Origin of the sequence: Vogesella mureinivorans (genome assembly GCF_007644035.1) — a bacterium.
GTDB classification, from domain to species: Bacteria; Pseudomonadota; Gammaproteobacteria; order Burkholderiales; family Chromobacteriaceae; genus Vogesella; species Vogesella mureinivorans.
Genome location: NZ_VMTV02000291.1, coordinates 1 through 54246, shown reverse-complemented (window position 1 = coordinate 54246; position 54246 = coordinate 1). Strand labels below are relative to the sequence as shown.

The following is a 54246-nucleotide window of genomic DNA, read 5'->3' as shown; positions in this document are numbered from 1 at the left end:
AGTGGCAAATCCACTTTGTCTACCAACCTTGCCGGCTTTTATGCGGCGCAAGGCACCCGCATCATGCTGGGGGATGTTGACCGCCAGCAGTCTTCACTCGCCTGGCTGGCCTGCCGGGACAAGGCGCTGCCGCCGATTGATGGCTGGAAGGTAGACCCCGGCGAGCCGGCGCGCCCGCCCAAGGGCACGCAAGTCATTGTGCTGGATAGCCCCGCTGGCTTGCACGGTAAAAAGCTGGCCGCGCTGGTGGCGAAAGTAGACCGTGTCATTGTGCCTATCCAGCCATCGCCTTTCGATATGTGGGCCAGCCGGGATTTTTTTGAAGTGTTGCTGCAGGAAAAAGCGGTGCGCAAGCAAAAGGCCTTTGTCGGGGTAGTAGGGATGCGCATCGATGCGCGCACCAAGTCTGCCCGTGACTTGCAGCAGTTTCTCGATGGGTTGGGCGTGCCGGTGATAGGCTATCTTCGCAATACCCAGCTTTATGTGCAGGCTGTTGCCATGGGCTTGACGCTATTCGACCTGCCTCCGGCACGCGCAAGCAAAGAGCGGGAGGCGTGGCAAAGCATTATCGACTGGCTAGACAATTGAGCATGGCTGGCTGCAACAAGAAAATGTTCTTAGTGGTTGACACTAGGGAAGTTGGGCTGTAGATTTGAAATGTTTGTGCGCGCCCTCTGCCGAGGCAAGCGCAGGGATAAATGCAAGCGGAAGCCAGTGGCTTCCGCTTTTATTTTTGGGGCCCCCAGTTTTATGTCGCTATCCGGAACGGCGGCATGTCACCCCAAATAGATGGAGCGCATCATGCACAAGACCGAATTGAACTATGGCGATGTTTATCTGGTACCCCGGAAAACAATCGTGGATAGCCGTAAAGAATGCGATACCTCGGTGCAGTTTGGCCCGCGGCGTTTTGATATGCCGCTGTATGCGTCGAATATGAAAAGTGTTGTCGATGCAGAAACGTGTGAATACTTTGCCCGCCAGGGCTGGTTTTACACCATGCACCGCTTTAATGTGGATACGGTCGGCTTTGTGGCCGACATGCAGCAAAAGGGTTTGTTTGCCTCGATTAGTGTCGGGGTAAATGATGACACGCTGGCGCAGCTGCAAGCGCTAAAAGATGCCGGCCTGACACCGGAATACATCACGCTGGATATTGCCAACGCATGGTGTGTCAAAGCAGAGCGCATGATCAAGCTGGTGAAGCAGATGTTCCCTGGCAGCTTCCTGATTGGTGGCAATATCGCCACAGCCGAGGCGGCGCGTGATTTGCAGGCTTGGGGTTGCGATGCGATCAAGGCGGGTATTGCTGGCGGTCGCGTCTGCATTACCAAAAACAAGACTGGCTTTCATCGCCCGATGATTTCTACCGTGCAGGATTGTGCAGCGGCGGTGACGGTGCCGGTGATTGCCGACGGCGGTATTGTCGAGCATGGCGATGTGGCCAAGGCGCTGGCTTGCGGCGCCACCATGGTGATGGCGGGCTCGCTATTTGCCGGCTATGACGAATCGGCTGGTGAAATTGTGGAAATCGACGGCAAGCATTACAAGGAATACTTTGGTAGCGCCTCCCAGTTCAACAAGGGTGAATACAAGAACGTAGAGGGTAAAAAGATTCTGGTTGAATATAAGGGCCGTATGGGGCGTGTGCTGGTAGAGCTGAAAGAAGATTTGCAGTCCTCTATCAGCTACGCGGGTGGCAAGGATATTTATGCCCTGCGTCAGGTAGAAATGATTGTGGTAGCGCGATAAGCTAATGCGGCCAACTTGCAAAGGTTGGCCGCATTTTGCTCAGGCCGGTTTGTTGATGAACTCCGGCCTGAATAAATAACCCTGTACATAATCCACGTTTAATTCCCTGGCAATGGCCAGATCATTTTCTGTTTCAATCCCTTCCAGTACTGTCTTTTTGTTTTCTTCCCTGGCGTAATTCAAGAGCATTTTCAGCATGCGGCGCTGTGCCGGCTGGTGTATGGCCTGCAGCCAGTGGCGATCGAATTTGAATATATCCACATTGCACAGAATCGGTAGCGACAACATGGTGCCGATACCGCCTATATCGTCCAGCGCCGTCTGGATACCGCGTTCGGCCAGGCACTCCGCCAGCCACAGGCTGCGGTCCGCGTCCTGGATGCTGGCATTTTCTATAATCTCGACCACGATCCTGTCGGGCTGACCCAGTAGCTGCAGCATGGGGTGCTGATCGGGCGTCGAGCTGCTGGTGGTAAAAGCATCCGGGTCCAGATTCAGAAACAGCAAGCCGTCTTGCGGGGCGCTGTCTATCTGCCAGCGCTTGCTCATCAGTTCGGCTTGCACCAGGGTAACCGGCGAGTCGTGCAGCGTGGCAAACACGGTTTGTGGCGGTATGGGCTGCCCGCTGCGCCTGTAAAAGCGTGCCAGTGCCTCGTGGCCTATAGTGGCTAGGGTATCGGTGTGCTTGATGGGCTGGAACTCGGCACCGATGCGCTGGTGCTCGATGATGTCCAGCAGCGTATCGGTATCGATATGGGCTTGGTCGGCGTGGTGCAACATGTCTTTTTGATATTGATTATCGTTTGGCTAATGTACTGCGTTCCGTCTGTTGTGAGAAGTGTTTTGCATTGCAATGAATGTATATTTGATTAGTATTCGCTTATAAATGCTAGAATTCCGCGACCACACACAGAAGAATAAGCCATGAAGATCAATACCCCAGTAACGGCCAACGAGTTGTTCCTCGACCCGCAGCGCCCCATTGTTACCAAGACAGATCTGAAGGGCGCCATTACCTATGCCAACCGGGCCTTCATCGAGATCAGCGGCTTCGAGGAGGGCGAACTGCTGGGTAAAAACCATAACGTGGTTCGGCACCCGGACATGCCGGCAGAGGCCTTTGCCGACCTGTGGGATACGGTAAAAACTGGCAAGCCGTGGCGCGGTATCGTGAAAAACCGTGCCAAGAATGGTGATTTTTACTGGGTGGAAGCCTACGTTACGCCCATCACCGTGCAGGGGCAGGTTCAGGGCTATGTCTCTGTGCGCAGTACGCCTAACCGGCAAGATGTAGCGGCAGCCGAGGCGCTATACCAGCAGGTGCGTAACAAGCAAGCTGCGCTGGGTTCTACGCTGAAAGCGTATGCCGGCCGTAAAGACAGCGGCAAGATCGGTTTCGGGCTAACCGGCCTGTTTGTTGGCCTGTTGTTTGCCGGCGGTGCCATGCCGGGGCTGGGGGAGCTGGCACGCTTGGGCCTGGCGCTGGTGGGCGTTGTGGGCCTGAGTGCCACCTCGCTTTGGTGGCGCCGCAGCGAAGCCCAGGCCATGGCGGTGATTCACCGTGGCCTGCGGGCGCTAGGCGAGGGCCAGCTGGAGCAGCCCCTGCACGCCAACCTGGGTGGGCAGATTGGCCGCATGACCGATAGCCTGGAAACCCTGCGGCTCAGCCTGCGCGCCATGGTGGCCGATACCCTGGCGACCAGCAGCCTCACGCATAAGCAGGCGGCGCAGCTGGGTAGCGAGATGTCTGCCCTGGTAGACCGCGCCCTCGAGCAGGGTGGCGGGCTGAACCACATCAGCGATTCGATGATGGTGATCAGCCAGTCGGTAGGCCGCATTGTCACCATGACCGAAGAGAGCGTGCGCGGTGCCGAGGCCACGCGCCGCGCCGCCACCGATGGCCAGGCGGTGATGAAGCTGGCCGAGGCGGCAGCAGGGCAGGCGGTGGCCGTGGTAAACCAGTCCAAGGCCGAGCTGGGCGAGCTGGAATCTGCTATTGCCAAGATCAAGGGCATGACCGATCTGATTCACGAGATTGCAGACCAGACCAATTTGCTGGCGCTGAATGCAGCGATCGAATCAGCCCGCGCCGGGGAATCCGGCCGTGGTTTTGCCGTGGTGGCCGACGAGGTGCGCAAGCTGGCCGAGCGTACGGCGCAGACTACCGAAAGCATCACCCGTCTGGTGCAGCATATTGTCACCATTACCGATGGCGTGGCCGGCAAGATGGATTTGTCTGCTGCCGAAGTTGGCCGCGTGAGCGACGAGATTCGCCAGTCTGCCGGCCATCTGCACAGCCTGCTCAAGGTGGCGGATGAAGCGCGTGATTTCTCGGTAAGTCTGTCGTCGCAAATGGCTAGTCAGTCCGAGTCGGTGCATCAGGTGGCCGCCTCGGTGGAGCAGTTGGCCGCATTGGGCGAGCAAAATGTGCATACCGCCCAGGTGGTGTGCGCCAGCTCGCAGCGGCTGGAGCTGGCGGCCAGTGATATGGAAAAACTCACGCGGGACTTTCGGCGCGAGCCATAAGCCGGCCCTGACAAGCTGGCACCACACGGTGCCGGATAGGAAAACCCCCCTGCGGGCACCGTGCCGGCAGGGGGTTTTTACGTGTTATCAGCGCTTCCGGGGGCGGTGAGCCAGAGGGCGGGGCGGGCGCTTTAGACGCGTAGCGTTTCGATCAGGTCTGCTTCCAGCGCCAGCAGGGCCTTGTCGTCGGACAGGCGCGGTGAGGAAAGCAGGAACGAATCTTCTACCCGACCGCCCAGCGTCATGATCTTGGCGGAGTCCACACTCACCTGGTAGCCGGACAGCACCTTGGCAATGCGCGCCAGCAGGCCCTGGTTGTCGCCGGCCACAATGGACAGGACAAAGTGCCTGCCTTTGTCGTCCGGGCGGATGAGTACCTGTGGTTTGATGGGGAAGTTTTTCTGGTGCCGGTTCAGCCGCCCTTTGGTCGGCAGGCTGATGGGGTCCTGCCGCAGCAGGGTGGCGGCCAGCTCGAATTCCACAAAGTTGATCAGATCGCGGTAGTTGCCTTCGTGGTGCTCTGGCAAGAACACATGGAAGGTATCCAGCGCGTAGCCATGGCGTGTGGTGTAGATCTTGGCGTCGGCAATGCTGTAGTTGTGGCGGCCCAGAAAGGCGCATAGCCGGGCAAACAGGTCGGGCTGATCCGGCGTGTAAACCAGTAGCTGCAGGCCTTCTTTGTCTTCGGATAGCCGTGCCCGCACCACGGGCTCTTTGGTATCAACCAGCCGGCCCAGTATACGGGTATGCCAGGCAATTTCTTTGGCTTCGTGCCGCAGGAAATACACGGTTTCCAGCTTTTGCCAGAAGTTGGCCTCGGCACCTTCGGGCATGATGTTCAGGCGCATCAGGCGCAGGGCGGCCTGCTTGCGCTCTTCCAGCTCGGAGTCGGCATCCACGTGGCCGCCGCGCTGCAGGGCGCGCCGGGTGGCGTAGAACAGGTCTTCCAGCAGCTTGGCTTTCCAGGCATTCCACACCTTGGGGCTGGTGCCGCGGATGTCTGCCACGGTCAGGATATACAGTGCGGCCAACCTTCTGGGGCTGGCAACCAGCTCGGCAAAGTGCTGGATGGTCTCCGGGTCGTAGATGTCCTGCTTCTGCGCCACGCTGGACATGGTGAGGTGCTGTTGTACCAGCCAGACCACCAGGTCGCAGTCTTCCCCGCTAATGCCGTGGTTTTCGCAGAACTGTGCCGCATCGACCATGCCCAGCTCGGAATGGTCGCCACCGCGCCCCTTGGCGATGTCGTGCAGCAGGCCGGCTACGTACAGCAGCTCGGGGCGGTCGAATTCGTGGATCAGGCGCGACAGCAGCGGGTATTCGTGGTTGAAAGCCGGTATGGCAAAGCGGCGCAGATTGCGCACCACCATCAGGATGTGCTCGTCCACGGTGTAAACGTGAAACAAATCGTGCTGCATCTGGCCCATGATGCGGCCAAAGGCGGGCAGGTATTTGCCCAGTACGCCATACAGGTTCATGCGGCGCAGGGTGCGGGTGAGCCCGCCGCCGGCGCGGAAGATCTGGATGAATAGCGCACGGTTTTCCGGGTCGCGGCGGAAACGGTCGTTGATCTGCCGGCGGGCGTGCCACAGGCTGCGCAGGGTGCGCGGTGCCATGCCGCCCAGCTCGTGCTGCTGCATGTGCAGAAAGGCGCGCAGGATGGTGGATGGCTGGCGCTCGAAGAGCTGGCTGTCGTAAATGCCCAGCAGGCCGTTAACGCTGTAAAAGTGTTCGTCCAGCTGCTGGGTAATGCGCGGGACATCGCACAGCAGGCGGGCGCGCAGGTTGGGCAGCAGGATGCCGTTGAGCTGGCTGACATTCTTGGCCGATTTGTAAAAGCGTTGCATCAGCTGCTCGCTGGCGCGCTTGGCCTTGTCGTCTTCCAGGCCGCTCATGCTGGCTACTTGCTGCTGCAGATCGAAGATCAGGCGGTCTTCGCGGCGGCGGGCGGCCAGGTGCAGGTCGATGCGGATCTGCTCCAGCTGGCGTTCGCTGTAGTGAATCAGCCGCGCTTCGGAGGCGGTCAGGATTTCGTTGCGCGCCAGGCTGTCCCAGTCCTGCCCCAGGCCAATGGCTTTGCTGATCCACAAAATGGTGTGCAGGTCACGCAGGCCGCCCGGGCTTTCCTTGACGTTGGGCTCCAGGTTGCTGGTAACACCAAAGTGCTTGTTATGGCGTTGCTGTTGTTCCAGCAGCTTGCCTTCCAGAAAACGCAGCGGGTCGCGGTGTTTTTCTACGGTCTGGTTCAGCTGGTGGTATAGCGTGATATTGCCCGCTAGCAGGCGGTTTTCCAGCAGTGTGGTTTCTACGGTGATGTCGCGCTGCGATTCGCTCAGGCACTCGCTGATGGTGCGTACGCTGTGACCTACCTCCAGCCCGATATCCCACATGGCGCTGACAAAGGTTTCCACGAAGCCGGACAAGTTGTGCGAGGTGGTGGCAGGCAACAACAGCAGCAGATCGATATCGGAGTGGGGGAACAGTTGGCCGCGACCATAGCCGCCTACGGCCAGCAGGGCGGCGCGCTGGCCCATGCCCAGTACTTCCCATGCCGAGCGGATGATGCCGTCTACCAGCAAACCATGCTTGACCAGATACTGCCGCGCATTGCGGTTTTCGCGGTATTCGGCGGCCAGCGCTTCACGGCCTTGTTGCAGGGCTTGGCGCCAGCGGCGGTACTGCTGTGTCTGGTCTGGTGTGGTCATCGTCTTTCCTGTCGCGCCAGGGCTACCAGGCCTGCCACCAGGAAGAGCAGGGTGGGCAGGGTGGCAGAGGCAATCGGGTTCCAGTTGTACAGCAGGCCCAGGTGGCCAAACAGACGGTTGCTAAAATGGAAGGCAATACCCAGGCAGATGCCGGAAAACAGCTTGATGCCCAGGTCGTTGTGGCGGCCCGATACCGGCGTAAAGGCAAGCGCCACCATCACCATAGAAATACAGGCTAAGGGGTAGAACAGCTTGCCCCACAGTGCAATTTCATAGCGCTGCGTCTTTTGATTATTGGTGCGCAGGTGTTCAATATAAGTCATCAGGTCCATGGCCGACATTTGTTCCGGCACCACCAGCAGCACCGACAGGATGTCCGGCTGAAGCACCGAGCGCCAGGTTTGCTGCGCCATGCGGCCAACCTTTATCTGGTCCGGCAAAATCTCGGACTGGCGCACCTGGCTTAGCAGCCAGGTTTTACTGGCGGGCTGGTGCTGGGCGCGCTCGGCATGGCGTGTCATCACCAGGCGGTAGTCCTGGTCGTAGGTGTAGATGCGTACGCCCAGCAGGGTGTTGTCCGGCAGCATTTCGCCCACATTGATGAAGTTGTTGTCGTCCTTCACCCATAGGCCGGAGCGGAACTCCTGCGCCACCAGCGAATGCGTGGCCTGCAGTTTGATGCGCTCTGCATTTTTTTCGGCCAGTGGCGAGGCGAACTCGCCCAGCAGCAAGGCGGCGATCGCCATGGCCACACCAAACAGCAGCTTGATACGGGCGATTTGCCCCAGCGATACCCCGGCGGTACGGATGGCGGTGTATTCGGAGGTGCTGGACAGCTGCGACATGGCCACCATGGCGCCGATGAGCACGGCCAGTGGCATCAGCTCATAGGCATGGCCAGGTGCTTGCAGCAAGGTGTACATCAGCAAGGTGCCGGAATCAAAGCTGCCCTTGCCTACGTTGGGTAGCTCGCGAATGGCGTCAAAGAAACCGTACAGGCCCAGCAGGCAAGCCAGGGTGAATAATGTCGCGGTGGTAAAGCGCGTTAGCAGGTAATTGCGCAGCATGCTCATGCGGATTTCCTCCGCAGCAGTCTTTTCATACGGGTAAGCCAAGGCTCGGCTGGGCGGTTGTGGTAGTAGAGCAGGGCGGCGGCCAGTGCCAGCATGGCAGCATGGGCCGGCAGGATGGCCAGCGCACTGGGCAGCTTGCCGCTGCCGATGGCATCACGCAGCAGCCACATCAGGTTCTGGTACAGCAGGTAGGCGCCCAGCGCAAAAACCAGGTTGTAGGCGTGGCCGGAGCGCGGGTTGAAATAGCTTAGCGGAATAGCCAGCAGCGCCAGTACCAGCGCGCACAGCGGCAGCGATAGCCGCCACGCCAGCTCGGCACGGTCGGCAGGCTGGTCGCTCGCCAGCAGCGCCAGGGTTGGCCGCGTTTCACTGTCCAGCTCGGGGCGTACGACGCGTTCGGTTTCGCTGATTTTCAGCGTGTAGTGCTCGAACTCGGCTACTTCGAAAGCGCCAGAGCCGGGCTCGCCGGTGTAGCGGCGGCCGTTTTCCAGCATCAGGACGCGGTTGCCGTCCTTGTCGGTGCTGAGCTGGCCCGCCTTGGCAAAAATGGACGATACCTCACCAGCCTTGATGCTTTGCACAAACACATTGCGGGTGGCGCCGCTGAGTACCGAATAGCTTTCGATGAAATACACGCGGTCGCTACTGCGCGATTCCTTGAACACGCCGGGCGACAGGGCCGTCATTTCCTCGCGCTGCTTCAGGGTTTCGGCGTATTCCTTGCTGCGCTGTACGGCCCAGGGTTCGATGACTGTCGTACCGACGGCAATCAGTAGCGATAGCGGCAGCGCAAAGCGCAATACCGGCCATACCCAGTCGGTAAGCGACTTGCCACTGGCCATCCAGATAGCCATTTCATGCTCGCGCCACATGCGGGTAAGCGTGACAATGACGCTGACGAAGATGGTAAGAATCATCAGTACCGGGAAAAAACCGATCGACCAGAAGCCGATCAGCGCAAAAATGGCGTCGCTGGCAATGCGGCCTTGGGCGGCGCGGCCCAGCATATTGATGGTTTGGGTGCTCAGCAGAATGGCGAGCAAGATGGAAAATACGCCGATACTGGTATAAGTCAGCTCTCGGGTAAGGCTTTTCTGAAAAAGCATAAAACAGGCCCGTTTTTGACAATTCGTCAAAAGGATAGTGATAATTGGAAAGGTTAACCTGAATGGTTGTCGGCCAGAAAATCAAGGCTTGTCGGCCGGTTCCGGCCAGGCCAAAAGCCTGCTGGAACGTATGTCTTGATGAACCAAACACACATGGTGGAGCGTTGCATGGAGTTTAACATTAAAAGCGGAAGCCCGGAAAAACAGCGCGTAGCCTGCGTTGTGGTCGGTGTTTACGAAACCCGCAAGCTGTCTTTTGCTGCCGACCTGCTTGACCGCATCTCGAACGGCTTCATTACCGATGTGCTCAAACGTGGCGACATGGATGGCAAGCTGGGTACTACCCTGATCCTGCACTCCATCCCGCATACCCTGTGTGATCGTGTCATGCTGGTTGGCCTGGGCAAAGAGCGTGACTTCCGCGCCAAAGAATACCGTGAAGCCATCCGCGCTTCGGTGAAAGCCCTGGCCGCCACCCAGTCCAATGAAGTGGTGAGCTACCTGTCCGAACTGCACGTGAAAAAGCACGATGTAGAGTGGATGGTAGAGCAAGCCACCGTGGTCACGCTGGACACCCTGTATCGTTTTGACAAGTTCAAATCGCGCCTGGACGAAGTGCGCGAGCCACGCAAGATGACCCTGGCCGTACCGCGCCGCAGCGACCTGAGCGACGGTGAGCGCGGCCAACAGCGTGGCCAGGCCATCGCCGCCGGCATGAAGCTGGCCAAGGATCTGGCCAATGCCCCCGGCAACGTCTGCACCCCCGTCTACCTGGCCGAAGCTGCGCGTGACATGGCGCTGACTTTTGGCGCAGAAGCCGAAGTCATGGGCCCGGCCGAGCTGGATGCCCTGAAAATGCATTCCTTCTTGTCTGTAGCCAAAGGCAGCGACGAAGAAGCCCGCTTTGTGGTGCTCAAACACTTTGGTGCCAAAGACAAAAACGACCGCCCCATCGTGCTGGTAGGCAAGGGCCTGACCTTTGACTCCGGCGGTATTTCGCTGAAGCCGGGCGAAGGCATGGACGAAATGAAGTACGACATGGGCGGGGCTGCGGCGGTGATCGGCGCCTTCCGTGCTGCAGTGGAAATGAAGCTGCCACTGAACCTGATCTGCGTGGTGGCTACCTGCGAAAACATGCCGTCCGGCCGTGCGCTGAAACCGGGTGACATCGTTACCTCCATGTCCGGCCAGACCATCGAAGTGCTGAACACCGATGCCGAAGGCCGCCTGGTACTGTGCGACGCGCTAACCTACGTCGAGCGTTTCAACCCGGCTACCGTCGTGGACGTGGCCACGCTGACCGGCGCCTGCGTCGTGGCGCTGGGCCATGTGGCGACCGGCCTGTACAGCAACCAGGACGGCCTGGCCAAAGAGCTGTGGGCTGCCGGCGAAGAAGTGGGCGACCGTGCCTGGCACATGCCGTTGTGGGACGAATACCAGGAGCTGCTGAAGAGCCCGTTTGCCGATATGGCCAATATCGGTGGCCGTGCCGGTGGCAGCGTGAGCGCCGCCTGCTTCTTGTCACGTTTTGCCAAAGCCTACGACTGGGCGCACCTGGATATAGCCGGTACTGCCTGGCGGGGTGGCAAGGACAAGGGGGCTACTGGCCGCCCGGTGCCGATGCTGGTGCAGTTCCTGCAAGACCGTGCCGACATCGCGCTGGGTAACGTGGTTCGCCGCGGCCGCCCACGTCGTGAAGTGGTAGAAACGACCGAAGATGACGCGGATTGATTTTTATACAGGTGTCGCCAGCGTGCAGGCGTTTGCCTGCCGCGCGGCACAAACTGTATACCGCAAGGAAGAACGGCTGCTGGTCGTTCTTCCTGACGACCAGGCGCTGCAGGCTTTCAGCCGGGCGCTTTGGTCTTTTGGCGATACCAGCTTCATTGCGCATTGCGAATGGCAAGCTGCCGAGGCACCTTCGTCACGTATCTGGCTGGCTACCCATTTTGAGGTGCCAGCCGGCCCCACGGTGCTACTGAACCTGGGCGAAAAAATGCCTGCCAATCCGGCGGCATTTTCCCGTATTCTGGAGGTGGTTAGCCAGGATGAGGCCTCCCGTGCCGTGGCGCGTACGCGCTACCGCGCCTACCTCGACCAGGGCTTTGATATTCACCATCACGACATGAGTGATGCCGCATGACAAATCCTACCCCCGACCGTACCTGGAACCCGCAAGACCTGCCCGTACTGACCGACGTGGTAGATGTCGAAGCCATCCCGGTGCTGGACATCCCCGCCTACGATTTTTCTGCCGAGCTGGATGCCCTGGCGCAGGTATTGCCAGAAGAACCCCAGCCCGAACTGACCCTGCCGGACGAGCTATCGCTCGACGATGTGCTGGGTGACGAAGCGGGCGATAGCGCGCGGGCCAGCCTGAATGCCAGCCAGCTGATAGAGCGCCTGCCATCGCTGGATCTGGAAGTCGACCTACCTGCCGAGCTGTCACTGGACGACGTCTTGCCGGGCCTGGATTACGGCCGTAGCGACCCGGCAATGCCGGGCGCAGCTGTGCCGCCAGCGCCGGCGGCAGACGACTTCGCCTTTGAGCTGGACGATGTGCCCGCCGCACCGGTGCCGGCCAATCCGGGCGGTGGTAATGGCCTGGGGGCGTTATTTGCCAGAGCGACATTCGAACCCGTCATGTCGGCCAACCCTGAGCCTGCGGCTACTGCCCTGGCTGTAGCCGAGGCCAATCCGCTGCAGGCAGACCAGGTATCGCTAGACCAGTTTGCCGCGCAGCTGGATGACTTTGACGAGCCGGCAGACCTGCCCGAGCTGCCGCTGGATGCTTTTCTTAGCAAGGCCGACGACACAGCAGCGCCGCAGGCCGAAGTGTTTGTTGCCGAGTCTACCGAAGACGAGTGGGCCGGCACCTGGGAGCCGCCCGTCGTGCCGCCGCCCGAGCTGGCCCAGCTGAACGAGCTGCCTGTTCTCGGCGTGGCGCCCGACGCAGCCCCGCCAGCCAGCCAAGCCGTGCCAGTGTTGATGGACCCGCAATGGGACAACAGCCTGCCGGAGGGTATCAGCGAGCTGGATGCGGCCAACCCGGCAGAGCTGGCGGTTACGCCAAGCAAGCCAGACACGACCTCTGGCTTTGAAGCTTTGCCTTGGGACGTGCCCAATGAGCCTGCCATCGTGCCAGCAGGCAACCTTGCCATGTCGATAGACGACATCCTGGCGGGCCTGCAGCCGATAGCCGCACCGTTGGCTGCGGACGCGCCTATGGCGGATAGCACCGCCGTCGTCACCGAAACGGTTGTCACGGCAGACGCTGCATGGCGCGATGAGCCTGTGGCCCCGACTGTCGCGGATGACGTGACCGTGGCTGAGCCTGTGGCTTTTGTGCCTGCCGGTGTCACGCCAGATGTGGTGGCATGGGCGGTGGACGAAGCCGGGCTACCTGCCAGCGAGCCAGCCCCGCTGGCACCGGCCGATACGATAAGTGCCATGGCCGAGGGTGCGCCGCTGGACGATGCGGGCCAGCAAGATGATGCCCCGCTTGGGCGTGCCGTCGAGCCCGTACCGGCTTGGTTGCAAGCTGCGCAGGCAGAGTTGGCCGCAGTGGCGCAGGAAGAGCCTGCAGCGCCGTTAGCATTGGGCGCCCCGGCTATCGATAGCGTACAGAGCATTTCGCTGGATAGCCTGCCCATGGGTGTGCTGGGCGGTGGCCTGGGCTTGGCTACGGCGGCCGTATCGCCTGCCGCCATGCTGGGCGAGCCAGCAGGCAAGCTGCCAGGTGGCGATTGGCCGCTGGCAGGCGGCGGTTTTCATGCCGGGGACAAAGAAGTCGAGCTGGCGTGGGCGCGCGATCTGGGTGCCGAGCCACCGCTAGACCTGGATCAGCTGCCGGATGCCACCGAGCCCGAGCCTGTACCGGTGATTGCCGAAGTCATTCGCGTACGGCGCCAGCCCGCACCGGCAGAGGCACCGGCCGCCCCGGCTGCCAGCCCGGCGGTGGTGCAGGCCGTACCGGTGCTGTCGAATGACGACATCCATATCGAAGCCGTCAGCCAGGCCATGCCTGAGCAGGCTAGCCCAGCCGCCGCCGTGCCGGCTGTAGCGGTAGGGCTGGATGAGAATGCGCTGATCGAGGCACTTTACGCCCGCGTACTGCCACGCATGAAAGTGGAGCTGGCGCTGTGGATGCAAGACGCGCTGGAGCAGCAGGCCAAGCAGCTGATGGCAGGCGTGATGAAGCAACTTAAAGAAGATTTTGACATGATGCTGGCCGAATCCCTGCGCGCCTCGCTACGCGAAGCGCTGGATGAAGCGGCCAGCCAACATAAGGACGTTTGATGACTGACCGCCTGTCCAGCATTATCACCCGTGGTGGCGATGCAGGTACCACCGGCCTGGGGGATGGAAGCCGGGTTTCCAAGAACGCCGACCGGATCCATGCCCTGGGGGATGTAGACGAGCTCAATTGCATTATCGGCCTGCTGCGCTGTGAGAGCCTGCCAGATGGCGTGGATGCCTTTCTGGCCGAGGTGCAGCACGACCTGTTCGATCTGGGTTCCGAGCTGGCCGTGCCCGGCTACCAGGCCTTGCAGGAAGCCCAGCTGGCCATGCTGGAGCAGTATGCCGAGCAGTGGAATGCCGCACTGCCACCGCTAAAGGAATTCATTCTGCCGGGTGGCTGCCGTGCCGCCGCCGTAGCGCACCAGGGCCGTGCGGTATGCCGCCGGGCCGAGCGTAGTGTGGTGGCGCTGGGCGAATTCGATGCCATGCCGCCGCTGCCGCGCCAGTATCTGAACCGTCTCTCGGACGTGCTGTTCATCTTGTCGCGTCATTTGAATAGCGCGGCCCAGGTGCCGGATGTACTGTGGCTACCCCGGCGCGTGGCGGGCTAAGCGCTTGCCACACACCTCTGAAACGGCCTGCGGGCCGTTTTGTTTTTATGCGCTATCGAGACCGTGCTGGCAGGCGGGTTCAGGTGCGGATGGCCGGGCGCTGGTGTAGGCCAGGTGCGCGGACAGCTCGCCGGGTGCCACCGGGCGGCCCAGATAAAAGCCCTGCAGCTGCAGCTCGGGGTAGCGGCCTTGCAGGTAAGCCAGGTCGTGCGGGTTGTCTATGCCCTCGGCCACCATGCGCAATTTCAGCTGCCGCCCTATCTGGATGATGCCGTCCAGAATGCTTTGCGTGCGGTTTGCCTGATGAATGTTCTTGATCAGTGTGCGGTCCAGCTTCAGCTCGGTAATCGGCAGGTCTTTCAGCTGCTCCAGGTTGGTATGCCCGGCGCCAAAATCATCCAGTGACAGCTCGAAGCCGCGCATGCGCAAGCGTAGCAAGGCGGCCAGGGTGTTGCCCAGGTTGCTGAAGGCCATGGTCTCGGTAATTTCCAGCACGATTTGCCAGGGCGGTATCTGCCGTTCTTGTACTTCTTTGATCAGCCAGTCGAAAAATTCGGCGTCATCCAGTAGCCCGCGTGACAGGTTGATCGATAGCCGCAGGTCTTGTGCCCAGGGGTTGCGCGTCAGCAAGTCCAGGCTGGTTTGTACGATGCGCCGGGTCAGCAGCACGATAAAACCCTCGTGCTCCAGCCTGTCTATGAAACTGGCCGGGCCCAGCAGGCCGTAGGCCGGGTGTTGCCAGCGTGCCAGCGCCTCTATCTGCACCGCACGCTGCGCTTGCTGGCTGTAAATCGGCTGGTAGTGCGCGCAAAACTGGTTGTGGGCCAAGCCGGTAAAAATTTCGGATAGTGGTATCGCCTGCTCGTACACTTCTGGGCGCTGGCGGCGCAGTAGCAACCGTTTTATCTCTTGCAGCAGGGTAGGCACGCCGACCGGTTTGGCCAGGCAGGCCACATTGGCAAAGCCCAGTGCTTCGGCAGCACGCATGCAGTTGGACAGCAGCTCCGGCACATGGCCGCTGAGCAAAAGCAGGGACGGTAGGTGGACATGGCGGGATAGCTGCTGCATCAGCGCTATGCCATCCATGCCTGGCATATTGATATCGGTGATCACCAGGTCTAGCTGTTCCAGCTGGCGTGCCAGCTGCGCTGCCCCGCAGCCATCCGGTGCTTCATGTACCTCAACGTCTGGCAGGGTGCGGCACAGCGCGGCCAGGGCCTCGCGCTGGCTGCTACTGTCTTCGGCAATGAGGATATGGCAAGGCATGGCAGTCCCCTTTGATAACCCATTTAGTATAAGCACCAGACATTGAAATTCACATAAATTCTATATGCATGCCTTTGTTTTGCCGGGTAGTTGAGCACTTATGGCACAATGGCGGCAGTTCAAGAAAGGCAAAACATGAAGAAACAGGCCATCCAGCAGGCCATTGACCAGGCCTTGGCGCAGGGTAAAAGCAAGCAGGCCATCTACAACGAGCTGCAAGCCAGTGCGGCCAACCCAGGCCAATTGGCCTATTTGCTGGCTGCTACGGCTACCCCGGCAAGGCGGCAGCAGCATCAGGTCAAGAACCACACGCTGATTGCCGTGATGATGGGTTTTTCCTTGCTATCACTTGGGGTGGGCTACCAGAGTGGCCAGCTCTTGGGTGGGCAGAGTAGCGTATGGATGGCACTGTTTTCTGCGCTGGTGCCGGCAGCCTTTGCGGCGGGTTTCTCACGCTGGATGGCCGCGGCGTTCAATGTGTACATCCTGTATGCGCTTATCCAGATCCCGCAGTTGGTGTCGCAGCTGCCAAGCGGCGGCTGGGCGGTGGTGCAGGGGGCAATGACCTTGCTGACCTTGCTGCTGACCTGGCATGTGCGCAGCCTGGCTTTCCCCGACTTTAACCCCATGGCCATGCCACGGCGTGATGCCCAGGGCCAGTTTGTGTTCCGCGACTAGCCTGCGGTACACCGTGTAGCTGCCCGGCGTGGCAGCCGTACCAAAAAGCCCCTGTACCTGGCCGTGTACAGGGGCTTTTCATGTGGCGGCTTGTTTAAGGCTGCTGGGGTATGTACAGCGTGCCCTGCATTAGCGGCCGGGCGTGGCGGGTCATGGCGACTTCTTCTACCTTCCAGCTACGGCCGTGGCGCTGCATGGTGGCTTCCAGTGTCTGGCTGCCGCTGGCGTGGGCAAAGGTGAAAGGTTGGCCGCGTACCGGGGCGCCGCACAGCTCGGCGGCCAGGGTGTTTTTGATGGCTGCTGCTGCTGCCAGCGCAATGGCACCCGTGCCGGTATAGGCGTGGTGCAGGCGGCCCATGGACACGATGCGGGCGGTCAGGGCGCAGCCGGGCTGGCTGGCCGGGGACAGAAAGCTGATCTTGGGCGTGGCCGGGCGTTCGCGGTGGATGGTGTCGGCGTCTGGCCCCAGCTTCATCATCACTGCACCGGCGCAGCGCGCCCATTCCAGCTTCTGCTGCTGTTCCGCGCTCAGGGCTTGGCCGGTTTCGTCGCCGCGCAGGCCCAGGTCGGCTGCCTGCACAAAGACCGTGGGGTTGCCGGCGTCGATCAGCGTGGCCTCCAGCGTGCTGCCGTCCGGCAGGGTAAGGGTGTCGCGCGGCCTGCCGGTAGGAAACAGCTTGCCGCTGGCGCCACCAGCCGGGTCCAGAAAACGCACGCGGATGGCGGCGGCGGGGAAGGCGATACCATCCAGGCGGTAGTCGCCCCACCAGACCGGCATGCCGTCCTGCATATGCAGCTCGGCAATGATCTTTTTGCCGATATTGGCCTGCCAGATATGCACGGCCACCGGGCCGTTGGCCGGGGCATCGGCCACCATGTGCTGCATCAGCGCAAAGACTGGCACCGCGGCGCTAAGGTTGCCGCAATTGCCGGACCAGTCCACCAGCCCGTCGGCGATGGCAACATGGCCGAACAGGTAATCCACATGGCAGCCAGGCTGTTGCGATGGGCCGATGATGACGATCTTGCTGGTGCTGGAAATGCCGGTGCCCAGGCCGTCCAGCTGGCTGCCGTACGGGTCCGGGCTGCCCAGGGCGCGTACCAGCAGCGCCTGTACCTGTGCCGGGCTGTCGGGTAGCTGGTCGGCGCGAAAGAACAAGCCCTTGCTGGTGCCGCCACGCATCAGCGTGGCGGGTAAGGTGGTGAAGTTCATGCGGGGTGGGGGTAGGTTTTTTTGGCCTGGGTGATGGCGGCCACGCGGGCGGCATCGACCGCTTGGGCGATGTTTTTCTTGTCGGTGCAGGCTTGTGCCACCGCACCGGCGTCTACTGCCTGCGCGGCGGCCAGCATGGCGGCCAGATAGTCGGCTTGCGGGTAGTCGCACTGCTCGAAATGCAGGCGGCCGCGGGCGTCGGCCAGGCAGGCGGCCAGCATCTGGGCAAAGCGTTCCGGGCGGCGCAGGGCATCGCAGTCGCGCAGCAGGCCCAGTACGGTGTCCGGGCGCAGCTGGAAGGCGGTGTGGACCTTGGTGTGGTACAGCGCGGTGATGCGCGCTAGGTCACGGCACTCGGCCGGTACGCGCAGCCTTTCGCATAGCGCCAGCAGCGGGGCCTCGCCACGCGGCTCGTGGCCGATATGGCGCGGCAGGATATCGGCTGGCGTGCGCGCCTTGCCCAGGTCGTGCATCAGCGCGGCAAAGCGCACCGGCAGCGGCTGGTTCTGGCTGGCGCTGTAGTCCAGCACCCGCATCACGTGGTCGCCGGTGTCGATTTCCGGGTGGTAGTCGGCGCGTTGCGGCACTCCGAACAGCGCGTCTACCTCGGGCAGCAAGCGCGCCAGCGCGCCGCAGTCACGCAGTACCAGCAGCATGCGCGACGGGGTGTCGGTCATCAGGCCCTTGGCCAGCTCCTGCCACACGCGCTCGGCCACCAGTGCGTCTACTTCGCCATTGGCCACCATCTGCTGCATCAGCGCCTGCGTTTCCGGCGCCACGGCAAAGCCGAAGCGGGCGGCAAAGCGCGCCAGGCGCAGGATGCGCACCGGGTCTTCGGCAAAGGCCGGGCTCACGTGGCGCAGCACGCCGGCCTGCACGTCGGCCACGCCGCCGTAGGGGTCGATCAGCGTGCCGTCGTCGTCCTGGGCAATGGCGTTGACGGTGAGGTCGCGGCGGATCAGGTCTTCTTCCAGCGTGACATCTGGCGCCGCATGAAAGGTAAAGCCGTGGTAGCCGCGGCCAACCTTGCGCTCGGTACGCGCCAGCGCGTACTCCTCGTGCGTGTGCGGGTGCAGGAACACCGGAAAGTCTTTGCCTACCGGCTTGAAACCGCGCGCCAGCATGGTTTCCGGCGTGGCGCCGACCACCACCCAGTCACGGTCTTTTACCGGCAGGCCCAGCAGGCGGTCGCGTACCGCACCGCCAACGATGTAGCACTTCATCAGCGGGCGGCCTTGGCGCGGTAGTGGTCGCGGGTCAGGTTGATTTCTTGCTGGCCCAGGTAAAGCGGCGCGATGGCTTCCAGCGCCGCGGGGCTAAAGCCCAGTTCGGCAGACGGGAAGGGCTGGTCGCTGATGTTATCCACCCGCAGCGAGCGCACATTGTCGGCGCTCAGTAGCGCGGGGCCGGGTAGCAGGCCCAATAGCGTGGCCTGCAGCATGGCTGCCCACTCCGGCAGGCCAATAATGGTACGCGGGTGGCCGGACAGGTTGGCCGCATAGGCGACCAGCTGGCGTAGCGTGTAGATGCCGGGGCCGGCCAGATCCAGCTTGTGGCCAATGGTGGCCGGGCGCGCCAGGCAGGCGGCCACGGCGCGGGCCACGTCGTCTACCCACACCGGGGCAAAGCGGGTGTCGGCACCGCCTATGGGCAGCAGCGGGGCGGTGGCGGCCAGCTTGGCAAACATATTGAGGAAGTTATCGCCAGCGCCAAAAATGACCGACGGGCGCAGGATGGTGTAGTCCAGCCCGCTGGCTTCGATCAGGCGCTCGGCCTTGCCTTTGGTTTGCTGATAGTCGCTGGGGGCCTGCTCGCTGGCGCCCAGGGCGCTGATGTGTACCAGGCGGCGAATGCCCGTGCTGTGGCAGGCGCTGATGATTTTTTCCACCAGCTGTACGTGCGCGTGTTCGAACGCGGCGCGGCTACCGTGCAGGATGCCTACCATGCTGATCACGGCGTCGTGGCCGGCCAGCAGTGCGGCCAACTGTTGTGGCTCGTGTACATTGCATTCGCGCAGCTCGGCTTGCGGCAGCGGGATCAGCGTGGCCTTGTGGCGCTCGCGGTTACGGGTGGCCAGCGTGAGCGCATGGCCTGCGCGGGTGAGGTGCTCGGCGATGTGGCTGCCGACAAAGCCGGCGCCGCCGATAATGGCTATGTTCATTTTCCACTCCCTGATAATGGGTGCAGGCGTGCACGGGTGGCACGCCTGCCTTGAAGCGCTATCGCCATCTAGCGCGGCGGTATGGTGCCCAGGCGGGCTTTCAGCGTGGCGTTATCCTGGCGGAATGCCCCGGCATAATACACCGCGTTGGCCATCACTTTCTGTACGTAGTCGCGCGTTTCGTTAAACGGGATGCTTTCGGTATAGATGGCGCCTTCCAGCGGGCGGGCGGCCTGCCAGCCCCGTGCGCGGCCTGGCCCTGCATTATAGGCGGCGGTGGCCAGTACCGGCTGGCTGTGCAGGGTGTCCAGCACGTGGCGCAGATACCAGGTGCCCAGGCGGATATTGTCGTCGATGTCGTTGATCTGGTAGCCGGGCATGCCCAGCTTGCCGGCCACCCATTTGGCGGTGGCTGGCATCAGCTGCATTAGCCCGCTGGCGCCTACACCGGATCGTGCCACGTTCAGAAAGCGGCTTTCCTGGCGGATCAGGCCATACACCCAGGCCTCATCGATATCCAGCTGCCGCGCGTAGCTGCGTGTGGTGTCACGGTAAGGGGACAGGTAGCGCAGGCTGAAGTCGTGGCTTTCGCGGGTACGCTCTGCCGCGAGGATGGCCATATCGTACAGGCCGCGCTGGCGGGCGATGTCGGCCGCAGCCAGTAGCTGCAGGTCGCTGCGCTCGCGCAGAGCCCAGCGCCATACGCGGCGGCCTTCTTCGCGCCATTCGCTACGGTTGCTGCGCTCGGCCAGCTCAAACAGGGCCAGCGCCTGGGCGATGGCGGGGTCGTTGCTGACGGCTTTTTGTGTGGCGTCGTCGACAACGACGCGGGTAGGTGGCGCTTCCAGCGTCACGCCCAGCTCTTCTTTGGCCAGCAGGCCGTAGTAGCTGTGCTCGAAGCTGGTTTTAACCAATACCGGCATGGCTTCCTGCATGCGGCCCTGGGCTTTCATGGCACGGGCACGCCAGTACTGCCAGGCGGGTTTGGCCGCCAGGGTGTCGGGCATGACGCGGGTGATCTGCTCTACCCGTGCCCAGTCTTCCTGGCGCAGGGCGGCGCGCAGCCACCATTCCCACTGATCGTCGTTGAGCTGAGCCGGGTCGGCCTGGGCGTAGGCCCCCAGTGCGGTGGGCATGTCCAGGCGGCGGGCGGCCACCAGGCCCAGCTGGCCGTAGGCAAAGCCGCGTTGTGCGGCAGACAGCTGGCTGTTGCCGGATAGCTGTGCCAGCGCGCCGGCCAGGTCGCTCTTGCCGCGTGTTATCAGCGCCTGGGTTTGTTGCTCGGCACTGCCGGGGCGGAAGAAGCTGTCTTCCAGGTTGGCCGCTGTGGCCAGCCGGCGGGCGGTGGTGGTGAAGTTGCCGGCAATCAGTAGCCGCAGCCGTGCTTGGGTCTGGGCACTATCCAGCATGCCGCGTGCCGCCTGGGCATCGATCAGCCGGTTGCAGCCATCGGCCAGGTTGCCTGCCAGGTAGCTGCGGTCGGGCTTGATGCTTTGCTGTTTTTGCAGCGTAGCCAGGCTGACAAAACACACGGTTTCGGCATCGCGGGCATTGTCGGCCAGCACCGGGGCGGTTTTGAGCAGGTCGTCCCATTGGCCGCGGCGGCCCATGTCTTCCAGCAGCTCGTTGAGGGTGCGCTCCACCAGGTAGCCGCTGCGGTAGCGGTTCACAAACTGGCGGGCGGGGTTGCTGTCGCCGCTTTCCAGTGTCTTCAGGCCCAGCCAGTAGGCCGGGTAGGCGTCCAGCAGGCCTTTGTCTGCCTGGCTGGCCAGCGTGGCCAGGGTGGCGGTGTCGCCTTTGCGGTAGGCTTCGCGTGCGTCGAACAGCTGGCTGTCGCCCAGAGCGTGGCTCAGTAGCGGAATCAGGGCGAAACCCAGCAGGGAGTAGCGTTTTTGCATGGTCATTTTCGCCAGAAAGCAGGTGTAAACAGAATCAGGATGGAAAAAATCTCCAGCCGGCCCAATAGCATGGCAAAGCTGCAGACCCAGGTCTGGAAGTTATCAAGCGCCGCGTAGTTGCTAGCCGGCCCTACCTGGCCCAAGCCTGGCCCCACATTGTTGATGCAGGCCAGAATGGCGGTGAAGGCGGTCAGGAAGTCCAGACCGCTGCCGATCAGGACAAAGCTCAGCAGCACCACGCTCATGAAATACACAAAGATGAAACCCAGCACCGACAGTGCAATGCGCTCCGGGATGGTGCGCCCGCCGATGACTAGTGGAAGGACTGCGCGCGGGTGCAGCAGGTTCCCCATTTCGCGGTAGCTCTGGCGGGTAAGCACCAGGGTACGGATCATCTTGATGCCGCCACCGCACGAGCCGGAGCTGACGGTGATGCAGGACAAGAACAGCATCCATAGTGGTACCAGCAGGGGCCATTGCGCGTAGTCCACGCTGGCGTAGCCGGTATCGGTGGCGATGGATACCAGGTTGAACGCCACGTGGCGCAGCGCCGTGCCAAAGTCGTACACCCCCTGCCACCACAGGTACAGGCTGGTCAGCAGCACGCTGGCCGCCAGCAGGCCCAGCACGTAGCGCGCCTCGATATCGTGCCAGTAGCTGCGCAGCGATTTGCGCTGCCACGCCGTAAAGTGGGTGGCAAAGTTCAGCGCCCCCAGCAGCATGAACACAATCAGGATGCTCTCGATCAGTAGCGAGTCAAAGTAGCCCACGCTCTGGTCGTAGGTAGAAAAGCCACCCAGCGCCACCGCGGTAAAGGCGTGGCACAGCGCATCCAGCGGCGTCATGCCGGCCAGGTACAGGCACACAAAGCACACCACGGTCAGCGCGCTGTACATATACCACAGGTTTTTGGCGGTCTGGCCGATGCGCGGTGCCAGCTTGGTTTCCTTCATCGGGCCCGGGATCTCGGCCTTGTACAGCTGCATGCCGCCAATACCCAGCATGGGCAGCACTGCCACGGCCAGCACGATAATGCCCATGCCGCCCAGCCAGCTTAGAAAGTGCCGCCAGAAGTTCATGGCCGGAGCCAGGTGTTCCAGCCCCTGCAGCGTGGTGGCACCGGTGGTGGTCAGCGCCGACATGGCCTCGAAAAACGCGTCGGTCACGCTGAGATTGGGCAGGTACAGCCATAGCGGTACGGCCGACATGGCGGTAAAGCCCAGCCACAGCAGCGTAACCAGAATAAAGCCGTCACGCGGCTTGAGCTCGCGCTCGAAGCGGCGCGTGGCCAGCCAGCTGCTGCTGCCTATCACCAGCCCCGCCGCGGCAGAGTGCAGAAAATGCCGCCAGGTGCCGTCCTGGAAATACCACGACACGGCACAGGGCACCAGAAACATCACTGCCGACAGCAGGATGAGCTTGGACAGCACATGGATGATGGGTAGTAGTTTGTTCATGCTGGCACTTCGTATAGCTCGATGGGCAGGCCATCCGGGTCGGCCAGGAAAGTAAAGCGGCGATCGGTGTACTCGTCCACGCGTACCGGCTCGCACACCACGCCCAGGCTAGCCAGGCGGGCGATGTCGGCGTCCAGGCTGGTGGTGGCCAGTGCCAGGTGGCGCAGGCCGCAGGCCTCGGGGCGGCTGGGGCGCGCTGGCGGGCTGGGGAAACTGAACAGCTCGATCTCGCAGCCGTCTGGCAGCGCCAGGTTCAACTTCCACGAGTCGCGCTCGGCACGGTAGTGCTCGGACACCAGGGTAAAGCCCAGGGTGTGCAGATAGAAGTCGCGCGAGCGCGCATAGTTGGCCGCAATAATGGCCACATGGTGAATGCCGCGTATGGCCATGGCTAGAAGAACCCCAGTTTTACTTGTGTCAGTTTTTCGATTTGTTTTACGCGGTGCCTGCCGTGCACAAAGATGATCAGGTGGTCTTCGGCCTGCAGCACAGTATCGTGGTGTGCCATCAGCACCTGGCCATCGCGCAGGACGGCGCAGATATTGCAACCACGCGGCAGGTCCAGCGCATCGATGCGGCGGCCAACCATGCGCGAGTTGTGGCGGTCGCCATGGATGATCACTTCCAGCACTTCGGCACGGCCGCGGCGTACCGGGTGCGCCGCTACCACGTCGCCACGGCGCAGGTGCGCCAGAATGGAGCCGATGGTGGACAGGTAGGGCGAGATGACGATATCGATGCGGTTGCCTTCCAGCAGGTCGACATAGCTGGCGCGGTTCACCAGCGCCATCACGCGGCGGGCGCCCATGCGCTTGGCCAGCAGCGTGGACATCAGGTTGTCTTCGTCGTCGTTGGTCAGCGCGCAGAAAGCGTCCATCTCGTCGATGTTTTCTTCCTCCAGCAGCGCCTCGTCGGTGGCCTCGCCGTGCAGCACCAGCGCATGCGGCAGGTTTTCGGCCAGCCAGCGCGCGCGCTCGGCGCGGTATTCGATGATCTTGACTTCGTAGTCGTCGGCCAGCAGCCCGGCCAGGCGGTAGCCGATATTGCCGCCACCGGCAATCATTACCCGTTTTACCGGTTTTTCACTCGGTCGCAGCTCGGCCAGCATGGTGGGAATATCGGCGCGCGCGGCCACAAAAAACACCTCGTCGCCTTCCTGGATTACCGTACTGCCATCGGGCTGCACCAGGCGGTCGTCGCGATAGATGGCGCAAATGCGGCAGTCGGTGTCCGGCATGTCTTCGCGCAGCTGGCGCAGTGGTTTGCCCAGCAGCTTGCCGCCTTGCTGCGCGCGCGACACCACCAGCTGGGCGCGGCCTTCGGCAAAATCGATAACCTGCAGTGCACGCGGGTACTGCAGCAGGCGCTTCAGGTTCTGGGTCACGATCTGCTCCGGGCAGATGGCGTGCTCTACGCCAAACTGCTCCAGCACCGGCAGGTCGCCGTCTACGTAGTCGGTCGCGCGGATACGGGCAATGCGGGTGGGAATATTGAAGTGGCGCTGCGCCAGCGCACAGGCCAGCAGGTTGGTTTCGTCGCTACGGGTGAGCGCCAGCAGCATTTCTGCCTCGTCGGCGCCGGCCTGGCGCAGCACGCCGGGCAGGGCGGCATTGCCGGTGACGGTGCGGATATCCAGCCGCGCTTGCAGCACCTTCAGCAGGTTCGGGTCTTGGTCTACCACGGTGATGTCGTTGCCTTCATCTACCAGGTTTTCGGCGACGCTGGCGCCTACCTGGCCGCAGCCCAGGATCAGTATTTTCATGTGGAAGTATGGGCTGGCCGGCAGCCGGTGTCGGAATGCCGGCTATTTTACGCTGTATCAAGCGTGCATATCGAGCCTGGCGGGCGGCTTTTGTTGCCGGTGAAAAGTACAGCGCCATGCCTGGGCCAAGCATGAGAGGGCAATGGCGGCATGCTTATGGGGGGCTGTTTGCCCAAAATGGTGAACCGGCACAAGGCGCTACCCTTATTGCGTACAAGCCGCATGGCATAATGCTGTGTTGCCCTGTATGGGCGTTTCTGTTTGCCTGTGCGTGTCGGAAAGGCCCGGATCATGCTGGTTCTTGTGCTTGTTTGCCTGTTTTTTGTCTGCCTGGGTTTGCTGCTTGCCGTGCTATGGCAGCGGCGGCGCATGCGGGCCATACAGTTGGCTGCAGCCAGCCAGCGCCAGGCGCTGCAGGATTTTCTGGCCGTGGCCAGTGACTGGTTCTGGGAGCTGGACGCCGATGGCCGCATTGTGCGCTGCTCTGCCGCGCTACAGCCTTTGCTGGGCTTTGCCCCGGCGTCGCTATACGGGCTGCACTGGACTGCCCTGCAAGCGGTGCAGGGCTCGCCCGATAGTAGCGAGCGTCTGGCCGCGCTGTTTGCCGCCGGGCAGCCGTTTCGCCAGCAGGTGTTCTTGCTGCAATGCCCCGATGGCGTGCAGCGTCATATCTCGCTTAGCGCTATGCCATGGCACGATGCCACCGGCCGGCTGGGTGGCTACCGTGGTACCGGGCGCGATGTATCGGACAGCCAGCAGCTGGCGGCGGCACTGCGCCAGGGGCATGCTGATATGGGGCAGTCGCTGGCCGAGCAGGCTCTGGCGCTGATCGATGCCAAACTGTTGGCCGAGCACGCTTGCCAGGCCAAAAACCGGCTGCTGGCCAATGTGTCGCACGAGCTGCTTACCCCGCTGCACGGCATGCTGAATTTTGCCGAGATGGCCAGGCTGAAACTGGCGCGCGGTGATACGCAGCGCGTAGCGGCCCATTTGGCGGCCATTAGCGAGAGCGGGCAGCGCCTGGCCTATCAGCTGAACGGCTTGATCGACCTGGCGGCGCTGGATGCGGGGCGGCGGCCATTTCACTGGCAAAGCCTGAACCTGCGCCTGCTGGTGGAAGACTGCGTGGCGCAGCACGAGCTGGTGTTGCAACAGCATGGCCTGCGGGTGCACATCAGCAGCCACCCTTTGCCGCGGCTGGTGGCAGATCACGGCAGCCTGCTGCAGCTGCTGGGCCACCTGTTGAGTAACGCCATCCGTTTTTCGCCACCAGGCGGGGTCATCGATATCCAGATCAGCCGGCTGGAAAGCTGCCTGCAGCTGAGCGTGCAAGACCAGGGCCCCGGTGTGCCAGCTGCCGAGGCGCAGCGGATATTCGAAGCGTTCGAGATGGGCAGCCAGGGGCAGGGTAGTGGCCATGCCGGGCTGGGGCTGGCCATTTGCCAGCGTATTGCCGTGGCACACGGCGGGCAGATTGGCCTGCAGCCGGGCGGGCAGGGTGCCTGCTTTGTCTTGCAGCTGCCTTTTGTTGCCGGCCAGCCCATGGCCGCGCTGCCCGCTGCCGGGCCAGCTGGCGAGCGGGTGGCGGGCTAGTTTGTCAGTCTGGCTGCTTCGGCTTGTCTTGCGGGCTGTCGTCGTCGTCCATCAGGATGCGGTGGGCCGGGCCTTCCAGGTCGTCAAACTGGCCGGAGCGGGTAGACCACCAGAACAGCAGACCGATAAAGAACACCAGCACGATGCTCATGGGGATCAACAGGTACAGGCTTTCCATTACTTACTCCGTTTGGTCAGGCGCAGTGCGTTGCTCACTACCAGCAGCGAGCTGAGCGCCATGCCCAGGCTGGCGAGCCAGGGCGTGACCCAGCCGGCCATGGCCAGCGGCAGGGCCACCAGATTGTACACCGCGGCCCAGGCCAGGTTCTGGCGGATGATGTACATGCTGCGCGCCGCCAGCGCCAGTGCTTGTGGCAGGCGGCCCAGCTCGTCGCCCATCAGCACCATGTCGCCACTGGCGCGGGCCACGTCGGTACCGCCGCCCATGGCCAGCGATACATCGGCGCGCGCCAGCACCGGCGCGTCGTTCACGCCATCCCCCACCATCAGTACACGGGCGCCGCCTTGCTGCAGGCTGCCTACGTAAGCCAGCTTGTCTTCCGGCGTGGCAGCAGCGCGGTAGTGGGCGATGTGCAGCTGGCTGGCCAGGCTGGCGACTGCGGCCTCTGCATCGCCAGACAGCAAATGCACGCGCAGGCCGCGTGCCTGCAGTGCGCTAATCAGCGCCGCGCTGTCTTCGCGTACCTGGTCGCCTATGGCAAATACCGCGGCCACACCGCGCGCATCGCCCAGCGCAATGATGGTGGCGCTGTCGGGCAGGGCCGCGGGCAGGCTGATGCTGCCAGACAGCCCGGCCACAAAGGCCGGGCGGCCCAGGCGCCAGCGCTGGCCGGCGATGTCGGCCTCCACGCCCTGGCCAGGCTGGTTGCTACGTTGGCCGCAAGCAGGTAGTGCGGTGCCTTCGGCGGCCTGTAGCAGGGCGCGGGCGATAGGGTGCTCGGAGCCTTGCTCCAGCGCGGCGGCGATGGCTAGCGCCTGGCCCGCGTCCGGGTGGCTAAAGCCATGGCTGGCCAGCAGCTGCATGCGCCCGTGGGTGAGGGTGCCGGTTTTGTCGAATACCACATCGCTGATGCGCGCCAGTGTTTCCAGCGCGTGGCCACGGGTAGTCAGAATGCCCAGCTGCGCCATGTGGCCGGTGGCGGCGGTGAGCGCCGCCGGGGTGGCCAGTGACAGCGCGCACGGGCACGACACCACCAGCACGGCCACCGTTACCCACAGCGCGTGCTCCTGGCTACCCGCCAGGCTCCAGCCGATATAGGTGGCGGCTGCGGCCAACAGCAGTATGGTGACAAACCACACGGCGTAGCGGTCGGCCAGCTCGGCCAGGCGCGGTTTTTCCGCCAGCGCCTGGTCCATCAGCCGTACGATGCCGGCCAGGCGGGTGTCGCTGCCGGTGCGGCTCAGGCGTAGCAGCAGCGGGCTGGCCTGGTTCACGCTGCCGGCAATCACGCTGTCGCCCGCCTGTTTGCCAATCGGCGTGCTTTCGCCGGTTAGCAGCGCTTCGTCCACGCTGCTTGCGCCTTCCAGAATGTCGCCGTCGCAGGGGATGGTCTCGCCCGGTTTTACCAGTACCACGTCGCCCACCGCCAGCTGGCTGACGGCCACCTCCTGCTGGGTTTGATCCTGCGGCCAAGCTGGCACCGCGTGGGCAAAGGCCGGTATCAGCTTTACCAGTTTTTCGGTGGCCTCGCCGGTTTTGCGCCGCGCCATGCTTTCCAGGTAGCGCCCGCCCAGCAGCAGGAAGATGAACATCGACACCGAATCAAAATACACACCGTGCTCTACCTTGTTCAGCAGCGCCCACAGGCTGGCGAAGAAGGCGGTGAGGATGCCGATGGTCACCGGCGTATCCATGCCGACGCGGCCGCGCTTCATGTCGCGCCAGGTGCCGCGGTAAAACGGTATGGCCGAGTACAGCACCACTGGCAGCGTGAGCACAAAGCTGGACCAGTGCAGCATCCACAGCCACTGGCTTTCGATCTCGCCATCCGGTGCCATGTACACCGGGTAGGCGTACATCATCACCTGCATCATGGACAGGCCGGCTACCCATAGGCGGTTCAGCGCCGTCTTGCGCTCTTTCTGGTGTAGCGCTTCCTGGCGCGAGGCATCGTAGGGGTGGGCGCGGTAGCCAATGGCGCTGATGGCTTCCAGAATCTGGCTAAGCCGCAGCTGGCGGGTATCCCAGCGCACGCGGGCGCGGTGGGTGGCGTAGTTGATGTCTACCGACAGCACGCCCGGCAGCTGGCGCACGTGGTGTTCGTTCAGCCACACGCAGGCCGCGCAGGTAATGCCTTCCAGCATCAGCGAGGCTTCGCGGATGTGCTCGTCTTCTACATGCACAAAGCTGTGCTGCAGCGCCTCGTTATCGTACAGCTGCATCTGCTGCAGCAGCTCGGCCGGTACCGGCTCGGCCTGGCGCTGCTCGGCGGTGCGGTGCTCGTAGTAGTCGGCCAGGCCGCTGTCGATAATGGTCTGCGCTACCGCCTGGCAGCCGGCGCAGCAGGCTTGTTCGGTGCGTTCGCGATAGCGGATAGGAAAAGCTTGCCCGTCGGGGATGGGCAGGCTGCAGTGAAAGCAGGTCGGGTTCATGGCGTGCTATTGTAGTGCAAGAGATGCTACTTGTTTTGCCGAGGGTCAATCATGTCCATGCTGCACGTTACACAAGCCGCCCCGGGCGGCGCCGAGACTCTGGAAATTACCTTTGCCGAAAAGCCGCAGCCGGCGCCCGGCCAGCTGCGCGTGCGCGTGCTGGCGGCGGGTATCAACCGTGCCGATATCGTGCAGCGCCAGGGCCACTACCCGCCACCCAAGGGCGCGTCGCCGGTGCTGGGGCTGGAAATTGCCGGCATGGTGGACGCGGTCAACGGCCCGTCGCGCTTTCAGGAAGGTGATGCGGTATTCGGCCTGGTAGCCGGCGGTGCCTATGCCGAGTACGCGCTGCTCGATAGCAGCGCCGCGCTGCCCAAGCCGGACCTGATGAGCTGGGCCGAGGCCGCCAGCCTGCCCGAGGCGTGGATGACCGCCTGGTTCAACCTGGTAGACATCGCCGCGCTGCAGCCGGGCGAAACGGTGCTGGTGCACGCCGGTGCCAGCGGCGTGGGTGCCGCCGCCATCCAGCTGGCCAGCCTGCTGGGCGCCCGCGTGGTGGCCAGCGCCAGCAGCGAAGAAAAACGCCAGTTTTGCCGCAGCCTGGGCGCGGCCGAGGTCATCGACAGCCGCCAGCCCGGCTTTGCGGCCAACCTTAAAGCACAAGGCGGGGTAGACGTGGTGCTGGACCCGGTAGGCGCCGCGCTGTTCGACGACAATATCGCTGCGCTCAAGCCGGATGGCCGCCTGGTGGTGATCGGCATCATGGGCGGCAGCAGCGCCACGCTGAACCTGGGCCTGCTGCTGGTCAAACGGCTGCGCCTGCTGGGCTCTACGCTGCGCAGCCAGCCGGAGGCGGTGAAGGCAAGGTTGGCCGCAGCGCTGGAGGCCGAGGTGCTGCCCGCACTGGCCGACGGCCGCGCCCGTATTACGCTGGATAGCGTCTACCCGCTGGCCGCCGTGGCCGACGCGCACCGCTATGTAGAAGACAACCGCAACCTGGGCAAGGTAGTGCTCAGCCTGCAGCCTGTCATCATGCCGTAATCGTGTTTCGATAATCTGGTTTCAACAGCAAATCGCTTCTGCTGGATGGACCTGGATGGGATGCGGGGGTTGCCTTTGGACGGGCAACCCCTCTTTTTTTGCCCGTCATCCACGCCGGTAGCCTGTGCTAGACTGCGCGCTTGCCAGCGGGGCGCCAGCCGCCCCGCCCAACGAACACGAAAGCCCCACGCATGACTACCGGCAACGAGCCCTGGCGCCACGCCAAAAACCTGCAGCAAACCCTGGACACCCTGCTGGCCGAGGCCATCACCGCCAGCGGCCTGTGCCGCAAGATCGCCGAGCAGCTGCACTCGCAGCAGCAACAGCAGGGCGAGCGCAGCGCGCTGTCCAGCAGCTTTGGTCTGCTGGTGCGCAACAGGAAAAAGAAAGAGTTTATCGGCGGCTGGCTCAATTACCAGATCAGCCTGTCCGGCGACGGCCTGCCGCAGCGCGCAGACGGCCAGCCGTGCGCGCCGGTGCTGCACGTAGCGCACTGGGGCTGCGAGTTTGCCTTTGAATACGATGCCTACGTGGGCTTCCCCGCCAGCCAGTGGCAGCCGTGGCAGCAGCAGGGCGATAGCCTACTGTGGTGGGATGAAAGCGATAGCACATTCGGGCCGGAATGGACCTACACGCTGGATCTGGCGGCCTTGAACAGCGAAGACGCACTGCGCGCCGCCGTGGTGGCCCCCGCGCTGGCGCTACTGGCCGGCAAGCCGGTAGCCGAGGCGCTGCCTGCGGATACACCCGGCCTGCTGCGCTACCACAGCGTGGCGGATGCCAGCGGCGACACCGACCTGCGCGTGCGCTGATCCCTGCCTGCACGATAATGCGGCCAACCTTGCCAGTCAGGGTTGGCCGCAGTGCTTTTACGCGGCCAAAAAGCACAACACCCGGCGCGGGGCCGGGTGTTGTGTCGTGCTGTCAGCGCAGCGCGCTAGTGCTTAGATCCAGCTGATCAGCGTGTGGTTCTTCTTGCCGCGTTTCAGCAGGCTGTACTGGCCAAACAGGCGATCGCTATCGGCTACCTGGTAGTCCAGCGCCTCGATCTTGTTGCCGTTAATGCTCACTGCGCCGCTCTGGATAAAGGTGCGTGCTTCGGACTTGGACTTGGCCAGGCCACCGGCTACCAGCGCGTCGATCAGGCCGGCTTGTGCCAACTCGATCTGCACGCTGGGCATGCCGTCCTGCGCCAGCTGTGCCAGGTCGGATGCGGTCAGGTCGGTGATGCTGCCGCTAAACAGGCTGGCGCTGATGCGCTGTGCCGCGTCTACCGCCGCCTGGCCGTGTACCAGCGCGGTGGCTTGCTCGGCCAGGATGCGCTGTGCCTGTGGCTTGGTGCCGCTGGCTTTGTCCTGTTCTTCGATGGCGTTGATCTCGTCGATGGACAGAAAGGTAAAGTAGCGCAGGAACTTGTACACGTCGGCGTCGGCGGTGTTCAGCCAGAACTGGTAGAACGCGTACGGGCTGGTTTTGCTGGCGTCCAGCCACACCGCGCCGCCTTCGGTCTTGCCAAACTTGGTGCCGTCGGCCTTGGTCACCAGCGGCAGGGTCAGGCCGTATACCTGTTTCTGGTGGATGCGGCGGGTCAGGTCGGTGCCGGCGGTGATATTGCCCCACTGGTCCGAGCCGCCGATTTGCAGCTGGCAACCGTGGCGGCGGTACAGCTCGGCAAAGTCGTAGCCTTGCAGCAGGCTGTAGCTGAATTCGGTGTAGCTGATGCCCTGGTCTTCGCGGCTGATGCGCTGCTGCACCGACTCTTTCTTGATCATCTGGTTTACAGAGAAATGCTTGCCGATATCGCGCAAGAACTCCAGCGCGCCCATGCCGCCAAACCAGTCGTAGTTATTGGCCATGATGGCAGCGTTGTCGCCGTCAAAGCTCAGGAACGGCGATACCTGGCCGCGGATTTTTTCTACCCAGCTGGCAATCACGTCCGGGGTGTTCAGCTTGCGCTCGGTGGCCTTGAAGCTGGGGTCGCCGATCATGCCGGTGGCGCCGCCCACCAGTGCGATAGGCTTGTGGCCAGCCTGCTGGAAGCGCTTCAGCACCAGCACCGGCACAAGGTGGCCCAGGTGCAGGCTGTCGGCGGTGGGGTCGAAGCCGCAATACAGGGTCACGCTTTCCTTGGCCAGCAGTTCTTCGAGGGCAGCCGCGTCGGTTTGTTGTGCAATCAGACCGCGTGCTTGCAGATCCTGGATAAGGGAGGCTTGGGACATCTGTATTGTTCTCCTGAAAGGGTCGGGGCGCAGGCCCCACAGCAAAACAGCAAGTTTACCCGATTTTGCCGTTTTGCTGCGCTGGCACATGGCGGCCAACATTTGTTAAGGAATGCTGCAGCACTTGATACCGCAGTAGGGGTAAAATCGATTTTGCATGAGGACAGCCGGCAGCCAGCCGGCGTTACAGGGAGAGGGTAAATGAGCAATAAAGTAAAAGTATGGGATGTGCCGACCCGTCTGTTTCACTGGACACTACTGGCCATGTTTGTCGGCATGTGGGCATCGGCCGAAAACGGCCTGCTACAGATCCACACCAAGCTGGGGGTGGCCATGCTGGTGCTGGTGGTGTTTCGGGTGCTGTGGGGGTTTGTGGGTAGCCAGAGCGCACGCTTTGCCGACTTTGTGAAGCCAGGCCAGGTGAAAGCCTATCTGCGCGGCGAGGTCAGCGAAAACCAGCAGCCCGGCCACAACCCGCTGGGCGGCCTGATGGTGCTGGCGCTGCTGGGCGCGCTGCTGGTGCAGCTGGGCTTGGGCCTGTTTGCCGCCGATGTGGACAGCTACACCTTCGACGGCCCGCTGGCCAAACTCATCGACAGCAGCCTGGCCGAGCAGGTCACCGAATGGCACGAGCTGTGGTTTAACGTGCTGCTAGGGCTGGTAGGCGTACACGTACTGGCCATTGTGGCTTACCGCAAGCTGAAAAACACCAACCTGGTACCGCCGATGATTACCGGCCATAAAACGCTGGAAGGCGAGGTCAAGCCGCTGCGCTTTGCCCCGGGCTGGCTGGCGGTGGTGGTACTGGCGCTGGCTGCGGCACTGGTACTGGGTGGCCTGTCGCTGGTGTAACAGCGTCCGCCGAAACACAAAAGGCACGCCGCGGCGTGCCTTTTGTTTTGTCTGCCAGGTAGTGTGCGTGCTACGTGGCGATAGCCAGGGTTGGCCGCAGGGTAGGCGGTGGCGGGTGCTGACGGCATTTTTTGCCGCGAATGCAAGCGTAATCTGCCCGCAGGCGGCTTTAACTGTAATCAATTTAGTACATGGCTATTTCGTACCATAATGCAGGCAGAACCCAAGGAGACAACACCATGACCCGTCGTACCAAAATCGTCGCCACCCTCGGCCCTGCGTCCAGTGACCCGCAAACCCTGGAACGCCTGCTGCAGGCCGGGGTAAACGTGGTGCGCCTCAACTTTTCGCACGGCACCGCGCAAGACCACATCGACCGCGCCGCCCTGGTGCGCAGCACGGCAGACAAGCTGGGCATACCGGTGGCCATCATGGTGGACTTGCAAGGGCCCAAGATCCGCGTGGGCAAGTTTGCCAACGGCAAAACCACGCTCACCAACGGCCAGGCCTTTATCCTGGACGCTGAATGCCAGCTGGGCGATGACGCCCGCGTAGGCCTAGACTACAAAGAGCTGCCGGGCGATGTAGAGCCGGGCGCCGTATTGCTGCTGGACGATGGCCGCATCGTGCTGGTGGTAGAAAAAGTACTGGGCAGCCAGATTCACACCAAGGTAAAAGTGGGCGGCGTGCTGTCCAACAACAAAGGCATCAACCGCCAGGGCGGCGGCCTGTCTGCCCCGGCGCTCACCGCCAAAGACATCGACGACATCAAAGTGGCCGCGCAGCTGGAAGCCGACTACGTAGCCGTATCCTTCCCCAAAAACAGCGCCGACCTGTACATGGCGCGCACGCTCATCAACGCGGCCGGCTGTCAGGCACGCATCATCGCCAAGATCGAGCGCTGCGAAGCCATCACCAACCTGGACGACCTGATCAACTCCGCCGACGGCATCATGGTGGCGCGTGGCGACCTGGCCGTAGAAGTGGGTGACGCCGCCGTGCCGGCGCTGCAAAAGCGCATGATCCGCGCCGCGCGCGAGCGCAACAAGCTCACCATCACTGCCACCCAGATGATGGAATCCATGATCAGCAGCCCGGTGCCCACCCGCGCCGAGGTGTCCGACGTAGCCAACGCCGTGCTGGACGGCACCGACGCGGTGATGCTGTCTGCCGAAACCGCCACTGGCCAGTTCCCGGTAGAAACAGTCGAGTCCATGTCCCGCGTGTGCATGGAAGCGGAAAACTCCAGCGACTACCAGCTGGAACGCACCTTCCTCAACCGCGAATTCAGCCGTGTAGACCAATCCATCGCCATGGCCGCGCTGTTTACCGCCAACCACCTGCCCGTGCGCGCGCTGGTGTCGCTCACCCAGACCGGCTCCACCGCGCTGTGGATAAGCCGCGTGAACTGCGGCGTGCCCATCTACGCGCTCACGCCCGAAGTCAGCACCTACCGCCGCCTGGCCATGTACCGCGACGTATTCCCCATGATGCTACCTGCCGCCACCGACCAGAAAAAACTGCTGGCCGCCGCCGAACGCAAGCTGCTGGAACGCGGCCGGGTCGTGCAGGGCGACGTGCTGGTAGTCACCATCGGCGACACCGTGGGCATGATGGGCCACACCAACACCATGAAGATCATCAAGGCAGGCGAATCGCGTTAAGTGATCGCCTGAGGCACCCTTTGTAAGCCATGCGGCCAACTACGGCAGCGGCTGGCGGCCCGCCGCGACACGCAGGGCCAGCTGGCCAGTGCGCTGCTGGCGCAGGGCTAGCGCAGGCCGCGCCGCCGGGCTGGGTGCCGGGCTATGCCAGGCCACGGCTGCCTGCCATAGACAACACCCCTGACCGCTGCCGGCTGTCGGGGGTGTTTTGTTGCAGCGTCCAGCCACGGCGGCACGCCAGGGCGCAGGCTACGCTAGTGGCTGGTGTTGCGGCCAACCTGGCCTGCGGTGTGCTGCGTGGCCGCCACGTCGTCGCCCAGGTACAGCTGCTGCCCGTCGTCCAGCAGGCAGGCGCTGCCAGGGGCCAGCCGGCGCGTACTGCGCAGGCCGTGCCCACGGCTGACAAAAGCGGCGCGGATGGCGGCGTTGCGTGACACCGTGGGGCGGAAACGCGGGTAGCGGGGCGGGGGGTGTCCGTGCTGGAAACAAAGGTCATCTTCTAGCAGCTCGCCGTTGTCGTCAGCATAGGCGCTGCCCATGGAGTGCGGCTTATTCCAGGCGTCGCGATGCTTGTGCCACAGGGCTTGTAGCGGTTGGAGGAGTAGCTTGAGCAGCGGGGGCATGATGGTCTGGTAGCGGGTGGTCGGGTTTACCCGCTTATCCTATATCGAAACCGGGCGCTGGCACACTGCCTGCTGCAGTGGTGGCGATTGGGCAGCGTGCAAGCATTGCACTGCTGTGTGTGGGTGGATGCCGCTGTGCGGGCGTAGGTGGGGGGGCGCAGTGCTCCGCCGTGGTGGCGCCTTGGCTGGTGGCTGGGTGCGGCGCCCGGCCAGCTACCAGCAACGCTCTGGCTCAGGCCAGCTGCTGCGCCATTTCCTTGATAACGGTGTGCAGCAGGGTGCGCAGGCAGCGCGCCTCGCCTGCCTGCGTGGCGGCCAGCTCGGGGCGCACCTGTAGCAGGCGGGCGTTGTCGGCTTCAACCTCGGCGTACAGCGCTTCTGCCTGCTGTACGGCGCGTTTGCGCAGGTTTTCCAGCAGCCGCTCGGCGGTGCCTTTGGCAAGGTTTAACGCCGCACCGGCCTCCAGCAGCAGGCCACGGGTGATGGCCGAAAAGTGCCGCTCGCCCAAGAGTGGCCAGGCCAGCTGCGTGTGCGCCGGCCACCCGGTTTTATCGAAGGCGGCGGTGTCGTAGCTGGCCACACTGAGCAGATCGTAGAGCGGTGCCAGCTGCACGCCCTCATGCGATACCAGAAAACTCAGGTTTTTCAGGTGGGCATCGCTATTGCCTACCAGCACGTTGAATACCAGCCAGCCAAACAGCCGGGGCCGCGCTACCGCCGGGCTACGGCAGGCATTGGCCAGTGCGGCCAGGTTTGGCAGGCTGCCCTGGCTGTATTTGAAGCTGCGGTCCAGCCCCAGTAGCTGGCAGGCGTCTATCACGTGCCGGCGCTGCCAACCCTGGCCGGCAGGCGTGCGGTCAAAGCGGTCTATCAGGTAAACCAGTGATGGTACATAGCGCCGATGCACCTCGGGCACCGCCAGCCCCAGTCGCTTGGCCAGGCGCATCACGAACCATTCGTTGATTACCGAGTGGGGGTAGTCCTCATCCGGGTGGTCCGGCTTCAGGATATGGGTGGAAGGTGTAGCGCCTGCTGGTTCGAACAATGCGTCATCTTGCAGCACTACTGCCAGCTTGTGCTGCGCGCCGGCCAGCGACATGCGTTTGATGGCCGCTTGCGTCAGCGGTGCCTTGGGTAGCTGGCGAATGCGGGCCTCCAGCACCTCGTCCGGCAGAGGTCGCAGCGGTTCTGCTGTGTGTGGCGCGGCATCGGGTGGCAGCAAGGTAACCGACCCGGCCGATTCTGCGCCGTACCAGGCCAGCAGGCCGAAGGCGTCGGCCGCATCCAGCCGGGCATCGCCTGCCAGCAGCAAGCGTTGTCCTTCTTCCGGCAGCAGGTTATCGAAATACCACTGCACTGGGCGCTGGCTCGCGCCATCCAGCAACGGTTCGGCCTGCAGTGGCAGGTGCGGGCTGAGCGCGAAGCACGCCGGCGTGCCCAGCCAGTCGGGCGCGTACTGGAAGCTCCACAGCCCGGCCACCTCTTGCAAGGTGCCCACCGTGGTGTGATTGATCGATGCGTGCAAAGACCGCCCGTTCATGGCTTGCCCTTGTGGTTGGCCGCATCCTGCAGGTAGGTGGCCACGCTTTCGGGGACGTCCACCGTTACGCGAATGCCCAGCCCCTCCAGTACCTGGAACAGCTTGCCCCACTGCACCGTTTCGCCGCCGCGCTCGATCTTGCCAAGAAAATTCTCGCTGACGCCAATGCTGCCAGCGGCATCGTCCTGGCGGATTTTCTGTGCCTTGCGGCTGGCGCGCACTACTTTGCCAATGGCTGCTGCATTATCGATGGGTATCTTCATGATAAATCCTTGCGGTTGTAAGGATTCTGCACTCCGTGCGCGCACTTGGCAACAAATCCTCGCAATTGTGCGGATTTTTGTATTTGCCATCGGCTTTCATGCAAAATCCTTATATTCGTGAGGATTTTTACAATAGTGCTGCAACCACATGGCTGCCATGCTGCACCCGGCCCCTCAGCCTTGTGCAGCTTGCCGCTCGTGACAAGGGTGGTGCGAGACTGTGCCAAAAATCGCGCAACGCTACCCTGTCAGGGCTAATGTGTGGTGTGGCGGAGGTATTGGCATTGACACCGTCGGTGGGATGAGCCGGGATATTGTGGGAAGATCTAGGCTCGGTGCGGCTTTGGCTCTGTAGGGCCATGATGCGCGCCGATGTCATTTTTGCACCGCCAAAGTAAAAGGCCGCAGGGTTTTGCGGCCTTTTTGTCATTCTGCAGCGGCGTCTTTGACACCAGTTTTCATGTTTGTCTGCCATACCACACTACACGGCCGATGACATCGAAGTCAGCTGGCGGGCTATTCAGGTCTACTTCGAAGGTAGGATAGGCGTCGTTGGCGCTGATAACGCGCAGGGTACCACCAGGCAGGCGTTGTACCCGTTTCACGATCAAATCGCCTTCCACCCGTAGCACATACAAGCCACTGGTAGGCTGGTTGTCTGCGGTATTCAGCAGGATCACGTCCTTGTTGTTCAGCACGCCCTCCATTGAATCGCCTTTTACAGAGATCACCGCCAGGTCTGCAGGGTATGCGTGCAGGTAGTTCTCTACCCAATAGCGGCGGAAAGCCATGCTGAACATCGGCGTTTCGTCATCCACCACGGCTCCGTGGCCTGCTGCAGCTTTCAGGTTGTAGCGCGGGATGAACACAAACTCCGACAGATCTACCGGATTGCCACGTGTATCCACCACCGCCTGTGCATTGCCTGCAGAGGCAGCAGCGGGCACGCCGCTGGCCGCCAGCATCGGGCCAGCGCCGAACAGCACCCACTCTGCCGCCAGCCCGTAATGCCTTGCCAGTGCTGACAGCTTGGTTGCGTCCGGCTCACGTTCGCCGGCCTCCCAGGCCTGGAAGGTAGATAGCGAAACGCCCACCACGTTAGCGGCTTCATTTCTTGACACGCCCAGTGCCGTTCTGGCCGACCTGATTCGCTCACCCAGTGCCAGTCGTTCATTTTCAGGTTCAACAATGTAAGTTGAAACCGGTTTTCTGTTGCCTTCCTGCGCTTTAAGGTTGTTCATAGGTGCCTGAAAACAAAAGCATTTCAGCCTGTTTGTGGGTTGTTTGCCACATAACAAACCTGAAAATAAGTTGAAAGCAATTATAGATAACCAATTTTCAGGTACTTTGTATTCACCTAATCACTCCACGAGATAAGGCAATGAATACATTGAGCAACCCAAAAAAAGCCGCCGAAGACTGGCATCGAGCGGACATCGTTGCGGCCCTGCACAAAAAAGGCTGGTCGCTACGTCAGTTATCCAGACACGCGGGTTTGAGTGAAGGCGCACTCAACAACGCCCTCAATCGTCCCTGGCCCAAAGCGGAGCGCATCATCGCTGCCGCCATCGGTACCTCTCCCGAAACGATATGGCCTGCACGTTACGCGAAGCGCCATTTTAAGCCGGTTTTCCCCTCCATGGCGCCTGTCACGGCATCAGTCGTGGCAGCCATGGGTAAATCGTAGTGCGGTGCGCCTGTTCACACCAGCACGCCGTTTCCCGCACACAGGGAGGACACCATGAGAAAACGCAGCGCCAAATCCATCCGGCCCAGCAGTCTGTCCGAGGCCATGGAGCTGTGCGTCGAGCACGCAGCTACCCTGCGGCGTCCGATCAAGGTGCTGGCCGACCTGATGGGCGTAGAAAGCAAGACGCTATACCGCTGGCTGGCAGATACCTCCATGCCGCTCAACCGTATCAGGCAGTTCGAAGCCTTTTGCGGCATTGCCTTGGTCAGCGAATACCTGTGCCTGGCACAAGGCAACCGAGTGGTCATTGCCATTCCCAGCGGCAAGAAAGCCAGCGTAGCAGATATTGCCCAGGTACAAGCCAATGCCGCCGCTGCCATGGCCTTGCTGGCACGCTTTTATGTGCAAGGAGAAGGTGCTGACGAAACGCTGGCAGCCATGACGCGCACCCTCAGCGAGTTCGCCTATCACCGCCACAACGTCCAGAAAAGTAGCGAGCCGGAGCTGGACCTGTTCGGGGGTGACGAAGCATGAGCATCAAAAGTCACTACAGCGCCGCAGAGCTGGTCGCCATGAGGCTGCCGGGCTTGCCCGCCACCATTCAGGGGCTGGGCTTGCGTGCCAAGCATGAAAGCTGGGCTAGCCGTAAACGCCAGGGCAGGGGAGGTGGCCGCGAGTTCGCCCTCATCAGCCTGCCGCCCGCCGCGCAAGACTTCATCCGTACCGCCGCCGCCCGCGAGCTGCTGGCCAGCCTGCCGGTACCGGCAGCCGTCAAGCGCAAGGCACCGGCCCTGCGTGATGCGCAGCTGGCGCTGCCGCTCACCACCGAGCAGCAGACCATCGAAGGTGCCCGCCTGGGTGTACTGGCCCACATCGAAGAGCTGATGCAGGGCTGCGGCCTCACCAAAGAACGTGCGATCCACCATCTGCTGGCCAGCGCGGCTGCCGGCGATGCCAGCCCGCTGGTTTGTGCCATGCTGCGCAAAGCCGAAGACAAGCGCGGCCGCAAGAGCGGTGGCGACCTGCCATCGGTACGCACCATCAAGCGCTGGTTTGCCCAGCGTGCCGACAGCCAGCTGGCCCCCAAGGTTATCCAGCCGGACTTCACTATCCCTTGGTGGGCGCGGGATTTCCTGGGCTACTGGCAGCAGCCGCAAAAGCCCAGCGTCGAGCTGGCTTACAAGCTGTTTTGCCAGGACATGGCCGGCCGCCAGCTGGACGTGCCAGAGCTGTCGCGCATCCTGCCCAGCATCCATGCGGTACGCCGCTTTCTGGCCAAGCTGGGCACCGTCAGCCGCGAGCGTGGCCGCCTGGGCGGGCGCGAGCTTAAAACCCTGCTGCCCTTTGTGCGCCGCGACTTTGCCGAGCTGCAGCCCAACGACGTCTGGAGTGCCGATGGCCACTGCTTCGATGCCGAGGTACAGCACCCCATTACCGGCCGGCCCTTCCGCCCGGAGGTCACCAGCATTGTCGATATCGCCACCCGCCGCGTGGTGGGCTGGTCGGTGGATCTGGCCGAGTCCGGCACCGCCGTACTGGACGCACTGCGCCAGGCCTGCAGTACGGACGGCATGGGGGCCATCTTCTATGTCGATAACGGCAGCGGCTACGTCAACGTGCTGATGAAAGACGAAGGTGTCGGCCTGATGGGGCGCATCGGCATGACCATGCTGCACTCCATCGCCTACAACTCGCAGGCCCGTGGCGTGATTGAACGCCTGCACCAGACGCTGTGGGTCAATGCCGCCAAGCTGCTGCCCAGCTATATGGGCGCCGACATGGACAGCGAAGCGCGCCAGCGCCACTTCAAGCTCACCCGCGCCGCATTGGCCAAAACCGGTACCCGCAGCATGCCGATGATGCAGTGGGATGACTTCCTGCAGTTCTGCCGCGAGCGCGTCGCCGAGTACAACGCCCGCCCGCACGCCAGCCTGAACGGGCTAAGCCCGGACCAGGCGCTGCAGGGCTTTATCGCCAAAGGCTGGCAGGCCGACCGCATGCAGCCGGATGCCCTGGCCTTGCTGTTCCGCCCGCGTATGGCACGCACGGTACAGCGTGGCGAAGTGCGCCTGTTCAACAACCAGTATTTCAGCCGCGACCTCACCGAGCTACACGGCCAGACCGTGCAGGTGGCCTATGACATCCACAACCCGCAGCAAGTATGGGTGTACCTGCCGGATGGCCGCTATGTCTGCAGCGCGGAATGGGGCGCCAACCGCAGCCAGTACTTCCCCGCCAGCCAGGTACAGCACGCCCGCGACCAGCGCGCTGCTGCCCAGCTACGCAATCTGGCGGCCAAACGCGATGCCATCGAACAGGAGCGCGATGCCCGCCCGGCACTCACCGTGATCGACAGCCCGGTCAGCCTCCCCGGTATTCGCAGCAGCGACATTGCCGGCGCGTTTAACCGCATGGCCGAGGCCCGCGAACCATTAAACGCCAGCCCGCTGCGCGTGGTGAACGCCGAGGTGGTGGCAGGGCAGGGCTTCAGCGTGCCAGCCACCCCGCAGCTGCGTATCCGCCAGTGGCACGCCTTGTCCGGGCAGGCCGCCGCTGGTGAGGTGCTGACCGACAAAGAAACCCGCTGGCTAGCCAGCTACCCGAAAAGCCGCGAATTCAGTGTCATGAACAAGCAGCCAGACAACGCAGGAAAGGAGACCGCATGAACCTGATAGCCCCTATCGCCAACCTCGACCTGGTGGCGGTACTCATGGAAAAGCTGGTCAGCCGGCAGGATGGCCTGCCAGGCCTGGCCGTGTACTACGGCCCGTCCGGTTATGGCAAAACCACCGCCACCGTCGCGGTAGCCACCCGCAGCCGTGCCTACTACGTGCAGATGCGCAGCAGCTGGAGCCGCAAAGACCTGCTGGAAAAAATCCTGTTCGAAATGGGTATCAAGCCGGTAGGCCGCACCACCCAGCTGCTGGACCAGATTTGCGAGCAGCTGGCCGCTAGCCGCCGCCCGCTGATCTTGGACGAGTTCGACTACGCAGCCGCCAAAGACGCCATGGTCGAGCTGGTGCGCGACATCTACGAAGGCAGCCAGAGCAGCCTGCTGCTGGTGGGTGAAGAGCTGCTGCCAAACAAGCTCAAGAAGCACGAACGCTTTCACGGCCGAGTGCTGAACTGGCTGCCCGCCGCGCCGGTGTCGCTGGACGACGCCCGCCTGCTGGCCGGTATTTACTGCCCGGATGTCACCGTGGCGGACGACCTGCTGCAGCACCTGGTCGCCCTAAGCCATGGCAGCGTGCGCAGGGTGTCGGTCAATCTGGTCAACATCCAGGACACCGCCAATATCGAAGCCTGGGGCCAGGTAGACATGCCGCTATGGGGCCATCGTGAGCTGTATACCGGCGAAGCGCCCAAGCGGCGTGGCCTGAGCTGAGGAGCCGCACATGAGCCAACGTAAAACAGGGCGCCGCCAGCCTGTCCAGCTGGAATTCAAGGGCGGCAAAAGCCAGCGCCAACGCATCTGGGAAGCACTGCGCGCCCAGCAGGGCAGCTTTACCCTGTACACCCTGGCCCGGCGGGCCGATGCCGACGACGAAACAGCACAAAGCTATCTGCAGGCGCTGGTGCGCGCCGGATACGTGCAGTGCCACACACCGGCCGATGCGCCACCGGCCACGGTCAGGCACTACAGCCTGCAGCGCGACAACGGTGTAGAGGCACCCCGGCTGACCCGCCGTGGCCAGCCGGTCAGCCAGGGCATGGGCACCGAAGCCATGTGGCGCGCCATGCACATCACCCGCGACTTTACCTGCCGCGAGCTGGTGGCCTACGCCAGTGCCGGTGGGGTCGTGGTGAGCGAAGACAGCGCCAACAGCTACATCCGCACCCTGCGCCTGGCAGGCTATCTGGCCGTTACGGTACCCGCCACCACCAAGGGCATAGGCAAGGGCAAGACGCTGGCGCGCTATGCCTTGCAGCCAGGCCGCTATACCGGGCCACGGCCACCCATGATCCAGCGTACCAAGTCACTGTACGACCCCAATCTGGGCCGCGTGGTATGGCAACAGGAGCCAAACGATGACGACTACTGACAGCGCAGCGCACTGGCTACACCTGCTGCGCGAAGAGGCCCGGCGCACCAGCATGGCCCGCACCGCCAAGCTGCTGGGTTACAGCACCGCTACCATCAGCCTGGTGCTGGCCGGCAAGTACCCCGGCAAAGCCGACCGCATTGCCCAGACCGTGCTGGCCACGCTGGACAAACTGACCTGCCCGCATAGCGGCGAACAGATCAGCAGCGCCACCTGCCGGGCCACCGCCCTGGCCGTGGCCCCTACACATCACCCGATGAAGCTTTCCCACTGGCGCGCCTGCCAGCGCTGCCCCAAACGCCCACAAGGAGAATAGCCATGACAAACAACGCGCAAATCAGCAATGCCGTGCTGCTGGCCAGCACCCTGAAGGTAGCCGACGCCATCCGCGAGCTGGGCAAGATGGGCCTGGTGGCCTGCGCTGCTCGGCTGGAAGGCAAGCGGCCTACCATCGAAATCCAGACCAGCAGCAAGTGCAGCCGCCTGGTCGCCAGTGGCGATGCCGCCTATTACAGCTTTGGCCGTAGCGACCATATCGGCCCTTACAGGCAAGGGCAATTCTGCATTGGTGGCTGCCGGGTAGTGTGGACGGAGTTCGGCCACTAATGGCGCTGTGCGACGAAACCCGTGCCAGGCTGCGCTGGGAGGCCGAAAGGTTGGCCGCAGAGCAAGGCATCAGCCTGCAGCGCGCCCGCGAAATCGTGTGGCTGGACTACCTGGACGAATGCGGCCAACCCCAACCACCCCAAACCGAGGCACCTGCAGCGCCGCCGGTAGCAACCCCGGTACCGGAGCCACCCGGCACCTACTGGCAAGCCGATAGCAGCACCTTCTTTACCCCGCAGCGGCTGGCTGCCAACCGCAGACAGCTGGCCCAAGTGAAACAACTGCTAGGACGATGCACATGAACACCATCACAAACGACTACAAGCAAGACGCCAAAGGCCGCCTGGTGCCGCTGGCCACCATCAAACCCATCGACTTGGCCCGCGACCAGCTGGTGCAGGAAATCGTGGCCAAGGCCAAGGCGCTGAATGCCGCGCTGGCCAGCTTCAAGAGCAGCGTGTTTGCCGACATCGGTGCCTTTGTGGAGCTGTCGGTAGAGCGCTACGACACCCGTCTGGGCGGTGCCAAGGGCAACGTCACCCTGGTCAGCTTCGACGGCCGCTTCAAAGTGCTGCGTGCCATGGCCGACACGCTCACCTTCGACGAAGGCCTGCAGGCCGCCAAGGCGCTAATCGACGAATGCGTGCACGAGTGGACAGCCGGTGCCCGCAGCGAGATCCGCGCCCTGATCAACGACGCGTTCAACGTGGACAAGGAAGGCAAGATTTCCACCGGCCGCATCCTGTCGCTGCGCCGCCTGGATATCCAGGACGAAAAGTGGCAGCGCGCCATGTCGGCCCTGTCCGACTCGGTACGCGTGCAGTGCTCGCGCAGCTATATCCGCGTGTACGAACGGGTGGGCGAGACCGACCAGTACCAGGCTATCCCGCTTGATATTGCCGGGGTCTAGGGCACAGAGCACCGTGTCCAGCCGCCTGTACGCAGACGGCTACGCAAGGTGTTTTTCCAAGGGTGACACATCATGCGCAATCTACTGGCCCAGATCCACATCGCCAAAAAAGCGCTGGGGATGGACGACGCGACCTACCGCGCCATGCTGCACAGCGTGGCGGGCGTCACGTCGGCCAAAGACCTGTCTGTTGCTGCCGCTGCCAAGGTGATAGCCAACTGCAAGCGCCTGGGCTGGCAGCCCAAGGCGGCCAGCAAGGCCGGCCGCAAGCCGGCACCGGCCCGGCACAAGGCCAGGCTGATGGCCAAGATCGAAGCCATGCTGGCCACCGCAGGCCGGCCGTGGGCCTACGCCGACGCGATGGCAGCGCGCATGTTCCAGGTAGAAAAAGTGGACTGGCTCACGTATGAGCAGCTGGAAAAACTGATGAAGGCACTGATTGTGGACGCCACGCGGCAAGGGAGGTACCCGCGATGAACCTGGACAATGTACAACACCTGCTACCGGAGTCGGCCCGGCTGTTTATTAGTTTGATAGGATTGCAGAAAACCATGCTATTGGTACAAACTTGGGGCGGCACCACCTTTCCAGTCAGCAAGAACCAGACTCGTAGCGGCCATGTGCGCTATGAAGCCTTGGCCGAAGTGTTGGGAGTGGAGGCGGCTGACATTCTGACTCAGCATTTCGGAGGTGAAGTCTTATCCATCCCTCTCTGTAAGAACGCACTCACTGAGTCACGAAATTTAATCATGTGCAAAGAATTTGATTTGATGTCATCAACTCAGTCAGCCACGTACATTGCCTCGTTTTTGGCTCGGAAGTATAAAATGACTGAGCGAAATGTCTGGCGAATACTGAAACAAACAAGCATCGAAGATTACCCTGGTCAGGCAAGTTTATTTTAGTGATCATGCATGATGGCCCTTGTTTAATATTGCGCACCTAAACTTTAAATAAATCAAGGTTGGAAATATGATTCAATTCGAGCAAGCAATTGATGTGGCTCTATCAAATGCGAAAAATCTACTTAAACAGGCTTACAACTTCACGCTTGAGGGTGTGATCATATCAAGTGATGAAAAATACTTGGAAGTTACTCTTAGTTACGAGTTGCATGGATCTGATCCTCTTGCCATTAGTCCGGAAAAAGCTAATGGCCTATCGGCCATGGCTCAGCTCGCTCAAATAATGGGTCGAAGAAGAGAGTACAAAGTGTTTTTGGTAGACTCAGGAAGTGGTGTCTTCAAAGGCTTTAAAATGTATAGGGATAAGTGAGATTGATCGGGAAGAAGCTAATAATCGATACCAACCTTTTGCTTTTATTAGTCATTGGCGCGGTGGAGAATGGGCGATTTATTTCTCTATCAAAAAGATTAGGCGGCTATTGCGAGGAGGACTACCAGAGCGTAGTGCGCATTATGGGTAGTTATGAGGAAGTCTTTGTAACACCATATATAGCCGCCGAAGTATCTAACCTCATTGATTTGAGTGGTAATTCGGCAATTTCAGCATTTCATATTGCCAGAAATCTTCTAAGTATTTTTAATGAGATAAGAGTTAATATCAAAGAAGATTGCGCATCCGAAGCCTTTCTGAAATTTGGACTTACCGACAACTCACTAATCAATCTTTCTGACGAATATCACGTCCTGACAAATGATAAAAGGCTTTATTCGTTGTTAAATCCTGAAAATATAGTGCCATTTTTCACAAAAAAAGAAATAACTTGGTAATGTTAATTCTATTTTGTTAACTCTCTTGGCACTGACCCCCTTCACAGCGCCCCCTGCGGGCGCTTTTTCTATGCTGGCGACACCGCTTTCCAGGAGTCGCCATGTCCCGCCCCATCAGCCTTATCGTCATCCACTGCTCGGCCAGCGCTAACGGCCGGCAGCTGGGTAGCCGCACCCAGTCGGCCACTGCCGTTATCGACGGCTGGCATGCCCAGCGTGGCTTTCAGCGCCAGCGCGCTGCCCGTGCCGCCTTCAACCCTGATCTGGCCGCCATCGGCTACCACTTTGTGCTGGATACCGACGGCAGCAAGCACACCGGCCGCGCCATGGCCGAGGTTGGCGCGCACGTGCAGGGCTTCAATAGCCAGTCCATCGGTATCTGCCTTGTCGGCACCAGCCGCTTTACCCGTGCGCAGTGGGATGCCCTGCACAGCCTGGTGAAAGCGCTGAAAGCGCAGTACCCGGCGGCCCGTGTGGTAGGCCACCGCGACCTGTCGCCGGACAAGGACGGCGACGGCACGGTAGAGCCTGCCGAGTGGCTGAAAACCTGCCCCGGTTTCAACGTGGCCGACTGGCTGCAAGCCGGCATGAAGCCGCTGCCGGCCAACCTGCAGGCGTAGCACCATGAACGTGTCCGACCTGTTTACCAACCCGGCCACCGGCCGCCTCAGCCACAGCAAGCTGTGGGCCAATGTGGCCTGCGCGGTGGCCACCGCCATGTTCATCCAGCAAGGCTGGCGCGACACGCTGGGTGCCGATATCTGGCTGGCCTACCTGGGCATGGTGGGGGGCTACTCGGCCGCCCGCCGCTGGATAGCCACCCGCCGCGACAGCAAGGAGGCCAACGATGCTTGAAACCCTGGCTTTCAACGCCTGGCGCATCGGCAAGGTGGTGCTGCCGCTGGCGGTGGTGGCCTACCTGGGCTACGACCTGGGCCACACCCAGGCCAGCCGCAGCGGCGAACTAAAGCTGGCGCGCTTGGAACAGCAATACGCGGCAGCGCGTGCCCAGGACAGCCAGCTGCATGCCCGCCAGCTGCAAGCCAGCCAGGCCCGCTACCTGGTACTGCAACAGCAGGCCCACCAGATTGGCAGCGAACTGCTGCACACCCGTGCGGCACTGGCGCAAGCCCAGGCACAACACCGTAAAAGGATTACCCATGTCACCCAGCAAGATGGCCCCGCTTTTACTGGCCTTGGCCCTGACAGCCTGCGCCTCTACCAGCGCTTCCTTGGCTACACCGACGCCGACCTGGCTGCCGCAGTGCCCGCAGCCAACGCCGGACATGCTGCAGCTACCGCAGAAGCCGCCCCCGCCGCAGCCGGGCTATTACCCCGCGACCTCTTAGCCCACGCGGCCGATTACGGCCAGTGGTGCCAGCAGCTTGAAAGCCAGCTGCAGCTGTTCATCCGCCTGCACCAGCAGGCGGCCACACCATGACCGACGTGTACGACCGGGCACAAGCACTGGAGCAGCGCCAGCGCGAGCAGGCGCTGGCTGCCCAAGCGGCTGCCAGCCGGCCGCAGGGTAGCAGCCTGGAGCATTGCATGCGCTGCGGCCAAGCCATACCCGAGAAACGACGCCAGGCTGCGATGGGCTGCACGCGCTGCATCCGGTGCCAAACCGCTTGTGAAAAGGGGCACAAATGAACATCACGCTGGAACTATGGCAAGCCATCACCTTGCTGCTCACCATCCTGGGCGGGTTCTGGACGCTGGCCAAAATCCTGGCCAGCCAGGTCAGCCGCAGCATCACCGAGAAATTTCAGGCGGTAGCGGCATCGCAGGAAATCACCGCCACTACGCTGGAAGACCACCGCGCCAAGCTGGTGGAGCTGGAAAAAGACCTGCTAAAGCTCATGGGCACGCTGCCGCTGGAATACGTGCGCCGTGAAGACTTCATCCGTAATCAGACCACCATCGAAGCCAAGCTGGACGGCGTCGCCCACAGCCTGCAGCAGCTGGCCATGCAAAGGAAACCATGATGATCCAAACCGCACTCGACCCGGCCCGCGCCCGCCGCGAAAGCATGCGCTGGGCGCTGCTGCTCACGCTGAACAACGCCCGCCCGGTGGGCGCGCACGAGGCGCTGATCCTGTCCACCATCCAGAGCATCTACCCGGATGCCACCCAGATGGAGCAGCGCCGCGAGCTGGACTACCTGAAAGACCGCCAGCTGGTGACCATCAAGGTCGACCCTGCCGGCCCGTGGTACGCCGACCTCACGCGCCTGGGCGTGGACATCGTGGAATACACCGTGGACTGCCAGCCCGGCATTGCCCGGCCGGCCAAGTACTTCTGAGGTCGCCATGCCGCCACGTTCAAAAATCACCAGTCTGCCGCCGGACGTTAAAGCCTGGCTGGATAGCGCCCTGGTAGAGGGCGATTTTTCCGGCTACGACCTGCTGGCCGAAGCCTTGCGTGCCAAGGGCTACGACATCAGTAAAAGCGCCATCCACCGCTATGGCCAGACCTTCGAAGACAAGCTGGCCGCGCTGAAGATGGCCAGCCAGCAGGCGCGTGCCGTGGTGGAGGCCGCGCCGGATAACGAAGGCGCGGTCAACGAAGCGCTGATGCGCCTGGTGCAGGAAAAAATCTTCCAGCTGCTGATGGTGTCCGAGGAAGGCAAGATCGACCTGCCGAAGGTGGCCAAGGCAGTGGCCGAGCTGGGCCGTGCCACGGTGGTGCAGAAGAAATTCCGCCGCGAAGAGCAGGAGCGCATCGAGCGCGAAGCACGCGCCCAGCTGCTGGCCGAGCAGGAGGAGAAGCTGGAAGAAATGCGCGGCGCAGATGGCATGAGCGAGCAGATGGAAGCCCGCATCCGCCGCATTCTGCTGGGTAAAGCCTGATGGCCAAGCCAGCGGCACAAGCCGCCTCGACGCTCACCCCTGTCGGCACCCCACGCAAGATCGACCTGGCCGAAGAGCTGGCGCTGGCCGGCGTGGTGGTGCCACAGGACGTGGCCGACGCCATACCAGCCGAACAGCCGGTATTCCTGCCGTACCAGCAGCGCTGGTTTGCCGACGAAGCACAGATCATGTTTGCCGAGAAGAGCCGCCGCACCGGCATTACCTGGGCAGAGGCCGGCCGCAACGTGGTAAAGGCCGCCCGGCCACGCCGCCGCCAGGGCTGCAATACCTTCTACGTAGGCAGCAAGAGGGAAATGGCGCTGGAGTACATCGCCGCCTGTGCACTGTTCGCCAAGGCGTTTAACGAGCTGGCGCAGGCCGACGTCTACGAGCAGACGTTCTGGGACGAAGGCAAGCAGGAAGAAATCCTGACCTACATGATCCGCTTCCCCAAAAGCGGCTTCAAGATCCAGGCGCTATCCAGCCGGCCGTCCAACCTGCGCGGCCTGCAGGGCGATGTGGTGATTGACGAAGCGGCCTTCCACGACAGCCTGGAAGAGCTGCTGAAAGCGGCGCTGGCACTGACCATGTGGGGCAACAAGGTGCGGCTGATCAGCACCCACAACGGCGTGGACAACCCGTTCTGCCAGTACATCACCGACGCCCGCGAAGGCCGCAAGGACTACAGCGTGCACCGCATCACGCTGGACGACGCCATTGCCGATGGCCTGTACCAGCGTATCTGCTACGTCACCGGCCAGACCTGGACGCCAGAGGGCGAAAAGAAATGGCGAGACGACCTGTACAAGAACGCGCCCAGCGTGGAGTGCGCCGAGGAAGAGTACGGCTGTGTACCGCGTAAGAGCGGTGGCAGCTACTTCAGCCGGGCACTGATCGACAGCCGCGCCAACCCGGCCACGCCGGTGCTGCGCATCGCCCGTGACGACGCCTTTACCTTGCTGCCCGAAAGCGTGCGCGAGGCAGATATACGTGACTGGTGCGACACCCACCTGAAGCCGCTGCTGGACAAGGTGCCCAAGAACGCCAAGTGCTACTTAGGCGAAGACTTCGCCCGCACGGGAGACCTCACCATCTTCAAGCCGCTGGTACGCCACGGCCTGTACCGGCGGGTGCTGTTCCAGGTAGAGATCCGTAACATGCCGTTCGACCAGCAGCGGCAGATGCTGTTTTACATCCTGGACCGGCTGCCCAACTTCCTGTCCGCCGCACTGGATGCACGCGGCAACGGTGCCTACCTGGCCGAAAAAGCCACCCAGCGTTACGGCGCTACCCGCATCCACAGCATCCAGGCTACGGAAAGTTTCTACATGGAGAACTTCCCCAAGCTGAAGGCCGCGCTGGAAGACGGCACGCTGTGCGACCTGCCGGCCGACGAAGACGTGCTCACCGACTACCGCCAGGTACAGGTGATACGCGGCATCCCGCGTGTGCCGGACGCGCGTACCAAAGAGACCGGAAGCACCCAGGGCGGCAAGCGCCACGGTGATAGCGCCATTGCCTTGCTGCTGGCCGACTACGCCAGCCGCAACGAAGCGGCCCCGATTGAATTTGAAGCCGTCACGCGGGGGCATTCCGTGCACCGCGAAGACGACGAAGACAACGCCACCTTTGGCGAAGGTTGCTGGTAGAGGTGACAAACATGCCGCAAATCGTAGACCAACACGGCCGCCCCATTCGCAGTGCCGACCTGGCCGAGCCACAAACCGCCGAGCTGTGGAGCCTGCAGCGCGACCAGGCGGCGCACCCCTCACGCGGGCTGACCCCGCAACGGCTGCACCGCATCCTGGAAGACGCCGAGCGCGGCGACCTGGCCGCCCAGGCCGACCTGTTTGCCGACATGGAAGAGAAAGACGCCCACATCTACGCCGAGATGAGCAAGCGCAAGCGCGCCATCCTGACGCTGGACTGGTCGATAGAGCCGCCAGACAGCGCCAGCGCTACCGAGAAGAAACAAGCCGCCCAGGTCATGGCCTGGCTGCAGGACATGCCCGACCTGGAAGACATCATGCTGGACGCCCTGGACGGCATCGGCCACAGCTTTTCTGCACAGGAAATCGAATGGCAGCGCCAGGGCACTACCTGGCTGCCCAAGGCCATCAGCCACCGGCCACCGCGCTGGTTCCAGACAGCACGGCATGACGGCAACGACCTGCGCTTGCGTGACAACAGCCTGGACGGTGCCGTGCTGCGGCCATTCGGCTGGATCGTGCACAAGCACAAAGCCAAAAGCGGCTACCTGAACCGCGCCGGCCTGCACCGCGTGCTGGCCTGGCCCTACCTGTTCAAAAGCTACAGCGTGCGCGATCTGGCCGAGTTCCTGGAAATCTACGGCCTGCCGCTGCGGCTGGGCAAATACCCGGCCGGCGCCACCAAGGAAGAGAAAGCCACGCTGTTGCGGGCGGTGGCCAGCATCGGCCACAACGCTGCCGGCATCATTCCCGATGGCATGCTTATCGAGTTCGAAGAGGCGGCCAAGGGCAGCCACGACCCGTTCATGGCCATGGTGTCCTGGTGCGAGCGCAGCCAGTCCAAAGCCATCCTGGGCGGCACGCTCACCAGCCAGGCCGACGGTGCCAGCAGCACCCACGCGCTGGGCAATGTACATAACGAAGTGCGCCGCGACCTGATGGTATCGGACGCCAAGCAGCTGGCCGGTACCATTAGCCGCGACCTGATCTGGCCATTGCTGGCGCTGAACTACGCCAACGTCGACCCGCGCCGCCAGCCGCGCCTGGTGTTCGATACCCGTGAGCCGGAAGACCTCAAGCTGTACGCCGACAGCCTGCCGAAGCTGGTGGGGCTGGGGCTGCGGGTAAAGACCAGTTGGGTACACGACAAGCTGGCGATTCCTGAAGCGGGGCCGGACGACGAGGTGCTGATTGCCCCGCGCCCGGAAATGGCGCTGCCGCCCGCGCTGCGCCAGGTGTCAAAACCGGCGCCAGCCGCTGCCGGTTTCCAGTACCGGGCGGTACTGAGCAACGACCAGGGCGAAGTGGTGTACCCGGATCAGGCCGCCATAGACGCCGCCAGCCTGTCGGATACTGCTGCCGACACGCTGGCCAGCATGCTGGCACCGGCCATCAGTGCCATTCGTGATGGCGCCACGCCCGACGATGCGCTGGCCGCCCTGGCCGAAGCTTACCCGCAGATGGACGATGCCGCGCTGACCGAGCTGATGGCCCGCGCCATCTTCGTGGCCGATGTATGGGGGCGTATCCATGCCGAGCGCTGACTTGGGCTTTGCCATCGGTCTGCCACCGGAAGAAGCCATCCGCTATTTCGAGAGCAAGGGCTTTGCCATCAGCTTCAAGTGGCAGGACGTCTGGGTCGAGGCGCACGCCAAAGCCTTCACCGTGGCCGGCGTGGCCAAGCTGGATATCCTGCAGGACATCCGGGGTGCGCTGGACCAGGCATTGACAAACGGCGAAACGCTGCAGGGTTTTCAACACCGCTTGCAGCCGGTGCTGGAGGCAAAAGGCTGGTGGGGTAAGGGGCGCATCGTTGACAAAAGTACCGGCGAAATCGAAGGCAAACGGCTGAACCCGCGCCGGCTGGAAACCATCTATCGCACCAACCTGCAGTCGGCCTATATGGCTGGCCGCTACCAGGCACAGCTGGCCAATGCCGCGTTCCGGCCGTGGTGGGAATACGTGGCGGTGCTGGATACCCGCACCCGCCCGCGCCACGCTGCCATGCACGGCCGCGTGTTCCGCTACGACGACCCGTTCTGGCGCGCCTTCTATCCACCCAACGGCTGGAACTGCCGCTGCCGCGTGCGTACCCGCAGCCAGCGCGACATCGAGCGCCAGGGCATTAAGACATCCAGCAGCGAAGGCCTGATGGAAGCGGTGCAGCAGCCGATAGACCGCCAGGGCAATACCCGGCCGGCACCGTTGTTCCGCGACCCGGCCGGCCAACCGTTCATGGCCGACGCCGGCTTTGGCTTCAATGCCGGGCAAGCAGCCTACCAGCCGGATCTGGATCGTTACCCCGTGGACACTGCCCGCCAGTACGTGCGCGGCACGCTGACCGGGCCGGACTTTGCCCGCTGGTATCAGCAGCTGGATAGTGCAGTGGCCGAAAGGTTGGCCGCAGGCCAGAGCGTAAACGCTATACGCCAGGCACTGGCTGTTGGCCAGCGTTACCCGGTGGCAGTGCTGTCTGATGAATATCGTCAGTTGTTGAACGCCGAGGCGCAAACCGTCTGGCTGTCTGATGACACGCTGGCCAAGCAGTTCGTCAGCCGTGATGGCCAGAGCATTGATCTGGCGGATTACTGGCGGGTGCAGGAGGTGATTGAACGGGCGCAAATTGTGATACGCCAAGGCGATTTGAATCTGGTCTTTATCCAGCGTGCCGGCCGTGTTTATCACGCGGTGATCAAAGCCACCCAATCGGGCAAAGCCTTGTTTTTGACATCATTCAGGGAAAGCAGCGTCAAAGCGGCAGAACAAGCGATGAAGCGCGGAGAGATAGTACGAAATGACTGGGCGGGGGGGTAGGCACCGGGAGGGACTCCCACTTCACCCTCACGCGATCCGCCCCGAAGAGCGTCCTACGGCCGGGAGTATTCACCGTGTTTCCGGTGCCTGAACTGAGTATAGCCATGATAGACATCAAAATCGACCGCCAGGGCATTGCCGCCGCCATCGAGCGTATCGCCAGGCAACAGCGTGCACCGTTGATGGCCAATGTGGCTGCCATCATGGCAGACGCGGTGGAAGAAAACTTCGCCCAGGAAGGCCGCCCGAAGTGGCAAGGCCTGAAACCGCCAGGCCGGCCGGGTGGCAAGATCCTGCAGGCCAGCGGCCAACTGGCGGCCAGTATCGACTCGGACAGCGACGCCGACAGCGCTGTGGTGGGTAGCAACAAAAAGTACGCCGCCATCCACCAGTTCGGTGGCCGTACCCGCGCCCATGAAATCCGGCCGCGTGACAAGAAGGCGCTGGCCTTTGGCGGGCGCGTAGTGGCCAAGGTCAACCACCCCGGCAGCGTGATCCCGGCCAGGCCGTTTCTGGCACTGACACCAGGCGACGAAGCCGAGATCGAACAAACCGCCCTGGACTATCTGCAACGTTTGGTGGGCAGATAAGCCAAAACCCCGTAAACGCGTTTTGCGGGGCTTTGGCTGGGTGGGTGGCGTCGTTGGTGCTGCAGGTGTGCTTGCGATGAAATTAAACGGGGTTTAAACGGCAAGATTGTGCACTCCAGCTTGAGTATGAGCAGTATTCAGAGTAATTGCTGCCATATAATGCTGACTATGCAAGATGACTTGGAATTGTACATGCCCCGTAAGCGAATCGATCTTCTCAAAGTTGAACCAAGTAACGGTATTGCCAAGGAAGAAACCACCGGCAGTCAAGAATCAGAGCGGTATGGGTTGGCCTTGGATGCGTTGAAGCCATCAGCTGGTATTGCATCCGCACTTGAGGCTTCTAGGAGTAAGGATCTCGCGACGGCGCTTGAGGCTTCCAAGGCAATGAGGTCAGTGCAGTATGGGTCAGCTGGTATTGCATCCGCACTTGAGGCTTTTAGG

General features: G+C 62.4%; 57 protein-coding genes (1 of these 57 only partly in view). 38 read left to right on the top strand and 19 right to left on the bottom strand.

Annotation, left to right across the window (positions count from 1 at the left end):
* Positions 1-588, top strand: partial view of a nucleotide-binding protein gene (locus FLQ44_RS08605; protein ID WP_147694033.1) — the 3' portion only. 39 nt of this gene lie to the left of the window's left edge; 588 of the gene's 627 nt are visible here — the last part of the coding sequence; the start codon falls outside the window, past its left edge; its stop codon occupies positions 586-588.
* A 213-nt stretch (positions 589-801) separates the two neighbouring features.
* Positions 802-1752: a GMP reductase gene (locus FLQ44_RS08600; RefSeq protein ID WP_147694032.1), complete on the top strand. Its 951-nt coding sequence runs from the start codon at positions 802-804 to the stop codon at positions 1750-1752.
* Positions 1753-1791: 39 nt separating this feature from the next.
* Here the strand turns inward: FLQ44_RS08600 and FLQ44_RS08595 are convergent, their stop codons facing one another.
* Positions 1792-2532, bottom strand: coding sequence for an EAL domain-containing protein (locus FLQ44_RS08595; protein ID WP_147694031.1), 741 nt, complete (start codon positions 2530-2532; stop codon positions 1792-1794).
* A 144-nt stretch (positions 2533-2676) separates the two neighbouring features.
* On the opposite strand from FLQ44_RS08595, the gene FLQ44_RS08590 reads away from it, so the two are divergent.
* Positions 2677-4278, top strand: coding sequence for a methyl-accepting chemotaxis protein (locus FLQ44_RS08590; RefSeq protein ID WP_147694030.1), 1602 nt, complete (start codon positions 2677-2679; stop codon positions 4276-4278).
* Between the two features lie 131 nt (positions 4279-4409).
* Here FLQ44_RS08590 and FLQ44_RS08585 read toward each other — a convergent pair whose 3' ends face one another.
* The 3 genes from FLQ44_RS08585 to lptF are packed head-to-tail and all read right to left on the bottom strand — an operon-like array spanning position 4410 to position 9162.
* Positions 4410-6983 (bottom strand): [protein-PII] uridylyltransferase, encoded by a 2574-nt coding sequence (locus FLQ44_RS08585; protein ID WP_147694029.1) that lies wholly within the window; start codon positions 6981-6983, stop codon positions 4410-4412.
* Complete coding sequence (gene lptG, locus FLQ44_RS08580; RefSeq protein ID WP_147694028.1) at positions 6980-8056, bottom strand: LPS export ABC transporter permease LptG; 1077 nt, start codon at positions 8054-8056, stop codon at positions 6980-6982. The genes FLQ44_RS08585 and lptG overlap by 4 nt, the downstream gene beginning before the upstream one ends.
* On the bottom strand, positions 8053-9162 hold the full coding sequence (gene lptF / locus FLQ44_RS08575) for an LPS export ABC transporter permease LptF (RefSeq protein ID WP_147694027.1): 1110 nt from the start codon (positions 9160-9162) through the stop codon (positions 8053-8055). The genes lptG and lptF overlap by 4 nt, the downstream gene beginning before the upstream one ends.
* Before the next feature lie 168 nt (positions 9163-9330).
* Between lptF and FLQ44_RS08570 the strand changes: the two genes are divergently transcribed.
* The 4 genes from FLQ44_RS08570 to FLQ44_RS08555 are packed head-to-tail and all read left to right on the top strand — an operon-like array spanning position 9331 to position 14015.
* A complete protein-coding gene (locus FLQ44_RS08570; RefSeq protein WP_147694026.1) occupies positions 9331-10893 on the top strand; it encodes a leucyl aminopeptidase in 1563 nt (520 codons plus the stop codon).
* Positions 10880-11305: a DNA polymerase III subunit chi gene (locus tag FLQ44_RS08565; protein WP_147694025.1), complete on the top strand. Its 426-nt coding sequence runs from the start codon at positions 10880-10882 to the stop codon at positions 11303-11305. Before FLQ44_RS08570 ends, FLQ44_RS08565 begins: the two co-directional genes overlap by 14 nt.
* Positions 11302-13461 carry a hypothetical protein gene (locus tag FLQ44_RS08560; RefSeq protein WP_147694024.1) on the top strand — a complete coding sequence of 720 codons (2160 nt, stop codon included), beginning with the start codon at positions 11302-11304 and terminating at the stop codon, positions 13459-13461. Before FLQ44_RS08565 ends, FLQ44_RS08560 begins: the two co-directional genes overlap by 4 nt.
* Positions 13461-14015 (top strand): cob(I)yrinic acid a,c-diamide adenosyltransferase, encoded by a 555-nt coding sequence (locus FLQ44_RS08555; protein ID WP_147694023.1) that lies wholly within the window; start codon positions 13461-13463, stop codon positions 14013-14015. The genes FLQ44_RS08560 and FLQ44_RS08555 overlap by 1 nt, the downstream gene beginning before the upstream one ends.
* 45 nt (positions 14016-14060) lie before the next feature.
* On the opposite strand, the gene FLQ44_RS08550 is transcribed toward FLQ44_RS08555, so the two are convergent.
* The gene (locus FLQ44_RS08550; protein WP_147694022.1) at positions 14061-15281 is read right to left on the bottom strand and encodes an EAL domain-containing response regulator; all 1221 of its coding nucleotides are present in this window, start codon (positions 15279-15281) and stop codon (positions 14061-14063) included.
* Between the two features lie 135 nt (positions 15282-15416).
* Between FLQ44_RS08550 and FLQ44_RS08545 the strand changes: the two genes are divergently transcribed.
* Positions 15417-15959, top strand: a complete 543-nt coding sequence (locus tag FLQ44_RS08545; protein WP_147694021.1) for a hypothetical protein — start codon at positions 15417-15419, stop codon at positions 15957-15959.
* 94 nt (positions 15960-16053) lie between these two features.
* Here the strand turns inward: FLQ44_RS08545 and FLQ44_RS08540 are convergent, their stop codons facing one another.
* From FLQ44_RS08540 to trkA, 7 genes are all read right to left on the bottom strand, one after another.
* Positions 16054-17172: a PrpF domain-containing protein gene (locus FLQ44_RS08540; protein WP_147694020.1), complete on the bottom strand. Its 1119-nt coding sequence runs from the start codon at positions 17170-17172 to the stop codon at positions 16054-16056.
* Positions 17169-18395: a multifunctional CCA addition/repair protein gene (locus tag FLQ44_RS08535; RefSeq protein WP_147694019.1), complete on the bottom strand. Its 1227-nt coding sequence runs from the start codon at positions 18393-18395 to the stop codon at positions 17169-17171. Before FLQ44_RS08535 ends, FLQ44_RS08540 begins: the two co-directional genes overlap by 4 nt.
* Positions 18395-19333 (bottom strand): complex I NDUFA9 subunit family protein, encoded by a 939-nt coding sequence (locus tag FLQ44_RS08530; RefSeq protein WP_147694018.1) that lies wholly within the window; start codon positions 19331-19333, stop codon positions 18395-18397. The genes FLQ44_RS08535 and FLQ44_RS08530 overlap by 1 nt, the downstream gene beginning before the upstream one ends.
* Before the next feature lie 68 nt (positions 19334-19401).
* Positions 19402-21231, bottom strand: a complete 1830-nt coding sequence (locus FLQ44_RS08525; RefSeq protein ID WP_170252886.1) for a lytic transglycosylase domain-containing protein — start codon at positions 21229-21231, stop codon at positions 19402-19404.
* Positions 21232-21233: 2 nt separating this feature from the next.
* Positions 21234-22688, bottom strand: coding sequence for a TrkH family potassium uptake protein (locus tag FLQ44_RS08520; RefSeq protein ID WP_147694016.1), 1455 nt, complete (start codon positions 22686-22688; stop codon positions 21234-21236).
* On the bottom strand, positions 22685-23077 hold the full coding sequence (gene gloA2 / locus FLQ44_RS08515; protein WP_206208768.1) for an SMU1112c/YaeR family gloxylase I-like metalloprotein: 393 nt from the start codon (positions 23075-23077) through the stop codon (positions 22685-22687). Before gloA2 ends, FLQ44_RS08520 begins: the two co-directional genes overlap by 4 nt.
* A gap of 2 nt (positions 23078-23079) precedes the next feature.
* On the bottom strand, positions 23080-24450 hold the full coding sequence (trkA, locus tag FLQ44_RS08510) for a Trk system potassium transporter TrkA (protein ID WP_147694015.1): 1371 nt from the start codon (positions 24448-24450) through the stop codon (positions 23080-23082).
* Positions 24451-24741: 291 nt separating this feature from the next.
* On the opposite strand from trkA, the gene FLQ44_RS08505 reads away from it, so the two are divergent.
* A complete protein-coding gene (locus FLQ44_RS08505; protein ID WP_147694014.1) occupies positions 24742-26043 on the top strand; it encodes a PAS domain-containing sensor histidine kinase in 1302 nt (433 codons plus the stop codon).
* 4 nt (positions 26044-26047) lie between these two features.
* Here FLQ44_RS08505 and ccoS read toward each other — a convergent pair whose 3' ends face one another.
* Positions 26048-26221, bottom strand: a complete 174-nt coding sequence (ccoS, locus tag FLQ44_RS08500; protein ID WP_147687931.1) for a cbb3-type cytochrome oxidase assembly protein CcoS — start codon at positions 26219-26221, stop codon at positions 26048-26050.
* Positions 26221-28656, bottom strand: coding sequence for a heavy metal translocating P-type ATPase (locus FLQ44_RS08495; protein WP_147694013.1), 2436 nt, complete (start codon positions 28654-28656; stop codon positions 26221-26223). Before FLQ44_RS08495 ends, ccoS begins: the two co-directional genes overlap by 1 nt.
* A gap of 51 nt (positions 28657-28707) precedes the next feature.
* Between FLQ44_RS08495 and FLQ44_RS08490 the strand changes: the two genes are divergently transcribed.
* Both FLQ44_RS08490 and FLQ44_RS08485 read left to right on the top strand, forming a co-directional pair.
* A complete protein-coding gene (locus tag FLQ44_RS08490; RefSeq protein ID WP_147694012.1) occupies positions 28708-29697 on the top strand; it encodes an NAD(P)H-quinone oxidoreductase in 990 nt (329 codons plus the stop codon).
* Between the two features lie 191 nt (positions 29698-29888).
* Positions 29889-30509, top strand: coding sequence for a hypothetical protein (locus tag FLQ44_RS08485; RefSeq protein ID WP_147694011.1), 621 nt, complete (start codon positions 29889-29891; stop codon positions 30507-30509).
* Positions 30510-30641: 132 nt separating this feature from the next.
* On the opposite strand, the gene tyrS is transcribed toward FLQ44_RS08485, so the two are convergent.
* Positions 30642-31916: a tyrosine--tRNA ligase gene (tyrS, locus tag FLQ44_RS08480; protein ID WP_147694010.1), complete on the bottom strand. Its 1275-nt coding sequence runs from the start codon at positions 31914-31916 to the stop codon at positions 30642-30644.
* A gap of 201 nt (positions 31917-32117) precedes the next feature.
* On the opposite strand from tyrS, the gene FLQ44_RS08475 reads away from it, so the two are divergent.
* Both FLQ44_RS08475 and pyk read left to right on the top strand, forming a co-directional pair.
* Positions 32118-32768 (top strand): cytochrome b/b6 domain-containing protein, encoded by a 651-nt coding sequence (locus FLQ44_RS08475; RefSeq protein ID WP_147694009.1) that lies wholly within the window; start codon positions 32118-32120, stop codon positions 32766-32768.
* Positions 32769-33007: 239 nt separating this feature from the next.
* Positions 33008-34432 (top strand): pyruvate kinase, encoded by a 1425-nt coding sequence (gene pyk / locus FLQ44_RS08470; RefSeq protein ID WP_147694008.1) that lies wholly within the window; start codon positions 33008-33010, stop codon positions 34430-34432.
* 254 nt (positions 34433-34686) lie between these two features.
* Here pyk and FLQ44_RS08465 read toward each other — a convergent pair whose 3' ends face one another.
* From FLQ44_RS08465 to FLQ44_RS08450, 4 genes are all read right to left on the bottom strand, one after another.
* The gene (locus tag FLQ44_RS08465) at positions 34687-35055 is read right to left on the bottom strand and encodes a hypothetical protein (protein WP_147694007.1); all 369 of its coding nucleotides are present in this window, start codon (positions 35053-35055) and stop codon (positions 34687-34689) included.
* A gap of 232 nt (positions 35056-35287) precedes the next feature.
* A complete protein-coding gene (locus FLQ44_RS08460; protein WP_147694006.1) occupies positions 35288-36595 on the bottom strand; it encodes a HipA domain-containing protein in 1308 nt (435 codons plus the stop codon).
* Positions 36592-36858, bottom strand: coding sequence for a helix-turn-helix domain-containing protein (locus FLQ44_RS08455; protein ID WP_147694005.1), 267 nt, complete (start codon positions 36856-36858; stop codon positions 36592-36594). Before FLQ44_RS08455 ends, FLQ44_RS08460 begins: the two co-directional genes overlap by 4 nt.
* Positions 36859-37316: 458 nt before the next feature.
* Positions 37317-38099: an XRE family transcriptional regulator gene (locus tag FLQ44_RS08450; protein WP_147694004.1), complete on the bottom strand. Its 783-nt coding sequence runs from the start codon at positions 38097-38099 to the stop codon at positions 37317-37319.
* A gap of 140 nt (positions 38100-38239) precedes the next feature.
* Here FLQ44_RS08450 and FLQ44_RS08445 point away from each other — a divergent pair, with 140 nt between their 5' ends.
* The 25 genes from FLQ44_RS08445 to FLQ44_RS24075 form a co-directional block, all read left to right on the top strand.
* Positions 38240-38545: a helix-turn-helix domain-containing protein gene (locus FLQ44_RS08445; RefSeq protein WP_147694003.1), complete on the top strand. Its 306-nt coding sequence runs from the start codon at positions 38240-38242 to the stop codon at positions 38543-38545.
* Between the two features lie 54 nt (positions 38546-38599).
* Complete coding sequence (locus tag FLQ44_RS08440) at positions 38600-39082, top strand: hypothetical protein (protein WP_147694002.1); 483 nt, start codon at positions 38600-38602, stop codon at positions 39080-39082.
* Positions 39079-41214, top strand: coding sequence for a Mu transposase C-terminal domain-containing protein (locus tag FLQ44_RS08435; RefSeq protein ID WP_147694001.1), 2136 nt, complete (start codon positions 39079-39081; stop codon positions 41212-41214). The genes FLQ44_RS08440 and FLQ44_RS08435 overlap by 4 nt, the downstream gene beginning before the upstream one ends.
* Entirely contained in the window at positions 41211-41933 is a 723-nt protein-coding gene (locus tag FLQ44_RS08430; protein WP_147694000.1) for an AAA family ATPase, read from the top strand. The genes FLQ44_RS08435 and FLQ44_RS08430 overlap by 4 nt, the downstream gene beginning before the upstream one ends.
* 10 nt (positions 41934-41943) lie before the next feature.
* Positions 41944-42591, top strand: a complete 648-nt coding sequence (locus tag FLQ44_RS08425) for a hypothetical protein (RefSeq protein ID WP_147693999.1) — start codon at positions 41944-41946, stop codon at positions 42589-42591.
* On the top strand, positions 42578-42907 hold the full coding sequence (locus tag FLQ44_RS08420) for an XRE family transcriptional regulator (RefSeq protein ID WP_147693998.1): 330 nt from the start codon (positions 42578-42580) through the stop codon (positions 42905-42907). Before FLQ44_RS08425 ends, FLQ44_RS08420 begins: the two co-directional genes overlap by 14 nt.
* 2 nt (positions 42908-42909) lie before the next feature.
* Entirely contained in the window at positions 42910-43197 is a 288-nt protein-coding gene (locus tag FLQ44_RS08415; protein ID WP_147693997.1) for an HI_1482 family protein, read from the top strand.
* Complete coding sequence (locus tag FLQ44_RS08410; RefSeq protein ID WP_147693996.1) at positions 43197-43499, top strand: hypothetical protein; 303 nt, start codon at positions 43197-43199, stop codon at positions 43497-43499. Before FLQ44_RS08415 ends, FLQ44_RS08410 begins: the two co-directional genes overlap by 1 nt.
* Positions 43496-44107, top strand: coding sequence for a DUF3164 family protein (locus FLQ44_RS08405; RefSeq protein WP_147693995.1), 612 nt, complete (start codon positions 43496-43498; stop codon positions 44105-44107). Before FLQ44_RS08410 ends, FLQ44_RS08405 begins: the two co-directional genes overlap by 4 nt.
* A gap of 72 nt (positions 44108-44179) precedes the next feature.
* The gene (locus FLQ44_RS08400) at positions 44180-44584 is read left to right on the top strand and encodes a gp16 family protein (protein WP_147693994.1); all 405 of its coding nucleotides are present in this window, start codon (positions 44180-44182) and stop codon (positions 44582-44584) included.
* Entirely contained in the window at positions 44581-45012 is a 432-nt protein-coding gene (locus tag FLQ44_RS08395) for a Mor transcription activator family protein (RefSeq protein WP_147693993.1), read from the top strand. The genes FLQ44_RS08400 and FLQ44_RS08395 overlap by 4 nt, the downstream gene beginning before the upstream one ends.
* A gap of 67 nt (positions 45013-45079) precedes the next feature.
* Positions 45080-45382: a hypothetical protein gene (locus tag FLQ44_RS08390; protein ID WP_147693992.1), complete on the top strand. Its 303-nt coding sequence runs from the start codon at positions 45080-45082 to the stop codon at positions 45380-45382.
* 2 nt (positions 45383-45384) lie between these two features.
* A complete protein-coding gene (locus FLQ44_RS08385) occupies positions 45385-45840 on the top strand; it encodes a PIN domain-containing protein (RefSeq protein WP_147693991.1) in 456 nt (151 codons plus the stop codon).
* Positions 45841-45941: 101 nt separating this feature from the next.
* Positions 45942-46460: an N-acetylmuramoyl-L-alanine amidase gene (locus tag FLQ44_RS08380; protein ID WP_147693990.1), complete on the top strand. Its 519-nt coding sequence runs from the start codon at positions 45942-45944 to the stop codon at positions 46458-46460.
* Positions 46461-46464: 4 nt separating this feature from the next.
* Positions 46465-46695 (top strand): DUF2644 domain-containing protein, encoded by a 231-nt coding sequence (locus FLQ44_RS08375; RefSeq protein ID WP_147693989.1) that lies wholly within the window; start codon positions 46465-46467, stop codon positions 46693-46695.
* The gene (locus FLQ44_RS08370) at positions 46688-47281 is read left to right on the top strand and encodes a hypothetical protein (protein WP_147693988.1); all 594 of its coding nucleotides are present in this window, start codon (positions 46688-46690) and stop codon (positions 47279-47281) included. Before FLQ44_RS08375 ends, FLQ44_RS08370 begins: the two co-directional genes overlap by 8 nt.
* Positions 47278-47490 carry a TraR/DksA C4-type zinc finger protein gene (locus FLQ44_RS08365; protein ID WP_147693987.1) on the top strand — a complete coding sequence of 71 codons (213 nt, stop codon included), beginning with the start codon at positions 47278-47280 and terminating at the stop codon, positions 47488-47490. The genes FLQ44_RS08370 and FLQ44_RS08365 overlap by 4 nt, the downstream gene beginning before the upstream one ends.
* Positions 47487-47825 carry a hypothetical protein gene (locus FLQ44_RS08360; protein WP_147693986.1) on the top strand — a complete coding sequence of 113 codons (339 nt, stop codon included), beginning with the start codon at positions 47487-47489 and terminating at the stop codon, positions 47823-47825. The genes FLQ44_RS08365 and FLQ44_RS08360 overlap by 4 nt, the downstream gene beginning before the upstream one ends.
* Positions 47822-48142: a hypothetical protein gene (locus tag FLQ44_RS08355; RefSeq protein ID WP_439144913.1), complete on the top strand. Its 321-nt coding sequence runs from the start codon at positions 47822-47824 to the stop codon at positions 48140-48142. Before FLQ44_RS08360 ends, FLQ44_RS08355 begins: the two co-directional genes overlap by 4 nt.
* Before the next feature lie 7 nt (positions 48143-48149).
* The gene (locus FLQ44_RS08350; RefSeq protein WP_147693985.1) at positions 48150-48689 is read left to right on the top strand and encodes a DUF3486 family protein; all 540 of its coding nucleotides are present in this window, start codon (positions 48150-48152) and stop codon (positions 48687-48689) included.
* Positions 48689-50338, top strand: coding sequence for a terminase family protein (locus tag FLQ44_RS08345; RefSeq protein ID WP_147693984.1), 1650 nt, complete (start codon positions 48689-48691; stop codon positions 50336-50338). Before FLQ44_RS08350 ends, FLQ44_RS08345 begins: the two co-directional genes overlap by 1 nt.
* Positions 50339-50349: 11 nt before the next feature.
* A complete protein-coding gene (locus FLQ44_RS08340) occupies positions 50350-51942 on the top strand; it encodes a DUF935 domain-containing protein (RefSeq protein WP_147693983.1) in 1593 nt (530 codons plus the stop codon).
* Entirely contained in the window at positions 51929-53212 is a 1284-nt protein-coding gene (locus FLQ44_RS08335) for a phage head morphogenesis protein (protein ID WP_147693982.1), read from the top strand. Before FLQ44_RS08340 ends, FLQ44_RS08335 begins: the two co-directional genes overlap by 14 nt.
* 104 nt (positions 53213-53316) lie before the next feature.
* A complete protein-coding gene (locus tag FLQ44_RS08330) occupies positions 53317-53802 on the top strand; it encodes a phage virion morphogenesis protein (protein WP_147693981.1) in 486 nt (161 codons plus the stop codon).
* A 192-nt stretch (positions 53803-53994) separates the two neighbouring features.
* Positions 53995-54246 (top strand): hypothetical protein (locus FLQ44_RS24075; protein WP_206208767.1); only part of this gene is annotated, 252 nt, incomplete at its 3' end.

Bases quoted from the DNA above. Each gene is read 5' to 3' on its own strand.
- FLQ44_RS08460 (WP_147694006.1), bottom strand. From the start codon at position 36,595: ATGAACGGGCGGTCTTTGCACGCATCGATCAATCACACCACGGTGGGC.
- FLQ44_RS08520 (WP_147694016.1), bottom strand. From the start codon at position 22,688: ATGAACAAACTACTACCCATCATCCATGTGCTGTCCAAGCTCATCCTG.
- FLQ44_RS08430 (WP_147694000.1), top strand. From the start codon at position 41,211: ATGAACCTGATAGCCCCTATCGCCAACCTCGACCTGGTGGCGGTACTC.
- FLQ44_RS08330 (WP_147693981.1), top strand. From the start codon at position 53,317: ATGATAGACATCAAAATCGACCGCCAGGGCATTGCCGCCGCCATCGAG.
- FLQ44_RS08425 (WP_147693999.1), top strand. From the start codon at position 41,944: ATGAGCCAACGTAAAACAGGGCGCCGCCAGCCTGTCCAGCTGGAATTC.
- FLQ44_RS08525 (WP_170252886.1), bottom strand. From the start codon at position 21,231: ATGCAAAAACGCTACTCCCTGCTGGGTTTCGCCCTGATTCCGCTACTG.
- FLQ44_RS08555 (WP_147694023.1), top strand. From the start codon at position 13,461: ATGACTGACCGCCTGTCCAGCATTATCACCCGTGGTGGCGATGCAGGT.
- FLQ44_RS08600 (WP_147694032.1), top strand. From the start codon at position 802: ATGCACAAGACCGAATTGAACTATGGCGATGTTTATCTGGTACCCCGG.
- FLQ44_RS08475 (WP_147694009.1), top strand. From the start codon at position 32,118: ATGAGCAATAAAGTAAAAGTATGGGATGTGCCGACCCGTCTGTTTCAC.
- FLQ44_RS08415 (WP_147693997.1), top strand. From the start codon at position 42,910: ATGACAAACAACGCGCAAATCAGCAATGCCGTGCTGCTGGCCAGCACC.
- FLQ44_RS08345 (WP_147693984.1), top strand. From the start codon at position 48,689: ATGGCCAAGCCAGCGGCACAAGCCGCCTCGACGCTCACCCCTGTCGGC.
- FLQ44_RS08545 (WP_147694021.1), top strand. From the start codon at position 15,417: ATGAAGAAACAGGCCATCCAGCAGGCCATTGACCAGGCCTTGGCGCAG.
- lptG (WP_147694028.1), bottom strand. From the start codon at position 8,056: ATGAGCATGCTGCGCAATTACCTGCTAACGCGCTTTACCACCGCGACA.
- FLQ44_RS08450 (WP_147694004.1), bottom strand. From the start codon at position 38,099: ATGAACAACCTTAAAGCGCAGGAAGGCAACAGAAAACCGGTTTCAACT.
- FLQ44_RS08485 (WP_147694011.1), top strand. From the start codon at position 29,889: ATGACTACCGGCAACGAGCCCTGGCGCCACGCCAAAAACCTGCAGCAA.
- FLQ44_RS08540 (WP_147694020.1), bottom strand. From the start codon at position 17,172: ATGAACTTCACCACCTTACCCGCCACGCTGATGCGTGGCGGCACCAGC.
- trkA (WP_147694015.1), bottom strand. From the start codon at position 24,450: ATGAAAATACTGATCCTGGGCTGCGGCCAGGTAGGCGCCAGCGTCGCC.
- gloA2 (WP_206208768.1), bottom strand. From the start codon at position 23,077: ATGGCCATACGCGGCATTCACCATGTGGCCATTATTGCGGCCAACTAT.
- FLQ44_RS08365 (WP_147693987.1), top strand. From the start codon at position 47,278: ATGACCGACGTGTACGACCGGGCACAAGCACTGGAGCAGCGCCAGCGC.
- FLQ44_RS08465 (WP_147694007.1), bottom strand. From the start codon at position 35,055: ATGCCCCCGCTGCTCAAGCTACTCCTCCAACCGCTACAAGCCCTGTGG.
- FLQ44_RS08535 (WP_147694019.1), bottom strand. From the start codon at position 18,395: ATGAAGTGCTACATCGTTGGCGGTGCGGTACGCGACCGCCTGCTGGGC.
- FLQ44_RS08440 (WP_147694002.1), top strand. From the start codon at position 38,600: ATGAGAAAACGCAGCGCCAAATCCATCCGGCCCAGCAGTCTGTCCGAG.
- FLQ44_RS08560 (WP_147694024.1), top strand. From the start codon at position 11,302: ATGACAAATCCTACCCCCGACCGTACCTGGAACCCGCAAGACCTGCCC.
- FLQ44_RS08355 (WP_439144913.1), top strand. From the start codon at position 47,822: ATGATGATCCAAACCGCACTCGACCCGGCCCGCGCCCGCCGCGAAAGC.
- FLQ44_RS08370 (WP_147693988.1), top strand. From the start codon at position 46,688: ATGCTTGAAACCCTGGCTTTCAACGCCTGGCGCATCGGCAAGGTGGTG.
- FLQ44_RS08400 (WP_147693994.1), top strand. From the start codon at position 44,180: ATGCGCAATCTACTGGCCCAGATCCACATCGCCAAAAAAGCGCTGGGG.
- FLQ44_RS08445 (WP_147694003.1), top strand. From the start codon at position 38,240: ATGAATACATTGAGCAACCCAAAAAAAGCCGCCGAAGACTGGCATCGA.
- FLQ44_RS08340 (WP_147693983.1), top strand. From the start codon at position 50,350: ATGCCGCAAATCGTAGACCAACACGGCCGCCCCATTCGCAGTGCCGAC.
- FLQ44_RS08495 (WP_147694013.1), bottom strand. From the start codon at position 28,656: ATGAACCCGACCTGCTTTCACTGCAGCCTGCCCATCCCCGACGGGCAA.
- FLQ44_RS08410 (WP_147693996.1), top strand. From the start codon at position 43,197: ATGGCGCTGTGCGACGAAACCCGTGCCAGGCTGCGCTGGGAGGCCGAA.
- FLQ44_RS08505 (WP_147694014.1), top strand. From the start codon at position 24,742: ATGCTGGTTCTTGTGCTTGTTTGCCTGTTTTTTGTCTGCCTGGGTTTG.
- FLQ44_RS08390 (WP_147693992.1), top strand. From the start codon at position 45,080: ATGATTCAATTCGAGCAAGCAATTGATGTGGCTCTATCAAATGCGAAA.
- FLQ44_RS08360 (WP_147693986.1), top strand. From the start codon at position 47,487: ATGAACATCACGCTGGAACTATGGCAAGCCATCACCTTGCTGCTCACC.
- FLQ44_RS08375 (WP_147693989.1), top strand. From the start codon at position 46,465: ATGAACGTGTCCGACCTGTTTACCAACCCGGCCACCGGCCGCCTCAGC.
- FLQ44_RS08455 (WP_147694005.1), bottom strand. From the start codon at position 36,858: ATGAAGATACCCATCGATAATGCAGCAGCCATTGGCAAAGTAGTGCGC.
- FLQ44_RS08420 (WP_147693998.1), top strand. From the start codon at position 42,578: ATGACGACTACTGACAGCGCAGCGCACTGGCTACACCTGCTGCGCGAA.
- FLQ44_RS08395 (WP_147693993.1), top strand. From the start codon at position 44,581: ATGAACCTGGACAATGTACAACACCTGCTACCGGAGTCGGCCCGGCTG.
- FLQ44_RS08490 (WP_147694012.1), top strand. From the start codon at position 28,708: ATGTCCATGCTGCACGTTACACAAGCCGCCCCGGGCGGCGCCGAGACT.
- tyrS (WP_147694010.1), bottom strand. From the start codon at position 31,916: ATGTCCCAAGCCTCCCTTATCCAGGATCTGCAAGCACGCGGTCTGATT.
- FLQ44_RS08435 (WP_147694001.1), top strand. From the start codon at position 39,079: ATGAGCATCAAAAGTCACTACAGCGCCGCAGAGCTGGTCGCCATGAGG.
- FLQ44_RS08590 (WP_147694030.1), top strand. From the start codon at position 2,677: ATGAAGATCAATACCCCAGTAACGGCCAACGAGTTGTTCCTCGACCCG.
- FLQ44_RS08380 (WP_147693990.1), top strand. From the start codon at position 45,942: ATGTCCCGCCCCATCAGCCTTATCGTCATCCACTGCTCGGCCAGCGCT.
- FLQ44_RS08335 (WP_147693982.1), top strand. From the start codon at position 51,929: ATGCCGAGCGCTGACTTGGGCTTTGCCATCGGTCTGCCACCGGAAGAA.
- FLQ44_RS08550 (WP_147694022.1), bottom strand. From the start codon at position 15,281: ATGCCTTGCCATATCCTCATTGCCGAAGACAGTAGCAGCCAGCGCGAG.
- FLQ44_RS08350 (WP_147693985.1), top strand. From the start codon at position 48,150: ATGCCGCCACGTTCAAAAATCACCAGTCTGCCGCCGGACGTTAAAGCC.
- FLQ44_RS08405 (WP_147693995.1), top strand. From the start codon at position 43,496: ATGAACACCATCACAAACGACTACAAGCAAGACGCCAAAGGCCGCCTG.
- FLQ44_RS08530 (WP_147694018.1), bottom strand. From the start codon at position 19,333: ATGAACATAGCCATTATCGGCGGCGCCGGCTTTGTCGGCAGCCACATC.
- FLQ44_RS08570 (WP_147694026.1), top strand. From the start codon at position 9,331: ATGGAGTTTAACATTAAAAGCGGAAGCCCGGAAAAACAGCGCGTAGCC.
- FLQ44_RS08585 (WP_147694029.1), bottom strand. From the start codon at position 6,983: ATGACCACACCAGACCAGACACAGCAGTACCGCCGCTGGCGCCAAGCC.
- FLQ44_RS08595 (WP_147694031.1), bottom strand. From the start codon at position 2,532: ATGTTGCACCACGCCGACCAAGCCCATATCGATACCGATACGCTGCTG.
- pyk (WP_147694008.1), top strand. From the start codon at position 33,008: ATGACCCGTCGTACCAAAATCGTCGCCACCCTCGGCCCTGCGTCCAGT.
- ccoS (WP_147687931.1), bottom strand. From the start codon at position 26,221: ATGGAAAGCCTGTACCTGTTGATCCCCATGAGCATCGTGCTGGTGTTC.
- lptF (WP_147694027.1), bottom strand. From the start codon at position 9,162: ATGCTTTTTCAGAAAAGCCTTACCCGAGAGCTGACTTATACCAGTATC.
- FLQ44_RS08565 (WP_147694025.1), top strand. From the start codon at position 10,880: ATGACGCGGATTGATTTTTATACAGGTGTCGCCAGCGTGCAGGCGTTT.